The organism is Paenibacillus sp. LjRoot153, assembly GCF_964253085.1.
Lineage (GTDB): Bacteria > Bacillota > Bacilli > Paenibacillales > NBRC-103111 > Paenibacillus_E.
The window spans coordinates 623,529-667,500 of the sequence record NZ_CAXUQH020000001.1 but is presented as its reverse complement, the minus strand read 5'-3'; the positions used below and the strand labels follow the sequence as shown (position 1 = coordinate 667,500).

The following is a 43,972-nucleotide window of genomic DNA, read 5'->3' as shown; positions in this document are numbered from 1 at the left end:
CCCCCATACAAGACCCGCCGCCAGAAAACCGTTGTACAGCCCTTGATTGGCAGCCAAACTTTTCGTGATCTGGGCATTCTCCTTCGTCATACCGAACGACTTCATGGCGCGCGGGGTCGTCCATAGGAACATTTCCAGTACTAGGATATACATGTGCTCAAGTGCAACTAAACCGACCAAGATCGTTGCAATTATTACCATAACCATTCCTCCATGGGTACTCCAATTTATTTGTAGTTCCTATTAATGTAACATATTTATCCATTCATATCGCTCAAAATGAAAGACTCTCTTCCAGCTGGTCTACAGCTCGAAGAGAGTCTTTCTTTCACACTATTGGTGTTGATTACACTTCCAACCTATTCCCACTCGATCGTAGCTGGCGGCTTCGAAGTGATGTCGTACACGATACGATTCACGTTTTCAACCTCATTTACGATACGGACGGAAATCTTCTCAAGCACATCCCACGGGATACGCGCCCAGTCAGCTGTCATACCGTCGATGGATGTAACCGCGCGGATACCTACTGTATAGGAATATGTTCTAGCATCGCCCATAACGCCTACACTCTTCATGCCTGGAAGTGCCGTGAAGTACTGCCAGATCTCGCGATCTAAGCCAGCTTTCGCGATTTCATCGCGCAGGATGGCGTCGGATTCACGAACAATTTTCAGCTTATCCTCAGTAACTTCACCTAAAACACGAATAGCTAGTCCAGGACCTGGGAATGGCTGTCTCCACACGATTGCGGAAGGAAGACCACACTCTTCGCCTACTTTGCGAACTTCGTCTTTGAATAGTGTTTTCAATGGTTCGATCAGCTTGAACTTCATATCTTTCGGCAGACCGCCAACGTTATGATGCGACTTGATCGTTTGTGCGGTAGCTGTACCACTTTCTACGATATCGGTGTACAACGTTCCTTGCGCCAAGAAAGTGAAGTCATCAAACTTGCTTGATTCTTCTTCAAACACGCGAATGAATTCGGTACCGATGATTTTACGTTTTTGCTCCGGATCCGCTACACCAGCCAATTTGCCTAAGAAGCGGTCTTTCGCGTCGATTTTGACAACTTTCATATCAAATTTGCCGACAAACGTCTCCATAACGCTTTCGCCTTCACCTTGACGAAGTAGACCATGGTCGATGAACATGCACGTCAATTGCGCGCCAATTGCTTTATGAAGCAAGATCGCAACAACGGAGGAATCTACGCCGCCGCTAAGTGCGCAAAGCACTTTTTTATCGCCAACTTCTGCACGAAGTTCTTTAATCATATCTTCCACGAAGGATGACATCGTCCAATCGCCGACACAACCACACACTTCATAGATGAAGTTGTGAATCATTTCGTTCCCTTGAACAGAGTGACGAACCTCAGGGTGGAACTGGACCGCATGGATTTTGCGATCACGGTTGCTCATTGCCGCAATTGGAAGTGATTCTGTGCTAGCCTCAATCACAAAGCCATCAGGTAGTACGGAAACATGGTCACCATGGCTCATCCATACCGTTTGTTTCGCCTCTAGGCCTTTAACTAGTGGGCTTTGGTTCGAGAACTCTAGATCTGCTTTCCCATATTCACGCGTATGTGCGCGTTCAACTTTCCCGTTCAATTGGTGAGCAATTAACTGCATCCCATAGCAAATGCCTAAGATCGGAATACCCAAATCGAAAATGCCAGCATCAACCGAAGGAGCTCCTTCGCCATAAACACTTGCAGGTCCGCCGGAGAACACGATCCCCTTAGGGTTAATCTCACGAATTTTATCAACCGTTGTATTGTGCGGCAGCAATTCGCTGTAAACGCCTAAATCACGGATTCGTCTTGCAATCAGTTGGTTATATTGGCCTCCAAAATCTAAAACGACGATCAATTCACTTGGTTTACTCATATCCGACCTCCTAGGTTCATAGCGATTGAAGATTGGGTAGAACCCTTGTCCACTTACCGCTATTTCTAGGTACTAATTTTAAACATTAGGCACCTAGGATGTAAAGGGGATTTAATGTGTCTTTTGAATGGCTTTCCAAATTGCTGTAATTTCCCGCTTCGAATAGGCAAAAGCACGCGCTGGATCGTAGCGGACACTTTCATAGATGTGAGCGAAAGCCATCAGTGCCTGTTGCTGCCCTTCATGGGTCACTTGAAGATTAATGACATATTCGCGAACCGTTTGATTGGCAGGCTTAGCACCGTATTTGCGGAAAAGCTGTCTCCACAGTCGATCCATATACGGCGTCAGAGGATGGTGCTTATTGGGAGATCCATTGTTGTAACTCGGGAACTCCACCGTTCTACGCAACAAGTATCCTTGGCGTCTTAGTACGAAATAGATGCCAACAAGCAAGCAGATACTGCAAATAAGAACGAAAACGGTACTCTTATAAGCCTTTACCATTTGGATGAGATTATTCTTCATCGTGTGCAACCATTCACTCGATTTGGAGATGACGGAACTCGACACAGGTGTATTCGTAAGGGAAGCTGTCATCCCTAGCTGCTCCATCGTTGCCGTCGTCAACATATCTCGCGGTTGATCCACGGATATTCCTGAGAAACCAGGTGTCGGTTCGAATGGCACCCATCCCATCGACGGGAAATAGACCTCAACCCAAGAATGCGCATCTTGATTGCGAACGATAACCTCATGCAGCCCATTGTCATCGGTAGCGTCAACTGTTCCTTGAGCAAACCCCTTCACCCACCGAGCGGGAACACCGACAGAACGAAGCATAACAACCATAGCCGTGGAAAAATGATCACAATACCCTGTTCGATCAACGAACAGGAAATGACTGACGAAATCCTCGCTGCGGCTAGGATTGGTAGGCTTTTCGAGACTGTAGGGAAAAGTTTGGCTCAAATATTGCTCGATCGCTACTGCTTTGGCATAAGGCGTCAACCGATTTTCGGTGACTTGCTCAGCCGTGCTTCGTACCGTCCGCGGCAACGACTCTGGTAATTGCAAATATTCCCGAGTGATCTCTTCTGGATAAGCTGCGATATCTGTGTTCAACAGATCTGGATTTTCTTTAATCGGTTGAACGGTGATTTTGTAATAGGATAGAGGGTCAGCGATCTCCGGTAAGGTCAATAAGCCACTCTTTTCGGAAGTTAGCAGACTACCCGACGAAATCGGCCTCCCTTTCTCACTCAGCAGCATGTCAACACTCCGCAGTTGACCACCTACGAACAATTGTTTATTGGCTGCCTTCTCATTCATCAAAATCTCCTGCTCAATGACTGGAGCTGTCGCCAATGAACTAGAGGCCACGAAAGGTTCCAGCTTCTGAGTAGGCTGGGTCCAGCCTTTGCCATCGTAGAAGCTTTTGGATTCGCCGCGCCAGTAGGTGAGTTCAGAGGTTTTGGCCGTAAACACTGGCGAAGTGTCCACTTGGAGTGGACCGCCTAAGGATGTATCGTTCTGGCCATATCCCGAAGTCGCCACAGATGGACTTACTCCCGTCTCCTCCTCATAAAGCTCAAACAAACGATCATACCAATGCGCCCAACTTACTGGCTTCATCAAAGGCTCGGACTCGGTTTGCTTGGCCGACAACCAACCAACGCCAGACAATATGCCCACGACGATCACACTTACGATCAGCCATTGCAAATAACTACGTGAACGTATAGTCGTCACACGATACGTCTGTTCGATTCTTGACAGATTGAGAAGAGCCATCAGGAGCAGCCCATAACCTAATGTGCGTATGATTCCTTGAACGGTATCTGCCCCTAATACGAGCTGTATGCCTACGAGATAGATCAAGGTAGCCATTACAAACCAAAGACTGTGTTGTCTTTGGAGCATAAGTGCTTGCACGACCGAAAGCAGCAATGCCCAACCCATTAGGAACAGGAGCGTGCGCATTTCACCGCTAATCAGATCAAAATGAGCCTGTACGATATAGACAAAGTCTTGGACGAGCGTTCTCGCCAACGAGAGGATCCATCCCCCAGCAAGCAAGGTCTCGCGGTTAAACATATAACCTATAAAAACCAAGATAATGCTGCACTTCGCCAGCCATCCCCATCCATAAGGGACCCGGAAACAATCGAGTGCAAGACATAATGCAAACACAACAAGAATCGGTCCAATTTGGATCAACTCATCGCCCATCCAAGCCAAAGGTCGCAGCCATTCCGAGAGAAGGAGAAAGAGCAGCAAGGTGATGAGGCCGTCTCGGAAGAGACTATTGTGTGCCTGCGGCAGGTTGTCTGCGCGGAAGATGAGCTGTGATGGATTACGGGATGAACGGGATGATGTGTCTGGGTGGGAAGGATTGGCTTGTGGATTGCTAGCGTGTGAGATGCCTGCGTGCAACGACGAATTCAATGGCGAACTGCCTGAAATCGAGGTGCGAGATCGTGAAGTGCCTGAGCGAGACTTTTTAAAAAGCGTAGTGCGAGAGCGCGCAGGCAGCCCGCGGCGTGGTTCAAGCGGTTGCATCCGCAACACCCCCTTGCCTTGGCCACTGGCTCTGCGGATGCGGCACTTCCGTGAAGCTGCAGCCTGCGGCTTGCAGCTGGGAAGCCCCCTCTCGCTCTGCGACCGAGAGGGAAGGCCGCGCGTGCACGTAGATCACGTGCACGGCTCTGCGCCTGGTGCCGCTATCTGCGATCGCGCGCACCAGAGCCACATCCAGCGTCGATGTGATGCACAGCATCGACGCATGCAGCGGCAAGTCTGCCGCCTCTTTCCTGACGAGGTCAGGAAAGGACAGGGCGGGCTTGCCGCCAACGCTCGCGAGTACTTCGTACGCGAGCGTCAGATCGGGGCGAATCGTCGGTGCGATTCGCCTTGCACTAGAGGAGCTGCAAGCGAAGCCGCAGCTCTCTCGCCCATTGGCGGCGGCTTCGAAGAAGCCCGCCGCGAGGGCGACGCCCTTCTCCAGCAGCGGCTGTGCCGCTTCTGCTGGGCCCGCCGCAGGCGTGACATCGAGCAGCAGCATCCACTTCGTGGAGGCGGCCTGCTCGGGGTCTTTGGTCATCAGACGGCTCAGACGAGCCGTCGATTTCCAGTGGATGCGGTGATACGGATCACCGCTGACGTAGTCGCGAACGGAGCTGATCAGCGGCGTTTCGGCCTTTGAACTAAGCGTTGAAGAACCTTCCTCCGATTGAAAGGTCATCCCGCTTCGTCCCAATGCATCCGGCCGTGGATACACAACATAACGATGTAAATCTTCCCTCTTTACTTTGCGAAGCGCGAAGCCAAAGAGATCTCCTGCCGCCGCTTCAAGGTGAGCAAAGCGGTAGCTGCCTCGCATGAGATGAGTCATTTTGTAAGGCAGCAAAATCGACTTCTGAAACCAAGGGAAAAGCAGCTTGCTGTACGTCAGCTTTCTCCCGTTTCCTTCATGAATCCAAGTTTCTTTCAACAGCAGCCACGGTAGGGGAACCCAGGAACGATGCTGAATCTCCAGCACAATCGTCACATCTTCACCAGCGAGAAACACGTCACCTGACAGGCGCCGATTCAAGTTCAAACCCTTCAGTGCAAATACATAAAAAAATCCTGCCTGTATCCAGATCAATGATAAACAGATGCCTAGATACCACGCAGCAAATCCACCTTGGCGATACGCCAAAAAGATTACCAACACACAACTTACGAGCAATAGCGTCGTCTTCCCCCAGCTTTTCATGTCATGCCCCCTACTTCGCTGTGACATAACGAAGAACTGGTGTTTGCATGCCATCTAGTAAGCCCTGAAGAATGAGATCTGCCGAACGGCCCATCATGCGCGCATCCGAAGTGAGAATAAGCCGGTGCGTCCACACAGGTAAAACCAAATCTTTAATATCATCTGGAACAACAAATGTTCGCCCTTTCACATAAGCCGACGTTTGTGCAGCACGCATCAAAGCATAAGACGCCCTCGGACTTGCACCTATGTAAAAATCAGCATGATCTCGCGTCGCTAATGCTAAGCGAACGATGAAATCTTTTAACGTGTTATCCACATGGATCATGGCCGCTTCTTTCTGTAATTGCACAAACTCATCCTGTACAATAACAGGCTTCAAGCTTTCCAACGGGTGACGATCCTGCAGTCGATCCAACATCAGAATCTCTTGATCATGCGTCGGATACCCCAGTGAAAGCTTCATCATAAAGCGATCCATCTGCGCTTCCGGCAGGGCATATGTGCCTTCATAATCCATCGGATTTTGTGTCGCTATGACGACGAAAGGCTTTGGCAGTTCATAACTTATGCCGTCAATGGTCACTCGTTTTTCTTCCATCGCTTCAAGGAAAGCAGACTGCGTCTTCGGAGAGGTCCGATTACATTCATCCGCAAGTACCACAGACGTCATTAAAGGCCCTGGCCGAAACTCAAACTCATTGCTTTTTACATTAAAAACAGAAACACCGGTCACATCCGAAGGAAGCAAGTCTGGCGTACATTGAATTCTCTTAAACTCGCAACCGATCGTTTTGGCTAGTGCGCGTGCTAGCATGGTTTTGCCAACACCAGGAACGTCCTCTAGCAGTAGATGCCCGCCGCTTAACATCGCTATAAAAGCTTTCTCTATCGTTTCTCTTTTGCCAACTATCACTTTCTCTACATTCATGATCATCCGTTCCACAAGAGGCTGCGGTTGATCGAATATTCGGGTTTTCGATGCCATAGACAAGAAGCCTCCTTTATAAGGGTATGCTTCTAGTTTTTCCAGCTCTCTACTCTTTTAGACATTATCCTCCCATTGCAAATAGAGAGTTTTTGAGAATACTATTATTTTCTTTGAAAAAGTGGAGGGGACGCAGCGCCATAGAAACCTCACGGTAGTCGGGATCGATCACAGCATTCGTAATTCGTCCGCCGAGTGATACGATAGTTTTGCGCAGAGGTACGATAATTTGATTATCCTCCATGTTCATATCCGCTAACGAATAAGAGGCTGTTTGCTTGCCTAAAGTGAACAAACTAATGCTTCTATTCACGAGATCATAGTCCATATCATAAATGCCGTAATGGGCATTTGCTGTTTTCGTATCCGCTTGCCACTCCACTTTCCCACCCATCTTCTCGATCAGATAGCGAAGCGGCAATTCTATTTGATTCGCATGCAGTTTATAAATGGAAGGTTCTATGGTAAATGTATTACCCCCGAGCACATGAACCTGCAACGGCAGGGCAGCTTGCTTGGCGAGAATGCGGGCAGCCTCCGCTTCTTCTTCCTTCTTCGCTTTAGCCTTCTCTTCAGCTTCGGCCTCTAGCTTCTGAGCGAGGCGCTTTTCCTCTGCCTGCTTCACAAGATCGGATGGGCTCGGATGAGCGACTGCATATTGCTGCGTCTGTTCGACCAGCTCTTGAAAATGCTTCAAACTCATATTCCGCGACCACTTCGGTTTCGTGATGGTGAATTGTTTAGGTTTCACTTGTTCCGTCAACGTAGCGAACGCGTATCCTAGCTTTTTGTAATAGCTAATCACTTGAGGTAATACTTGGACGGAAGATTCATGCCCCGTTCCATCGTGAAACAGAATGTTGATCTCGTGATCAAGGGGGGAAGCCTTCACCGTCTGCCAAATTTCATTTACCGGCACGTTCGCTCTCTTGGAGTCTCCACTGTCGACATTCCAGTCATGTACCATGTAACCGGCTTGTTCCAGAAGGTAGAAGTAATTAGCATCAAAATTCGTAGCAGTCCCGCCAGGCGCTCGTACGAGTTGAGGTCGTATCCCCACAATATCTGAAATAACGTCCTCGCTGCGCTGAATTTGATTCCAAAAGGTTTGAAAATCACTATAGAGCTCTTTATAAACATGATTATAGGTATGATTGCCGATGGCATGACCGTCTTTTACGATTCTTTTGAGCTCAGCAGGATGCGCTTTCGCTTGTTCACCAAGTACGAAGAACGTTGCCTTGACGTCTTCTTTATCTAAAATATCCAGCACCTGATTCGTCAACTTGCTAGGACCATCATCAAATGTCAGATACACAGTAGGCTGCTCCGGTGTTACGTAAGTTCTCTCACTCTTCAGTCGCTTCCCTGCTTGAAGCTGCCCAAACGCCTCTTGTACGGCTGGATCCCCTTCATTGTCCGCGGCTTTGGCCGGCATCATACCAACCAAAAGTGAAACTAGTAAAACAACAACCATCATGATTTGAAAACGTAGTCGTCCGTTGTTTGGAGCTTGTACCTGTAAGCGCATCCGATGATCCCTCCGCATGTTCTATCATTTTGACATCTGATAGATTATATGGACGGAAGCGCAAGAGTATGACATGAAATAAACGACTACGCCGTCCTCTTAGGACGAGTGCGTTTATGGAAAAATATAGCCGACTTATTATGTAAAACATATAAATTCTTATATTTCGAAAAAAACGATCCCTCTCCGCAAGGAGAAGCATCGCTTTGGCATTCATAATCCTCCTATATGGAGGAAGCTGTTCCGCGTAACACTACTAGAAAGATATGATGAATGCGAGATTCATAGCGATCTACGCCATTTCCATCACTGCATCCAGTACAGACTGTACGTGATTTTTAATCTTCACTTTACTCCATTCCTTCACGATGTATCCTTTTTCGTTAATTAGAAACGTCGATCGAATAATGCCCATATACTCGCGGCCATACAGCTTTTTCAGCGCCCATACCCCATACTTCTCAGCTACCTTATGATTCGTGTCTGAAAGTAAGAGGAACGGCAGCTCGTACTTAGCAATAAATTTGTCATGTGATTTCAGCTCGTCCGGACCAATATATCTACAAAAAATAAATGTTCATTAATCCTAAAATCATCAAAAGTCCCGTTTGAATGGGGGGAATTCAGCATTTCGAACATGTGCAAAAATAATTAATGTGCTTAATTTCTCGATTTATGCACATTTCGCTTTGAAGTAATTATTGCATGACTAGGACGCGAAAAAATGTCTGCAAATTGCTTACGGTACATCCCGTTCTTCTTCACCATTCGCATTTTCGTTCCTTGCATGCGGACATATCGAGCCTGCTGCAAACCAAACGTAAAATCAGGCAAAAGGTATTATTATTTTGTTAAGGAAACAAAGAGAATTTGTTAGAAAGAAATTTATGACCGATAATTATCGATGTGCGAACTGGAGCAGGGACCCCAGAAAAACATTCAAAATAAAAACTTATTTTCATAACGACATTTCTCCCCCAACTTAAAGCGGAGAAGCCTTTATCTTGAGAAGCCTGATAGCGAAGTGGAGACCCACAAACATATATCGTCGTAACATTAAAGAACTATAACTAGATCCGCTTTTAGAAAAAAATCAGCGACCACTCCCTGGTAGAAAACAGAGTAGTGATCGCCGCTTAATTCAATTCAATCCTCTTTTTTAGTCTGAGCTTTCAAATTTTCAAGTTGACTATCGCTACAATTTCATTGAGTTCAGTCCTTGGGCTAGGGTAATTATTCATTTAATCAACTTAAAGTAAAGAACATGTCATCTACATAGAACGTACCACTGCCTCCGGCTGCTAACGATTGTATCCCTACATGTACACAAACTCTCTTAGCTCCCGCAGGGGTCATTCCGCTTGCCGCCAGCGATGCGTAACTGTTCCCAAACGCTGACGGGTAGTCCTGTGTTTGCTGGCTAATCAATCCTCCGTTGACATCAAAGAACTGCACTAACAAGAACACTTTTGCATTATTCAAACTTTCAATTCGTACCTGTCCACCTGTTGCATACGGCTTGTTTTCATCCACTGCCAAGTCTTGCAGCACATATGCAAGACCCCCTGTGCCATATTACTGGCTGTTAACTTTTGGGCCTGCATACCTGATGTTACTGGGGTATTTACCACTTGGTAGCTCGTCGTCGCATTATATACCCAAGCTAACCCCCCGTCCGCCAACCCGGTCGTACCAGCGCTCTGCTCGAACTTCGAGTTGCCCATTAGATTCTGTTCTAAACCGTACTTAAAGAACATGTCATCTACATAGAATGTACCGCTGCCTCCGGCTGCTAACGATTGTATCCCTACATGTACACGAACTCTCTTAGCTCCCGCAGTGGTCATTCCGCTTGCCGCCAGCGATGCATAACTGTTCCCAAACCAATCACGAACATGTATTCGCGTTATTTATTATATACCGAACGCGTATTCGTTATCCAAGTTAAAATTTCGATTCTCTGTAAATAACAAAAAAGCCATAGGATGCTTTCCCTACGGCCCCTTCAACCAGGTTTCATGGCAGATTATATAGTCGATTTTTTCTTTATTTTACTCATTTGATTATCACATTCCGTAATATAAATTATTAACTTACACCTATGAATTTTTAGCATTCCAAATGCAGCCACTACCGATTTTATTCTTTTAAAGATTTAAAGCGAATGCTTTTTCAGCAAATTTTTCATCAACAGGATAAGTATACTCAACATCCCACCCCTTTGATTTAAACATCTCAACTTCTTCTTCATTCAGACAAGATTGATCCATTCCGAATGCGAATAATCGAGTAGGCCTACTCATTGCAACATACAGAAGATTTCGTTGTACCCAACTTTCTTTAAAATCCTCATTGTCCTCACAATAAAACGATTTCAGCATTCTCGTGTGAATCTTCGGGTTTTTATCTTTTTCAGAATCAATGAGCAAGACTGATCTATGTGTCTCACCTTTTGCTGAGTGAATAGTACTAAATTTAAATTTATTCTCGCCTTTTACCGAAGAGGCATCCCCTTTCATCTGCTTTATAATTGCCGAAATTGTATTAAATACATCATTAGTAGAATATATTTTTTGAGAGCATTTTTCTTCTAAAATGACATTCAAGATACTATTAATACTTTTTATATCTAACGTTCCATTCTTAATACTTTTGACCAAACATTTCTTAATTTCTAATTGTAGGAGATGAACTTTTATCCACTCTTTTATAGAACTATCATTAATCCCAGCTTCTGCAAGTTTCTTATACAAAGTATCATTAATTATTTTAATAATGTGAGCAGTAAATGACTCATTTGCCTTAATTTTGTATCCTCCTGTAGTACTGCTCTCCGAATCTGTTCTTTGAAAATCTAGAATAGTATTATTTTGAATTGCCAAAATGGTGTCTTTTCTCTTATCGCCTGCAAATTTCGCGTCCGAAAGATACTTTGAGAACATTGCTTCGTAATATGGAATTAAATCTGTTTTTGATTTATACAGTAGAAGTAAGGGGTTAAATGAGTAATTCACTTCTAAACACTTTAAATTTACTCCTTTAATTATATTTGGTAAGTGATTCCCAATATTTTCACCAAACCTATTACAAATATTTAATTCAAATATTTTTTTACCTTCAACTCGTGGAATTTCCCCATCGAAATCTAAAGTTTGATTTGGATCTCCTATGTATTGCAATATATTGACTTGATCAGCAAAAAGTCTATTTATTAAATTTATGTTACTAACTTCAGTGTCTTGAAATTCATCAATAAAAATATATTTAAATCTTTTCCTTAGTAAGGAAATATTCCGGGAATTATTCATCGCTGCTTGAGAGAAAAGAAATATATCTTCAAAACCAAAGAATCCCAGACCCTTTAACTTCCATTTTATATCAAACATATGATTGGCATACTTATCAAACTTATCCCAATTAGTTGTGTTTGAAAGTATTATTTTTTTTAATGACTCATCGTATACCAATTTACTATCTTCAATTCTTACTCGAGTTGCGTCCTGAGCACCTTCCGGCCATTTCGAGAAATACGAGCTCTTCTTCATTAAGCCTTTTATTATTGCAGAGTATTCTTTCTCATTATCGAACCGAAAATTTTTAGGATTTAAATACTCCTTAATGTAAGGTGTAGCTAAGAAGGTATTAAAAAACTGATGGACCGTTCCAACAAAATGCGGATGTTTTATTTTAGAAAGTCCCATGTTCTTTAGAATTCTATTGATTTCGTCAACAGCAACATTAGTTTTTGTAATTATACATATTGCTTCATTTGAACTGTTGTTCATAATCTCTAATAACAATAATACTATTTTAGCTGATAAGCAGGTTGTTTTACCCACTCCTGGTCCCGCAATAATATATTTAGACTCTAGTAACTCAATAAACCTTCTTTGATTTTCGTTGAAACGCCCCCCATTTAATGTAGCTGATTCAACCATTTCAAATTCTTCTTCTTTAAAGAACATTTATATACCTCCCGTTACATGAAGGATTGCGTCATAAAGATATTTTAACTTCTCATCTTTTTTTATAATTTCCGCTACTATTCCCTTCTTCTGCAGGATATTATAGGCTAGAAGTTGCGCAATTGCCGCTTTTGATATTTCATGATGAAGAACAAATTTGTATATTTCCACTGCTTTATTTTCATTATTTGTAACATTAGACCACTCAGCTTTTTTTCTAGTCCTATTACTCTCTTCAATGTAATGAACTTCTAGGATTGCATCTTGTAAAAAATCTGACAATCCACTCTCTGCTATTGAAAATTCTAGTGTCCATGGTGAGCTTATAAAGACTTTCGTTTTTTCGGTATCATGTTTATAGTTAATTTTAAGATTTATATCTTTATCTGTGAGTATTTCTTTATATTTTAGTGTATTTATACTAGAAAGAGATTTTATTAAATGTAACTCTTCGTCCGAGTTTATTTTTCTACCAATAATCTTACTAATTTTATTCACTAATTTAGAATATGTATCATATTTCCCAACGAGTGAAGTAATATCTAGTTTGTCCGTTTTAAAAAAGGCTTTTATATTTGTCTCAGTGTTAATATCAATTTCAAAATAACAGATGTATCCGATGTCATAAAATGAAATAGGTTTTAAATCTAAATCAGTGACAATAGCAACAGGAAAGTCGAGTTTAGGTTCATTTTTCCTTAAGAAAATAGATGAGTACCTTTTAAAGGCTAAATTCCCAACATTCACTATGGAAACGCCATAATCATGCAATGACCTTCCTACCACTTCTGCAATTGCAGGTAATAATAAATTTTCAGCATCTCCTTCGACACATATGATTCCTTGAGCGAAAAACATATTGGATTTTGTAGAGTCTAGAAAACGTTCAAGAAATTTATAGTCATTATTTTCAAGAAGTGTCTCTCCAGCCTTCATTGAAAATGCCGCATTGCTGTAAATAAGGATTACATGCTCCAAAGCTATCGAGGAAGCCAAAATAGGACTGTGAGACGTCAGAATATATTGAATTCCCTCCTCTTTGCTTTTCCTTTCAAAGTATTTAATCAATCTCAGTTGTGACTGTGGGTGAATATGTGCTTCGATTTCTTCAATTAATGCTATTTGAGGACCGAATTTATTGTCACTTAAAAGTAATAATTCTGCTGCCATAAATAGTAAGTTCGAGCTGCCTAATCCGCTCCCTATCTCACCTAAATTTAGTTCTAGCTTTTTTAAAAACTCATCAAATTTCATGTTTTTCGGAAGAATCATTGGATTCCTCTTACGTGTCTTATCGAAAAAGGACTCAACTAAGTCCTGCATTTTTCCAATAACGGGAGAGTCAATAATATTTTGAACATCTTCAAATGCTTTTGTCAGAATTTCTTCTATTTCCTTTTTGGATGCACCATCATTTTCTTGAAAAACACTTAAACTCTTTAGTATCTGTGCAAATCGAGATCTGTTCCCTGGACTTAATTCCACTTCTGCATCACGCAATGGTTTTAAATATGTAACTGTTAATAGTTGCTTAACATCATCTGTAAGTGGAATCTCCCTACCTTCCTCTCCACCAGAAACATTTTTTGTAATCCTTGTTTTCTTATTAAGATCTTGCACTTGTTCTGCTTCAAGTAACACTCTCAAATAAGATACATCCTTAACAAAATGAACCCATTCAAAAAAATAGGCTTCTTCCTCTACTGACAGTTCACAATATACATATTCTATCTTTATCGGATTATCAATATCATAAAAATCTATCTCTCTAAGCCAATTTACATCTTGGCTATTGGTATTTAGGCCTATCCTCATAGCATCAATTATTGCTGTTTTACCCGAGTCATTTTCCCCTAATAAAACGTTCAGATGTTTATTGAATGAAATCTCTATTGCAGGCTTACTGGCGTTGCCCCCACCAAATCTTCTCCAGTTCCAAATCCGTACTTTTTCGAGGTACATATTATTTATCCTCAATCCTCTATTAGATATAGTTTTCGATATTGCTCGTATGAATGCATTATATTCTAATCAAATTAAAAAAGATGTCGAATAAACCCGATATTAATCATTTATTGCACCTTCATGTTAGAAACTTTCAATATGTAACTTAGACATTATTTTGATATTTTAGAAATAGATAATAAAAAATGGCCACCAATATTCGGCAGCCACTTTTGGTATCTATTGACGAAATATTTCTCCATTTACTAAGGATGAGGCGTTTTAATGCTAACTACCAGAAGAATACTTTTCGCAATCCTCTCTACTTCATCACTACTTTGCGCTCTACCCAACGTCAGAAGCGTTCCAACGGCCCCTGTGACTACTCTACCTTTGCCCCCGCCAAAGGGGAAGCCAATCTTCTTTTCGCTCTTATATGCCTCTACAACGTGACTAATAGCTTGTTATAATAATTATTCTTGTGCCCCTTTGCGTTGTCTCCAAACGGTATAGGCGATTGATTGCATTACCTTCGTTCTATCCAATCGCCATCGGCATTATAATTCCTGCAAGCAGGATAGCCCGCGGCATTCCAATAGGTGTCAAAGACAGGTCGGAGTAAACGCGCTAGCTCAGCCGGATTTGCCGGCATGGTTTCAATCACGATCTCAGGCAAAAGTAAATCCTCTTTATCGATTCGATTATCGTCTCCAAATATGATCGAATCCCTTTCAAAAATGGCAAAGTCTTTAACACCAAGCAAACTAACCATCAGCACGATCGGCGGTTGTACGCCTAAGCTAGATAACACACCGAAATATTTTGATGTTTGAATGATGATTTCATGTTCAATTCCTGAAGAGTAAATGATTCGCCTGCCGTTCTCTTCAACTCGTAATAGTGACCCTGTTTCAACTGCTTCGATTATGCCATGTCTAGTCAGCTGCGTATAGGTGTGCGGATGGGCATCTGCGGACCATTTGGCAAACGTGATGAACCCGTCATAGTTGTATTTGTAGTCTAAGCCAGTCGTGGAAAGTGCCCATAGTCGGGTTGACTGATCTCTAAAGGTTGAAACATCTAATAAGTCGTTACTAAATGCACTGAAGGGTACCAGATGGACGGCAACCGCACTATGTCTGTACTGTAGAGTCATAAAGCCGTCATTTGCTTTTATTTTTGCTATACGAGTTAAGCGCAGATCTCTTAGTCTTTCGGAGATGCCTGCATTAGATAGAATTGCGGAACGAATTTCTGTGATATCCATCGGATGTTTACCGGCCGAATTTCTGGTGTAAAATCGCGTCGTGCCTCCCATATTCACCATGTGTGGAGAATTGAGACTATTTGGTATTCGGATTATTAAAGCGTAATTGCCCGTAGTTGAGAGTGGGACTGCACGTATCTGAATGCCATATATACGCGGTTGCACATTGGTACGAATAATATCTTCGACCTGTCGAATAAGTTGATCAGTATTACCTATAGAGACACCTACCACTCTATCAGGACGACCTGCTGCCTCCGCTATACCGAAAATAAGCTCTCCACCGCCTCCGTTAGCAAATGCGCTAACGTCATAAACGAACTCGCGCTTTTCGTCACCAACTTGAAGGTTCGGCATTGTCTCTTTGTAATCTAAAACGCGGCTCTCTGGTACCAGATCTGTTACAAGACTTTCAATGTCCTGCTCAGTAATCTGCTCAATTGATTTCAATAACAAAGACATATTTCTTCCCCCTAACTTCTCAATCTGCAGATCCAATATTTTCCTATCGTCATAATATCTTACACCTATCGTATTTTCAATACATTCAGGTATGGTGGTTTGATCGGATAGATGCCGCACCACCACTCCCATTTTAGGCTACAAGGATATCCCGTGCCCTCTAAGCCGCTCTCCCATTACCGTGGTCTTGGGATTTATGAAAAACCGCCAAATTTTGAACTGCACTCCGTGGTGAAGATAACAAACAGCACCTTGAATTACAAGGTACTGTTTGGCAATTGAATAGTTTGGCATTTTGGGGCGAGCGTGGCCCACAGGTCATGTTATGACGTACAATGATGCTCTATTCTGCAGTAATTATCAAAGGATTCAAATCGTTGTGGATCCCTCAGTTCGTTCGCTCGAGCCGATCATGCGAACAAACGGGACTATTTTCCACGTTCGGATAAATATTCTTCTATTTTTTTAAGCATACACCAATATCCTAACTCATTGTCTGCGAACGTCACGCATGCGGGTCAACGGTATCTATAAATGTTTATTTAAAGAAATTTTAAGTGTAGAACTATTATTCATAAAACTTAAGTTTGCTCTATTAAAAACGAAATTTCCAGTATGTATCAAACGATGGTGATTTGGACATAGAATCACTATATTTTGGGGTGAGTTGTCGATTGTTTTGGAAAACAAGTCAATATGATGTGCTTCAACAATATCAATGTGATGTTCAGGGTATGAAGTATATTGGCATACTTGGCATTTTCCTTCGTACTCTTTTTTCAAGTCGTTTATTATTGATTTTTTATACCTCCTTGTTTTAACTAGTGCCTCTTTTATAACTAACTTTGCAGTTTCGTCCTTGTCTTCTAAAAAACGATCGAAATAAGTGTTCTCTTCATCATCGATATTAGAATTAATTTGTTCTTCTAGTAGTGAATCATGGTCCCCCAAGATCCTCATAATTTCAACCGTTGTTGTTTCATCAATCTGTGGGATTGGTAAATAAATTTCAAAGCTAAAATATCTCCGTAAATCTCCATCATTAGTTCTCCATTCATCAATACATCTAAGTTCTAGATACACTTTCAAATCATTCGGCAAAATATCCTTCTTGTTTGTTGAAGAAATTAAGAAATATCGAGCTGGTTCATGGATTGCTGGCGGCTATACAAATGGTATCTTTTATAAAGTAAAGGGGTGTGACGGAAAAGAGTTTAGAGTTTTTTTTAATACTGGAACAAGGGATTTAATACTAAACGGTCCAAACAATTCAGCTACAGTAATAAAAAAAATAAAATAGAGTTTATATTTAATCATTGAGTTGATATTCATTTTTCTATTCAGTCTCAAACTATATTTCCAGTTAAAAATAACCCGAACCGGACGCACATCCGATTCGGGAATTTTAGTTTATTGCAATCTGGAATATAAGTGATAAATAATGTCTAAAGACACTTGCGAATTTTCTGTAGACAAATTCACTTATTTTTTGTTTAATGATTTGTCTATTCCTCGAGTATTTCTAAACTATCAATCCAGTAGGCTCCGCTCCCTGAAAACCCCACAATCATTGGGGCAACACCTGTCGTTCCATACGGCGCCACTGATGTTGCGCTTAGTTTTGTCCACTCATTGTTTCCAGCGAGGTATGTTGAACCTGTAATGTTACTCCATATAAAGTTCCCCGTACTATCTACCCAGTAAATTCGAAGTTGCACCCCATTTGGAACATTAGCAGTCTTGATGTACGCAGAGACCGTAAATTTCCGCCCAGCTATGTCGCTGCCAAGCTGTTTAGTCTCAAACTGCCATGTCTCATTTGTAGATAGGGTTACTTTCAAAGATTGTTTCCCAGTATTAAAGTTTGTTGTATCGGCAGATATTGATCCTGCTCCTACATAATAGCCTACATCTGTTAAGCCATTTTCAAAGCTGGGATTAGGCAATGAAACAGAAGTTGAACTTTCCTCGATTGCTTCTAGACTATCGATCCAGTAGGCTCCGCTCCCTGAAAACCCCACAATCATTGGGGCAACACCTGTCGCTCCATACGGCGCCACTGATGTTGCGCTTAGTTTTGTCCACTCATTGTTTCCAGCGAGGTATGTTGAACCTGTAATGTTACTCCATATAAAGTTCCCCGTACTATCTACCCAGTAAATTCGAAGTTGCACCCCATTTGGAACATTAGCAGTCTTGATGTACGCAGAGACCGTAAATTTCCGCCCAGCTATGTCGCTGCCAAGCTGTTTAGTCTCAAACTGCCATGTCTCATTTGTAGATAGGGTTACTTTCATAGATTGTTTCCCAGTATTAAAGTTTGTTGTATCGGCAGATATTGATCCTGCCCCAACATAATAGCCTACATCTGTTAAGCCATTTTCAAAGCTGGCATTAGGGAATGGAAGAGAATTTGAGCTTTCCTCGATTGCTTCTAGACTATCGATCCAGTAGGATCCGCTTCCCGAAAACCCCACAATCATTGGGGCAACACCTGTCGCTCCATACGGCGCCACTGATGTTGCGCTTAGTTTTGTCCACTCATTGTTTCCAGCGAGGTATGTTGAACCTGTAATGTTACTCCATATAAAGTTCCCCGTACTATCTACCCAGTAAATTCGAAGTTGCACCCCATTTGGAACATTAGCAGTCTTGATGTACGCAGAGACCGTAAATTTCCGCCCAGCTATGTCGCTGCCAAGCTGTTTAGTCTCAAACTGCCATGTCTCATTTGTAGATAGGGTTACTTTCAAAGATTGTTTCCCAGTATTAAAGTTTGTTGTATCGGCAGATATTGATCCTGCTCCTACATAATAGCCTACATCTGTTAAGCCATTTTCAAAGCTGGGATTAGGCAATGAAACAGAAGTTGAACTTTCCTCGATTGCTTCTAGACTATCGATCCAGTAGGCTCCGCTCCCTGAAAACCCCACAATCATTGGGGCAACACCTGTCGCTCCATACGGCGCCACTGATGTTGCGCTTAGTTTTGTCCACTCATTGTTTCCAGCGAGGTATGTTGAACCTGTAATGTTACTCCATATAAAGTTCCCCGTACTATCTACCCAGTAAATTCGAAGTTGCACCCCATTTGGAACATTAGCAGTCTTGATGTACGCAGAGACCGTAAATTTCCGCCCAGCTATGTCGCTGCCAAGCTGTTTAGTCTCAAACTGCCATGTCTCATTTGTAGATAGGGTTACTTTCATAGATTGTTTCCCAGTATTAAAGTTTGTTGTATCGGCAGATATTGATCCTGCTCCAACATAATAGCCTACATCTGTCAAGCCATTTTCAAAGCTGGGATTAGGTAATATTACAGCTCTAGATGGTGCTTCTTTAATCGCTACATCATCTACCCAGTAAACACCTTGTCCATTTACTTTAGGAACAATAATTACCGTTACTTTACTCGCACCATACGGGGCTATTCCAGTTGCCTCTAACCTCTTCCAATCAGTCGTTCCTGTTACTAAAATGGATGAGCTATTATTACTCCATATCCATTGTCCATTTATATCCTGCCAATAAATTAGAGCCCTAACACCATTTCCTACTATACCTGCTGTCTTTAAATACGCAGAAACAGTAAATTGTCTTCCACTTATTTCTGTTCCGAAATCAATTGTCTGATACTGATATTGATCACCAGAAGGAGCTACTGTGACTTTTAACGATTGATTTCCGATGTTTTTTATTGTTGTATCAATTAGCGCGCTTCCACCATTTGCATTATTTATTGACCAATCACTTGTTCCATTTTCAAAGCTCGAATTTAAAAGCAACCTTACAGTTAACCAGCCCTCAGCCCAATTAGACCAAGTTATTCCGTCAGAAACCCTAACACGCACTTTCAAATTTTGATTATTAGGCAATTCACTCTGTAGTATCCAACTCATTGTACTCGTAGGATTAGTTTGCAGAATCTCACCAGAATCAATGATTCTATACGTTCCATCAGCGTTTATCACTTGAACTTGAAATGTCTTTAACTGAGATAGCCCATCTCCATCAGATTGAGTCCAAGTAATAGTTGGTTTTGTAGTCGCAACCACAGTCGGCGCTGTTGCACTTCCTGTAATATTTGTTAATGTAACCTGTGGCACCTGATCCTTTATTTCAAACCATTTGGAACAAGTACCGTGATCACATGCACCATCGTTATACCAGTCTGTTACCACGGCCATAATCTCTAATTTCTTATTTACTGGTAACATGACTCCTTGAGGTAGCCTGAATGAACCTGCCCAATGATCCGCCCACGACCAGTGTTCAACAGATGAATTCACAGCCGTAAATGTAGTCCATTCTTCTGGGACATAAACGGTATTGTACTGTTCATCCTGGATAATGTAGACTCCCGCACTTATTACATCACCTATTGGAGCATCTACTTCCCAGTACATCCAATCAGGTTGGTTAGTTAACTGAGTAGCTTCACTAGCTGTTCTTCCATAGGGATAAATAACGTTGGGTCTTAGCGTAACTTTTGGCGGCGGTGTAATTTTGAACCATTTGGAATTGTCTTCGATGTTCCATTCTGTACCATCATAAATGCGAATCAGCACGCGATATGCTGAATTAAAAGAAAACCTATTACTAGATTCAACAGTCCAGTTCTTACTATTTGCCGGAGAACTCAACATCTGCAGCCCTGAATCATAAGCCAAATTGTTATATTCATCGTAAATTTGCACAATGAATTGCGAAAAATTCTTGTTGCTAGTCCACGCTATTGTTGGCTTTTGACTGTTAACACTCGTTGGTGAGGACTGCGAACCAGAAGGACTTGCCAGTGACACCTGCGGCGCCAGGGATGGAATGGGCCAAGGCGTTGGAGAAGCCGCTGTATCGACTTTTATCCAAATTGGATTCGAAACCTTCGACCACACCCCTTGCTTATCTCGTATACTTACCGAGACTTGATATAGGCTGCCGTTTTGTAGGGTTTGTGTTATTCTTCCAGTGCCTACTCGAGAACTTGTATTTTGAGTCACTGGACTGGAATACCAAACTTCATTACCCACCGAATCGAATACATTTAACTCATACGCAGTGAAATTATTAGAACTTGTACTACTTTGATAAGCATCAGATTGAACCCAATACACTTGTGGTGTTTGGCTGTTTACAATTATTGGACTAGACAGGGAGCCAACAGCTGCGGCACTGACCCGATAAACATTGTCCGCTACCGTAGTCGACGTGTATACATTATCCGTAACGGAGTGTGCTTTATCATTCTCTTCTACTGAATAGACATTTTCTATGACTGAACTACCAGACACTTGTTGTGCTGCAAATTCTGAACGTAAGCGATTGTATCGTTCGTCATCGTACTTGGTTTCATCTGGGAATCCATTAAGTAAATTAGAGACGAGATATAACATTGCCGGATGTTTGCGCATTAAAGAGTGTGAGGAATAACTACAATTAGGGTTGTATAATCCACAATCACCTGAATATAATTTTCCATCGTCAAAAAACATGTATCTGCCGGCTGCTGAAATAAATGGATAGTTACCACGGTAATCAGGGTCTTGATCCGAGCCCATTGCCGAGTCAACATCAACAACGCCATCCGCAATGTCAGATGAATAAAAACTTGAGCGATTAAACCCGTAAAAATACGATACTCCCTTAACTGGAGTAAATTTATTCCCATTACCAGACTCTAAAAACCTAATTGTATAATCATGATAATTATTATAGCCTTCACTAATGAGCTCTGTTTCTGATGGATAGACCCAGTACTCACTTTCGAGCTTAGAAGAATTAAAGTTAATCTTTCTTAAACCTGTTATATCGATGGGATTAAAACCACCAATAAAATAGTACTTTGTTTTTCCAACATGAATTTGTCCCGCTGTACCGTTATTTATATTCACAGTTGCATTATTTCCTAAAAAGAGACATTCATAGTTTGTTGGTTTCCATAAACAGCTCTCTTTTCGATCTAAATCACGTGCGGCCGAGGTTCCGTCTGGGAACCAATCGCCGTTTGCTAATTCAGATCCATAATTGGGCGGAGCTATAGCCACAACTCGATCAATCAGCCCATCGTTATGTATGTTTTCAACAAAATAACGCGCAACGAGTCCTCCTGTACTATGTGTAAGAAGATTAATTTCATCATCTTCTTTAATGTACCTTTGTCCTGTTTTTGGATTTGTATATCCCTTCAAAAATTCAATATATTTATTTAGATTTGTAGCAGCATCTGCTACAAGATGGGGGTACTTACTCCTATAGGTAAAACCAAATAAAGTCTCATTCGGCTTATAGCCAACTCCCATATCAATTAACTGAGGACCCAGTTGGGCATAATCAATTACTTGATGTAAATACTGCACATTAGGATCATTAAAACTAGATTCCTCTCCATTGGAATATGATTCTGAAGTAAATGAATTAACTGATGATATACTTCTTAACGCTGTTGGCAGCCATTTTGTATAAATGTAATTTGCTGTATTCCCGTTTGCTGTCCATGGTGGTATGTTGTCCCAAACCTGTTCAAATCCCCATGCATCAATACTATCATTATAACCATGAATCATGATGGTAGGACTAACACCGGTACCCATCGAAGTTGCTTGAAGCGTTGCAAAGTTCGTAGATCCATCGGAATATAACTCGTCTACTTTATAATAAGCTTTTTTTGTAACTACTTTTTTACTAGTCGGATCATATTCTTGACGTTCAAAGACTAGCTTATTGGTGTCTATCACTGTCTCACCCGTTTGTTTATCTTTACGGGAACGGCTTTTCATTAATTCCTTCGCATCTAGCGTAAGCCCAGGAATATTAGTCACATACAATTTACCTTCAGGTTTTGCAGTTTTTAAGTTCTGCTTCTTTAAGCTTTTTTGAACTTTCGACTTTTCGGTTTTGTCGAATTCACTTTTGGAAGCCACAACAAGCATTGCTTCTCCTACTAGATCGACCTCGATGCTTTTCGCCTTTTTACTAATATTTTTATCGACAGGCAGTAGACTCCCCTGCTCGGAATTAAACTTATATAACTCAGGATCCTTAATTTTGCTCTTGGCATCAATAGAGATTGGGATATTTAAATGAAATGTAAGGGAATCATCCGAGCTTTGAATATATACCTTAGTAACAGCTAACATGTAATCTAATATAATAAATGGGTTTTTAAAAATACCATATTTGCGATTTACGGCTCCTTTTCCAGTTACATATCCTGTGATGCCAAATTCATTCTCTTTAATGGGAAAAGTGCGGTCTTCGTCACCGTCCGGGACACCATTCTTATTTTCATCAGACGCAATTGGATTCGTATGTAATTCATTGATTTCAATTCCATCAAATAAATGATCTTTGTCCGTATCGACATCAGTAGGATTCGTGTTATGAATTTTCACCTCTTCATAATCCGATATGCCATCATGATCCGAGTCGATCTCTTGGTTGGAGGTTCCATATAGCTTCTCTTCACCATTAGTTAGACCATCACCATCGGGATCGGCATTAGGGTCATCCATTTTTAGAGTATCTTGAGGTTGATACACGTTATCGGTTACACCAGGATTTTCGACTGGCACCGTGGCCCCTACACTTTTGGTGTCTTGAATAAGGCCGTATCCGTAGCGATCGTCTCTTCCTGGGGTTCCGAGATCCATGACATTTGCATCTAAGAGTTCCCTGATTTGGTTGTTAGCCAGACTTGGATTAGCCTGTTTCAACAATGCCAATTTCCCTGCAACAAACGGGCTGGCCATCGAAGTTCCACTCATAAGCGTATAGTTATTGTTCAACGTTGTACTATTGATATTGACGCCTGGCGCTACGACTTCAATTTTGCTTCCCATTGCCGAAAATGCGGCATATTGGTTTAAAGCATCTACAGCACCAACAGCGATAACCGAAGCATATTGAGCAGGATATTGTACTGCTCCATGTAGACCGTTTAGTCCTGTGTTTCCTGCAGCTGCTACGAGCAGGACTCCATTCTGATAAGCTCCATCTAAAACATTTCGAAAAATCTCTGAATCCGTTGGCATTGAAATGCTCATATTCACGATATCCATATGGTTTTCAATAGACCATTCGATACCTGAAATAATATCCGATAAATACCCTGATCCGGTGGAATCAAGAGCCTTAACCGCATACAGGTTTGCATCTGGAGCAACACCTACTACGCCGAGATCATTATGTTTAGCCCCGATGATACCGGCTACATGGGTGCCATGGCCAAAATCATCCTCATAAGATGAGGTATAGTCCACAAAAGAGGCTCCCCCTGTAACGACGAGGTCTTCATGATGTAAGGAGATCCCCGAATCGATAACGGCCACTTTGATATCTTGTCCTGTGTATCCGCGGCTCCAACTTAGAGGAGCTTGGATTTGCTGGGTACCCCTATCGATGGTTTGGCTGGCAACTTGTACTTTGGTATCGGGCTCTACCCTTTTTATTTTGGGATTTTTCTTGAGCTCTTCGATTTCATTCGCTGGTAATGTCGCTGACAAAGCGGAAACACGCTTAAATTCCTTTTTCAGTTTACCTTTCGCTTTTGTGACGAGGGTAGGATCCATATCCTCTTTAAAAGAGATAATGACTCGCTGCTCGTCGTTAAACGGTGCAGTAAGTGTTGATACTTGCGAAGTGCTACTTGAAGAATTGGTTAATGAAGTAAATTGCGAGGAAAGAACATCAAGATTTTTTGCACTTACCGTACTTGCGGTTGGGAGAACCGTAGTAGCACCAACCAAAATAGATAAAGCGATTGAGATTCTGCTAGTAAATCTTCTAAGATGAAACAAATAATCACATCCTCTTGTAATATATGGTCGAAATATGTCCATTATATTAAAATAGAGGATATAATTGTTCCACTTTATGTAAATTTAATCTTTTTAAAATCATATTTGTCATCGGATGCTAGAAGATATATTCTTAAAATACTTATTCTATTATTTAACTAATTAAAGAGGTGACTGATGAGGAAGACAACAAAGACTTTTATTATTTTGCTACTAGTTGTTTTATTACCTGTCTCTTATAAAATGTACGGATATTTTACTTATAAACTAGACAAAAATAAGGGAAAAAATGCTGTAGAAGAACATTTCAATAAATATAAATGTACTTATACGATTGAAGAAATTTACGAATATCATGCTGGTTCATGGATTTCCGGGTATACAAATGGCTATTTTTATGAAATAGAAGGTTGTGGTGGAGAACATTACAGAGTTTTTTTTAATACTGGAACAAGAGATTTAATACTAAATAGTCCTGATAATACAGCTACCGTAATAAAAAAAATAAAATAGTCTTTGTTTAATCATTGAGATTCATTATAATCAGTCGAGAACTATATTTCCCAATCGCTTGGTAATTTGTTAACGAATATAAGCGTAAGAGATAAATTTAGTTATTGTCTGCTGCCGGTGTGAGTTAACAAAAATTTGGGCAATCAACACTTCAATGGGATGTATTTATAAGTAATCTTTCGAAGCTTACTTCGAAACCGATATAGTGTGAAAATATACGGTGCACACGTGATCTTGTCCTCTAGTGATGATGAAATGAAAAAAACTACAAGTATGACCAACTTGTAGTTTTTTCTGGGTACATAACTTAAATTACTCTAAATTATTGGCTCAGCAACTCCATTTCCCCAATAGTTATGAAATCTGGGGATCCGTTGTTGGCCAATACGAGAATGCGATACTTGGTGTACGTTACTTCATTATTAAACACGAAACTTTTCGTTACTCCCACCTGCCAACTTGTCACATTACTTTCTTGGCTGAGGGTGACCCAGTTCGTGCCATCGTTAGAAGCTTGAAACATCCAATCTTTAGGCGCTCGTACTATACTGTAGTTATTTTGTGGCTTTAATGTATACTTTCGTATCGACTTCGGCGATGTAAACGCATAGGCTAAAATATAATAAATATTGTTTTGAGAATCTTCATTTTATCTTCTTCCTCTTCTAATTAAAATTATTGGCCAACAGATACTGCAACCAGCGTATTGATTCATCAGCGATTGTTTCAACCATTTATTTATATTTACGTGGTCATAGTGTCAGTACCTAGTGTGGACTTGAAACACCAATTGTAAGAGATACAGTACTTCATATTATGGAGGGTTCGGAAGAAGCTTTTAAACGGAGAAGAGAAAAATATTTATTCTAGACTAGGCTTCATTTTTCTTTAACAGACCCCAGTATTTTCCGTTCTCAGTAAAATCATCACGAGATTCCTTTACCTTGCAAATAAGGTTAATAAGTAATGGATGACACCTATTCTTAATTTATTAGTTCAGTAGATTAATACTGTTATCTAGCTCACATAGATTTTAATCTTTGAATACAGAAAATATCTGCTGTAAAAAAAAAACGATTCCCCTCAACAATGAGAAGAATCGTTTTTTTCTGTTAATGACACTAAGCCATCTCCAGCACAGACTGCACATGATTCTTAATCTTTACTTTGCTCCATTCCCTCACGATATAGCCTTTTTCATTAATTAGGAAAGTTGAACGGATAATGCCCATATACTCACGGCCATACAGCTTTTTCATCGCCCAAACGCCATACTTCTCCGAATATTTTACATTAGTTGCAACACATACGTCATTATAAAATAGAGTAAACTCTGCTAGCTTTACACCACATAGCCTATTGCAACTTCTCTATCACGCCATAACATCTACAGACTTACCATCTAGGACTCCTTGGTTCTGAAAAAAGCCTACTTCGCTATATCCGGACCTAAGATATAGCCATTGGCCTGAATTGTTAAATGGAAAAGTGGAAAGCACAAATTTATAAAAATATTCTCTTTCACGCATCCCCTATTTTAGATAACAAATTCACACCGATATTATCAAAAATCTTATGTTTAATAAGCAATTTTTATTTGATAGATCGTCGAACTTATACATCATCCGTGAAAAGCAAATATATTTTACTGTAATATAAATATGATATAATTAGGGATGTTTCGCCAAAAAGAAAGGTGGCAGTTTTATTGTTAACCACATATATAGAAAGAGTTGAGAGCCATTCAGTTTTCTCCTTAATCGATAAAGGGCTTGAATATGCAGATACAATCCTGCACTTCGATAACCTAGACGAATCATCTAAAGAGCATGTTGAACGGCTTAGATACGTGTACGAGCAGATTAGAAATTCTTTAAGAAATTTTGATCAAGCTTTAATTTCCATTAATATTCTAAATAATGGAAACAACCATTTAACAAATTCAAATAATTGCTTAAATAATTATATAGGTAACCGTCAAGTCTCATATCTAGTTGATGCAAATAGTCACCTTGATAATTTCTTGTTACAAGCACCAGGTCTTTTTAATCCACGAACTGTTGAAGAAATTGATAACTTCCGTGAGTCAATAAGTAGTTTTCGAAGATCGGTAGCACAACACAACAGGAATTCCGATGAAGATGTTCGAAAGATAACAGAAGAAAATAATAAATTGAGGGTTACCATCACCGAACTATCTTCCCAAATTAACGCAGAAAAACAACGAATTGACAATATAATAAGCCAATTCCAACAACAGATAAATACTTTTCAACAACAGTTCTCTCAAGCTGAAGATAAAAGACGTGAAACTTTTACAGAAGATCTCGAAGAATGGAATAACGAGGTTGAAAAAGAAAAGACATCTAGGACAACAGCATATACCGGAATAATTTCGACTTTAGAATCGCAGAATGAGAGTCACAAATTATCTTTAGAGTTGTATAATTCTTCACTTCAGAAAAAATTTGAAGAAGCAGCAAATGAAACTCTGGGTACTATTTATGATTACAAAAAACAAGTTGAAAAATTATTAGGTGCAATTTCAGAGACTGGTCAGGCGATTGGATATAAGAATGTTGCAAATGAAGAACGAAAGGCAAAGAGATTTTGGAGAGGTGTAACTGTCTCGTCCATGTTGCTTTTAATCACTTTTGCAGCTGTTATAGCATACGAATCCTATTCTAAAGAATTTAACATAGCTACTTTCGGAGTAAAAGTATTTGGTGCCTTATCTGTGGGTACCCTAGTCGCTTATGCTGCAAGGCAGGCTAGTTTACACGGACAATCGGAAAATGCTAATAGAAAAATGGAATTAGAACTTGCAGCTATCGGTCCATTTTTGGCCGGGTTTCCAGATAAAGAAATTCAAGAAATCAAACGAGAATTAGTCAAGAGTTTTTTTGGTAAAGAGGACTTGTCCTCTAAGAACAATGAAGAAGTTCCTAAAGGTTCACTAGATGCCGTGAAAATCGCTTTAGAAACAGTTCAACAATTAATAAAGGGAAAGGGTTAACACCCTACATTAATCCTATTGCCAAATAAAGAATGTGTCCCCCGTATCAAAAAAAAGTAGCTACCGAAAAAGGTAGCTACTTTTTCATTTAAAGACTTTATTTACTTACTACACAACTTCTCAAGCTACTCAAGTTGAGGAGCTTTAATACTTCCAACTAGCCGAGTGCTTTTCGAAATTCCTTCTGCCTTCTCAATACCCTGCGCTTTACCCAGCGTCAGAAGCGTTCCAATGGCCACTGAGCCTGTTCTACCTTTACCTCCACATATATATTAAACCAACCTTCTACCCGCTCTTATATGTTCCCATACACGAGCTTTAAAAACCAAAAGCAAGGCACCAGTACAAACAGACACTTTGTACTCCACATCATGAGCGCTTTCGATCCAAAAGACAAACTCTGTAGCGTATCTCAGTTCTCTAATATGCATGCAGTGATATACTTACTACCTAAGCGTTCATTCATCTAATATTTCTATGCCTACACATTATGCTTTTATTAATTTTCTAACTACAATTCTGGCATCAGTCCCAACACCACGAAGTGTTGCAGAGGCAAATGATCTTTGCCCAGAAAGTCCAACGAAATATAAACCATTCGTATCATTACTTACTCCAAACTTATGTCTAGGAAATCCACGATCATCCAACGCATTCAATCCTTCCAAAAAAGATAAGTTCGGCCGAAACCCTGTAGCAAAAATGATGTTATCAACGCTCTCTCTCTCCCCATCGCCCCAAATAACACCATTCTCGTACATCGATGTAAACATTGGTTTTTGATTTGGTTTTCCGCTCTCTAATAGTTCTTTAAATCCTGCTGAATCAATAACAGTTGTTGGCTCTGGAACTGCGCGGCCTAACAAAGGGAATGGGAATTTGTCTAACCCAGTAACACTTAACCAAAAATGCAGATCACGCCCAAATTTAACTTGAGGCAGTAATTTAACCGGCGTTCGAACCGCTAGCGTTGTAGAGGAAACCTCTGCGAGCTCAACACCAATCTGAACCGCTGAGTTCCCACTCCCGACAACAATAACACGTTGACCTTCAAATGACGTGGTATTCCGATACGTAGAAGAATGTATAACCTTGCCTTGAAACTCAGCTAGCCCTGGAATGTCCGGAATAAAGGGTCTATGAAAAGAGCCCGTTGCACATATCACTGCTTTAGCTTCAAAAACCTCCCCATTTGTTGTGGTAACCTGAAAACTTCCATTAATTTTCTCTACTTTATCAACGCGAGTGTTTGTCATCACTGGAAATTTATATTTACTTACGTATTCTCTAAGGTAAGAAATCACTTCATCCCTTGAAGGATAACGATTCCCACCACCTGGGAAAGGATAACCTGGTAAAGAAGAATACTTAGCGGGTGAAAACAACTTCAAACTATCATAGTATTGTGGCCATGATCCTACTGATTCTGAACTCGCCTCTAAAATAATAAAAGGAATACCATATTTCTTAAGGTAGTATCCCATGGCTAGTCCAGCCTGCCCCCCACCAATAACAATGGTTTGATACATAACCCTCACGTCCTCACTGTTTTTTGAATTCCATAGCTTATAGCAACTTCTCCATCGCCATAACATCAATAAACTTACCATCTAGGACTCCCTGGTTCTGAAAAACACCAACTTCACGATATCCTGATTTCCGATAAAGCCCTTGGCCTAATTCGTTAAAGGGAAAGGTAAACAGTACAAATTTATAAAAATCATTCTCTTTACCTACACGTTCAAGCTCAAATAAAAGTCTTTTGCCGATTCCTTTACCGCGGTATATACGTTCAATATAGATGGATAAATCACCAACACCGTTATAAGCGCAACGTGTGCTGTATGGGTTTATAGAAGCCCAGCCGACAACTTGATCATTTTCTTCTGCAATTAATACTGCATATCTTCCTGCGTGAGTTTGAAACCAACTTTGCATATAAAGCAAGTTCTTTGTTTCTTCCTCTAAGGTAGCGATTCTATCCTCAATCCCTTGGTTGTAAATATGAAGAATTGCACTAATGTCGTTTACTTTTGCTTTTCGAATGATCATGCCAACACCTCATTAAATGTAATTTGAAATAGTTGATAATTACAACTAATATTTAAAAATAAACTCCTCATTTACGAGGAGGAACAACAATTTCCATTTTGATTCATTGCCTGACTCAAAAGGCCTAAGCTTTCAACGACCTGATCCCGCTTATTTTCCGGTATGAGTTGTAAAATCCCATGAACATAATTCTCCATAGTTTTGGAAATGGCTAGATGCTGCTCTTCCCCTTTTGAGGTTAAAGAGAGTACCACATAACGCCGATCTTTGGGATCAGGAGTTCTTCGCACCATGTCCAACTCAACCAATTGTTGAATTTGTCTGCTGATTGTACTAGTATCTGTGAAAAGATTCTGAGCCAAATCATTTAGAGCAATATTAGGATGTTTCATTAACTCATAAATGATATGGCTTTGTATTACGGAAATACCACAGCATTGTGCACCATCTTTTTGAAGCAGTCCGAATCTGCGAACAAGTAACTGCAGGACTTCTCTCACATCTGGGAATTGTGGATTATTATTCAATTAGATCACCTAACTATTTTATAACACAAATTAATTGATAAATGCAACTATTGATTAACGATGGTATTCCACCTCATTGCTACATTACCTTTCATAAACCAGGTGATACTTAGCAGCAATAGAAGCATTGCAGAAAGCCAATAAGTCATGCTTAATCCTATGAAATGCTCAGATAAATAACCAAATAACGGTCCCATGGAAGCCCCCACATCGGATACGACTACATACGTGGTCATTATAAATGTTCGAGCAGATCCAAATGCGATATCCGAAACCATTGCATCCATAATGGTGGATAATAAAGTTGTAACTATGAGCAGTGCTAGTAGGTCTAGTAACCAAAGGGCAAAAGGAATCTCGAAATTTGTCACGGCCATAAATATCGCAGCCAAAGCAAGTGAGCCGATAAAGAACGGTCTGCGTCCCCACTTGCGGTCAGATAGCCGTCCAAGCCAAGGAGACATAAATGAGCCCAATGTCCATCGTACGGCCTGGAGAACGCCTGCCAGGGTGGCAGCTCCAATAATTATTTCATAGAACATAAAAGAAGTCTTGTGGTGAACATCAATCAGGTGACTTAACGTTGCAGTGAGCATGCCGTCAAGACTCATGCCAATTAGAAACACAGAAATTAAAGTCCCTTGCAATGCTGGAAGTTTTATAAGCAATCTCTTTTGGAGTGGAGCTTCTTCAGATTTAATTTTTTTCGCCTTGGGAACAAACCTGTAAACAGCAGGAAGAACAAGGAATGCAAGAACACCAAAAGTTGTGGCAACAGCCCGTAATCCAAACAACTCCACACAGATACTACCAGCAAGCATGCCCACTAAACTGCCTATTCGATAAAGTCCGTTGTAAGTCCCCATGAAGTGGCCTCTATTTTGGTCATCTGATAGTTCAAGGATCATGAAATAAGATCCCAAACGAAACAATGACCAAGCCACCCCCCAAATACAACGCAGAATAAGCCAACTATAAAAACCATCTACCCATCCGTAGAGTAATGTAGTAATTCCTGCAATGAATACGGCCAAAAATACACCAGTTCTGATGCTGATTTTTTTGTACAACCATCCTATCAAGGGACCTAGCGGTAATCTCACAAAGCGATTTGCCGAGAGCAAAATTCCAACTTCAATGAGGGATGTAAGTCCCACATCGTTCCAATGAATCGGTAATACAACATAAAGCATCGAATCACCAAATAGTGAGACCGCTGTGATAAGTGCCAAAAAAATAATAGGTTTGAGATCTTTATTTTCTTTTGTCTGCTCTATAATCAACGAACTTCTCCTTTCAAAATAAAAAGCGGCATTGCCCTTAAGACAACGCCGATTATTTCTAGCTGCAGCATGATGATGTCGATACCACTGGTTTGGTACTTGGTGAACAACAAGAACTTACTTCATCAGTTTTCAATACCGTTGCTTCACTCTTTTCAGGTTCACAGCATGAGCTGCTTTGGATACTACATACCCCGGTTTCAGGCAGTTCAAGTTCAACTCTCTCAGCTGCTTCACGATCACCTACTAAAGCTGCAACAACGGATCTCACTTGTTCATAGCCTGTTGCCATCAAGAAAGTCGGTGCTCTACCGTAGCTCTTCGATCCAACAATATAAAAGTCCTTCTCTGGTTGTCTTAGCTCATTCTCCCCGTGTGGTCTAACAGTACCGCAGCTATGAACATTCGGATCGATTAGAGGCGCTAACTCCAATACGCTTTCCAGCCCTGGATCTGCAATCACTCTAACTTCTCTTAAGAAGGAAAAATCAGGACGTGAACCTGTATTCGCAACGATCTCATCAATCGCATCAATTTGCGCCAATTCGCTGTTTAAAGAACCAACAACCTGAATTTTTTCCCCATCTTTTTTTAATTCTTGAATATGAAATGGCGTTATCACTTTAACTTTACCTGACTCAACTAAATTCTGAATACGCGTTCCGAGTTCTCCTCTAGCAGCAAGTTGATCTTTCTCCCGTCCCCCGTAAACATCCTCTAGCCTAGATTTTCTTAGTACCCAGACAATTTCAGTCTCCTGTACTTGCCCTTTAAGTTCTCCGAGTTCCAAAAGTGTATTGATCGCAGAATGGCCACTACCAACAACAAGAACTTTCTTTCCACTATACCGCTCTTTGTGCTCACCTAGAACTTCAGGTATACCATAAAACACTTGTTTGCTCACTGACTGCTCCTCAAATGTCCAGACCCCCTCAGAAAGGATTGGATTAGGACTGGTCCAGGTACCCGAAGCATCGATGACAGCCTTGGCTTCAACCAAGAATCGTTCCCCATTTTTTTCAACATGCAATACAAATGGAAGGTCATCGCGGCCTTGTGTTTTCACCTTATTTAGGCCTTTTCTACTCACAGCGGTCACTTTAGCATTCAAGTGTATGAAAGGATTGATTTCAGGCAACTCAGCGAAAGGCTTAAAATAGCGCTCAATCATTTCTAATCCAGTAGGGAGACTCGAATTATCTGGGGCTATCCAACCATGTGAAGTAAGTAACTGCCGCGCTGCTTTATCTATATTGTATTCCCATTGGGAAAAGAGACGTACATGAGCCCATTGAAGGACACTAGCCCCCACCGATTTCCCTGCATCGAACAATACAAAGGATTCTCCTCGTGTAACTAAATGTGCAGCTGCGGCAAGGCCAACAGGCCCAGCACCTATGATCGCAACAGGTAATTTCGCTTTAGATAGTACTGTATTTTCACTCATTAAAGATACCTCCATATATTTGTTTTCTTCATCATCGATTTAAGACGTTCGCTATTTACGAAAGACGCAAACTTACTCATTCTTAAGAGCAAGCACATGCACAGCAAACGCTTTGTTTTTTGTTAATCCTAAATAAACTTACTAACTTTATGAATCTAATACTAAATTGTTTTTCTCTCTGACCTTGAGCCTCTTTCGCTATGATCACTTGTTTACCTTGCTGTTCTACATACATCAGTTGTGGATTAATATCGTGAAATAACATGTAAAACCACTCCTTAATCAAATTATATTGATATATACATCAAAAAAAATTGATATAAATTCTAAAAAAATTTAAGATCCACTCGGTCTAAAAATGCAGCATAGCTCTTCTGAAAGCAATCCATTCACTGCAGAATTATTGATCTCGTAGTAGCTCCATGTGCCGATGATTTCTTTCGTAATTAGATCGGCATCTAACAGGATCTTCAAGTGATAAGACAACTTGGATTGAGCCATATCAATAATTTCGCATAGGTCGCAAACGCACGTTTTTCCCCGCTGTGTTAACTCATACATGATTTGCAGTCTCTTGCGATCCGCCAAGGCTTTAAACCTTGCTTCATACGTTTCAAAAAATGAGTCGCTCGGTGCAGGATTTATCTTTACTTCATGGATTGGGATTATTGTTTTCATTATTTTCACCCGATTCGTTAATCAATTATTTTTGATTTAATAACAATATATACCAAAGCAAATCAGATTGCAATAATTTAATCAATTTTTTTTGATTAAATAAATATAGGCTGAAACCAGAGCATTAGAAATCTGCCTAGCGAGTGTCAATTCAATTAGTTGGCGGAGATGGGTTTAAGTTTGAAAGCCAGTATTCTCAGGAATTACAAAGAGCTAGAAGTTTTTACACGTCATCTGAAGCAAATTCAGAAGTCTATTCCAATAAAACCACTACAGATGACGTTTTCAAACTCACTATAAATTACAATGGGAAGATAGAAATTCTACTCTACTAGCGCCACTAAGGATTGATCATTTCATCCTCAGTCCACTCTCTACTCAGCTCTACCTTCAACACATCCTTATAACTGATCCATTCCCAGTCTTCGACTCCGCTAAACGGATCAACAGTGTCCAGTCGAAATTCACTGCGCTGGCTACGTGTCACAATACCGGTTAATATGCGTGGCTTATACTCATCGTACACGTTTACCGAAATGGTTTTTTTGTACATTTGTGACCGGCTGAGTGTAGCTGAGATGACGTGCACCTCTTGCTCGTCAAGTGCTGAACGCTGAATTCTGTGCATTTCCTTTTGGTTTCTTATTGCTGATTCTTTATGTTGAGGAAGCATCATCCGACTAGACTCCCATAAACCGTTCTGTTCTAGTTTCTTACTCATCGATAATGTCCTCCTATTTTACCAGCCCTATCAACCGCTAAACCTGCACTCATGAGACTTGATGCTCGAATTATAGCTGTATTCCCGAAGCGATCTTTTATGCCATCCAAGACACTATCAAGCTTTCGTAATTTTGTTACGTCCTCGAATAGGTCAAGCTGTGTAATCTCTTCGTCCGCGAGTGATCCAAGTGTAACGCCGACTTTTCGTACAGGAAGACCATTCCAATTGCGGTGAAATATCTCGCGTACTGAACCGAAAACTTTAAGTGTATTGTTCGTACTGTAAGGAATCTTTCGTTGCTGACTAAACCCTGTGGGCGCATCGTACGGCGAACACATGCAGAATACATGGACGGTTCCACTAGTGAATCCTTTAGTTCTCGCATCGCGGCAAACTTCTTCTGTTAATTCTAAGAGAACAATATCAACTTCTTCGCCTGTCGTGTAGTCTCGCGGCAACGTCATTGCATGACCGATGGACTTTGGTGCTACGTTAAATGTCCCTGGTGTGACCGGACTATCGTCGAGGCCATTGGCAGTACGCCACATTACCTCTGCTTGGATATCCGATTGCTTACCAAAGCGAGCCCGAAACTTCTGCTTGAGGGATGCGAGAGGAGTCCGAGCAACATGACCAATGGTCGTCATACCGAGTGAGACGAAATGTCGCGTCATCCTCGAGCCCACCCCGTACATTTTATCAATGGTTAGCGGCCATAGATCACGTTCTACATTTTCTTTACCTAGTGTAAAAATACCATTTTCATTTTTCTTTGCGAAATTATCTGTCGCTTGCTTTGCAAGTATTTTGGTCGGACCGATACCTACGCGAATACGTATGTTCATAGATGCTGCAACTTTTTTCTGAATCATGACTGCTAACTTTTCGGGTGTAGTGTGGAAATGATTGAGTGATCCCGTCACGTCCAAGAACTGCTCATCAATTGAAAATACCTCTACGAGATCCGTGTATTCTTTGTAAATGTCTGTTATAGCAAGTGAAACATCAATGTATCGCTGCATGTGCGGACGCATTACAATAGCATTTGGACACAGTTGCAAGGCTTCACCAAGCCGCTGAGCTGTGGTAATTCCAAAGCTTTTAGCAATTGGACATGCCGCCAAAATAATTCCTGATCTCCTAGCCGGATCTCCTGCCACAACCACAGGGAGATTATCAAGACCGGGATGAGTCGCCTTTTCAACGCTTGCGTAAAATGACTGGCAGTCGGATAGAAATATTGTCCGTTCGCATTTTTTGCTCATCTAAACTCGCCTCCGCATGTTCATCAGTGTGGTCATTAGTTCTGCTTTAACCAAACTTCGTAGCATTGTAAAATAATAGATGTATCCTCGGACTTTGTATTCTACATTAATACCGACTGAATTCATGGTTGTATTAAGCACTTTGATATCACGCTTTTTCATATTGTTCTTAATACTTTGTATCTGGGGGTAAATAGCGGTCTCGACCTCTTTCAGATAAAAGAGTACATGGTTATAAACAATTTTATCCTTATATATCTTCAGCTCCTCCATGTCCCTGGTTAACATATCGAGCAAAATTGGTAACAACGTGTACTCTTTGATAATTTGAACATCCTCTTCGTTCTCAATTTTTGATAAAACACTCAATTTTCTCACCACCATATACGAACACTCATTCGTGTTATTCATTATATACCGAACACGTATTCGATATGCAAGCGATTTTTTGAACACAGGTACAATAAAAAAAAGCCTAAGGAAACTTTCCCTCGGGCCAATAAAGAGTATTAATGAGGATGAAATGCGGTAAACATGATTCGTGGATAAGCTTCGGATATCTATATCAAAAATAGCAGTTTTCAATAAAACATAGAAATATTGGGATAGGTAATGTTTGGATCATATTTCTGATATTGATCCTCAAGTAATGCGAAGTTACAGGAATTATCTTTAAAAACTTTAATATCCTTACCTTTGCCGCTGATTACTTTTTGGTGAAGTTTATTTGCTTTATCGAGAACTTCATTTAGATTTTTTTTGATATAATCATATTCCTTATATAAAAGACGCTTGTAATCTTCTGTTTGTGTTTCGAAATCTATGTAGGTAATTTCAGATTCTAGAGCTGGATGCATATTGTTAATTTTCAAACAAGAAATAATCTCTTCTGTAAAGCTTCCATTTTCTTGTTCCACTTGTTCTTTGATTTTGAATGTCATTTGGTTCTTCCATTTAGAACTGTATTGAGAGGTTAGCGGAATAATATAATTATGGCCATTAAGAACTACCCCAACAGCTACGCTTGGCCGACCTTTCCCGTCTTTAACACTTACTCGGACCCTATCATCTATTCCTCGTAAGTAGTTATTGTAGTTAGTGTTCATCCAAAAAAATTTAACTTTTCCTTCTTCGAAAATTGTTACAGGCTGTGGTGTAGTATCAGCTACGACCGTTGTTTCATTCGCTTTTGTCATATGGAAAAATTTCCCCCTCTAACATAAAAGAAAAGACAGCTTACGCTGTCTTTTCCAAATCTTATCGAGCACATTTCGTATCTTACGATACAGGATGTACAACTCCCATCTTATCGAGCACATTTCGTATCTTGCGATACAGGATGTACAACTCCCATCTTATCGAGCACATTTCGTATCTTACGATACAGGATGTACAACTCCCATCTTATCGAGCACATTTCGTATCTTGCGATACAGGATGTACAACCCCCATCTTATCGAGCACATTTCGTATCTTACGATACAGGATGTACAACTCCCATCTTATCGAGCACATTTCGTATCTTACGATACAGGATGTACAACTCCCATCTTATCGAGCACATTTCGTATCTTAGCGATACAGGATGTACAACTCCCAGACGAGGGTAATTACTTACCCCTTATTGTATTATAAGTATATGCAGTAAGCGATATTCTGTCAAGCGAACAGCAATTTTTGGGTTTACCTAACCTCTTATAAATTTTCCTATATCAAACGAATATCTAAAAATAATTTTCATTAAATAAGCAAATTATAATCTAAACATGTGCTTTATGAACAGTCAGCCTCTAGCCTTACGGCGCGTGTCGCGCAATTTACCGGTAATATCGAGGATCGATCGACTAATTACGATTATGAATGTCTGCTCCGTGGGTTCAAGGCTAACTGTAGTTGAACGTAAACGGTAGTTACCGACTAGGGACGATCCAAATAAATTCACAGCAGCGCCGTTAAAATGACTAATGAAGTCATAGGTTACGATATTAGACACTGATTCGGTTACGCTATCGGAGAACGTTTGTTGAACGGTTGACTATTTATTATCCCTCGTGATAAGTCCAAAAATAAACAGGATAATTCCGATAAAAGGAACTAATCACTTCAAACAGATGCAATCTAATATGCATATTGTTTTGAACATAGTACATCAATGAGGCATTTAATGAAAACAGAAGTACTGAGAGTATTTTGCATGAATTCGTTGGAGCAAGATCCTTGAAGAATCTCTTTATATTCTGTATCGATCAAAATGAAAATCCAATAGGTATATTTTCAGCAAATGTAAATGACTCACATGCTCGTATTCCGACGATAGCTGTGAGTCGTAATTGGCAAAAGCAAGGAGTTGGAAAGATTCTTTTATCCGAAGCTTTAAGGCAATTAAAAGATGTTGGAGTTAGTAAAGTCCGACTAACTGTAGATAGTACTAATGAAGTTGCTAAGTCGTTATATAAAAAAACAGGTTTTGTCCATGAATATAAAAGAACAAACCTTGTTATTACATTTTAAATCTAGCCGTTGAACTAACGGAGAACAATAGCTTAATCAATCAACGGCAGTCTGAGTTCAAACTTTGAAGTAATCGAATTAGCTCAAATTAAAAAATAATCGACAATATTGGAAATGTATGGTAATATTAACTTGTACCGGAAGCATCGGACAATACGAAAGCCCTGTGGGAAAGCATCCCATAGGGCTTTTAATTTTTAGTAGTTCTGGAAAGGTGCGTAGAAAACATTATGGCTTGGGCTTTCTTAATTACACTTGCTTTCATTTATACTAATTGGCTATATATCTTAATTTTTGTTGCTGTTTTATTGTTTTATATATTTACTATCAAGAGCATAACAATCCTCGTCGTCGGCAATAAGTTCATATGCCACCATTGAAGTATCAAAAACAATAATCTGCCCGGCATCGCCATACACCATATCATTTACTTCAAGATGACTCAGCGTCTTCTCTTCATTAGTTCCCTTATGTTTTACGCGATATTCCATAAAGTCATCCCCTAAACAATAAATTCCTCGAACACAGGTAGTCGCATGATTCCTGACTTATACCAGTCTCGATACTTCACTTTGCAACGTACCAACGGCTTGACATAAACGTGATCCTTGCTTTCTCCACTCTTGTAAGCTTCGAACACTGGGGACATAGATTTACGAGCTGATGGTGTTATTCCTAGCTCTAAAGAACCGATAGGTCTTATGTGGCCATCCTCATGATAACCAAGCAACCATGAATGTTCCTTCTTGCTGTAGCCGGTTATGTAGACTTCAGCTTGTTGGTAGTTAATAACTTTTTGCCAGGACCAAGAGCGTGTATTCTTCTCGTATTTCGAGTTTTTCTTTTTAATAACTATACCTTCTAACCCGTGTTGGCAAATGATGTTGAAGAAATCTGTCGCGTTGCCTTTGATTGGCCTGACAATTTGATAGTGTTCATTTTCTTGTAAAGCCTCTTCAAGTAGACCCTTACGAACTTCCAAAGGTAATCCGGTTACATCCATGCCGCGGTGATACAAGATATCGAACGCGAAAAAGACAACTTTATGTTTTATCCTGCTTGACTTGAAACGAGCATTACATGCTTCGAAGTCAGCTTTTCCATGTTCATCTAACACGACAATCTCACCATCGAGTATTGTTCCCTTCGGGATAGGTGGATTGTGCAGCTCTGGATATTTGGCTGTTGCATTTGTGTTCTTCGTATATAAGTTCAACTTATCCATATTAGAAACAATCAATCTTATGCCATCCCACTTAAGCTCGGAAATCGTTGAAGAATCGTCAAATGGTTCATTGTTTTTGGCATATTGGAGAAGCATTGGAGGAATAAACATTATCTTCATCACCCATAATAATGGTACACTTTTGAAATACATATGCCTATTGGGAGTTGAAGGAAGAGTTCTTACTAATTTCATCGTGTTTTGATATGAACTCCTGTAACCACAACTATTAGATTCGTAATTATTCATTACATGTAATTAAGAGAATCAAACTATTTACAAAATCTTAACTTTTAAATATAAGTAAATAATTATATAATCATTGACAAATGGTTTAGGAGTTGAGAAAATGTTGAAGAAACCAGTTCGTATATACTTCCTATGTATTCAAAATCGTTGCAGAAGCCAAATAGCAGAAGCATTTGCGAAACACTACGGAGGGGAACATGTTGTTGTCGAAAGTGCAGGATTAGAACCACATGATATTCATCCCTTTACAGTTGAAGTCATGAAAGAAGTTGGAATAGAGCTATCAGGGATTACTTCTAAGAAAATTGATATGAAGTATTTCATCTCCTCGAATGTCATTGTTAAGCTCTGTCAGCAGGTTGCTGAGCGATGTCCAATAGTTCCTTTTGGTATCACTAGTATTGATTGGAATATCGAGGACCCACTAATTACAGGTGATATTCAAACAGTAAGATATGCACGAGATGAGATACAAAAGAAAGTGATTGAACTGCTAAAGGGTTTGAATGTGCCTTTGTAAAGGAGTGTGTAGTCAAGGTGGAAATTGAAAAGTTATCTGATGTGTTCAAACTACTTGGGGATAAAATGAGACTCACAATTCTTTCCCTATTAAAAGAACGCGATCTTTGTGTGTATGAAATTGTTGAGATCTTACAAACTAGCCAACCTAATGTGAGTCAACATATGCGAAAACTCAAAGATGGCGGCTTGGTTAAAGAAGATAAAAAAGGTCAGTGGGTGTATTATTCATTAAATATTAACGATAAACCATTCTTACAAGAGTTATTTCAACACTTACCTTCCCAAAAAGAAAAAGTTGATGCAATTTCTTGTGAGCAACTTGATTGTTGCGACTAGGAGGAACACATGGTATTTTTAGCGGTCTTTATTTTCTTACTTACATTAACATTTGTGATTTGGCAGCCTAAAGGTTTAAATATCGGTTGGTCAGCCTCAGCGGGTGCCGTACTAGCACTCATTTGCCAAGTCGTATCTCTGCATGATGTCGTTATCGTTACGGGTATTGTTTGGAATGCAACATTAGCTTTTGTTGCTGTAATCCTCATCTCATTAATCCTAGATCAAATTGGTTTCTTCGAGTGGTCTGCCTTGCATATGGCCCGAATTGCAAAAGGAAACGGGAAAACCATGTTTATCTATGTCATACTGCTCGGAGCAGCTGTAGCAGCTCTTTTTGCGAATGACGGAGCTGCATTGATCTTAACACCAATTGTATTGGCCATGGTTCGAGCTTTGAAATTCCCTGACAAAATGATCCTCCCATTCATTATGGCAAGTGGTTTTATTGCGGATACAACCTCACTTCCTTTTGTTGTAAGCAATTTGGTTAACATCGTTTCTGCAGATTTCTTCGGCATTGATTTTGTCACCTATGCAAGTAGGATGTTCGTTACAAGCTTATTCTCATTAGGGGCAAGTTTACTTGTTCTGTTTCTATTTTTCAGAAAAGATATACCTCAAAATTATGATATTACACAGCTTAAACGCCCAGCAGAAGCAATTAAGGATCTTAAGCTATTCCGCTTATCTTGGGTGGTACTTGGTGTTCTGTTAGTCGCTTACCTAATCAGTGGGTTCATTCAGATTCCTGTTTCCATCATTGCCGGTATCGCGGCGCTTGTGTTTATCCTTTTTGCACGCTCCAGCAAGGCTATTGAAATCAAACGAGTAATTAAAGAAGCACCGTGGGCAGTTGTTATTTTCTCGATTGGTATGTATGTCGTGGTTTACGGCTTAAAAAACGTTGGTCTGACGGATACGTTAGGAACTCTTATCGAGAAAATGGCCGATCAAGGTTTGTTTGTTGCCACGATTGGAATGGGTTTTCTAGCAGCCGTTCTATCCTCGATCATGAACAATATGCCTACGGTGATGATAGATGCATTGGCAATTAAGGGCACTGAAACAGATGGGATTATCCGTGAAGCATTAGTATATGCCAATGTAATCGGCTCTGATTTAGGGCCTAAGATTACCCCTATTGGCTCACTTGCCACGCTTTTATGGCTTCATGTGCTTTCTAACAAAGGAGTTAAAATAGGCTGGGGTTACTATTTTAAAATAGGCATTATACTTACAGTTCCAACTTTGCTAATCACACTGATCGGCTTGTATCTATGGTTAAGCGTAATCGCATAAATCAATCTTAAGGAGATGTTCAACATGGACAAAAAATTAGTCTATTTTCTTTGCACAGGAAACTCATGCCGCAGCCAAATCGCTGATGGATTTTTAAAGACTTTAGGCAGTGATATCTACGAAGTGAAAAGCGCAGGTCTAGAAGCGCATGGATTGAACCCAAGAGCGGTTGCCACGATGAAAGAGGCAGGTATCGATATATCGAACAACACATCTGACGTGATTGATCCTGAGCTGCTAGGGCGCGCTGATTACATTATTACGTTGTGCGGTCATGCCGACGAACACTGTCCAGTTGTACGTAACGATAAGGCTGAAAGATGGCACTGGGGATTTGAAGATCCTGCAAAAGCAACAGGAACAGAAGAAGAAGTTACAGATAAATTCCGTGAGGTACGTGATTCTATTAAGAGTCGAATCGAGCAATTCTTGAAAGAAGGCAAGTAATATGATCAAAAGAATGCATGTTGCGGTTAACTGTTCAGATCTTCAGAAATCACTTGATTTTTACCGTGCTTTCTTTGGTACGGAACCATCTAAAGTAAAAGACAATTACGCTAAATTTGAGCTAGACGATCCCTCGCTCCACTTTTCGTTGAATGTGCGTCCTTTTGAGAAAAAAGGCGTTCTCAATCACTTGGGATTTCAAGTTGATAACACGGAAGATGTTCTCGCAATGGGTGAGCGATTAAGACAAAGTGGTCTACTACTTATCGATGAAATGAATACGACATGCTGCTATGCGGTTCAAGATAAAGTATGGGTATATGATCCTGACGGAAACGCTTGGGAAATCTTCTACACCAAAGAAGATTCCGAATTTGAATCTGCAGGGGATTTGCAGGATATGTCACTTTGTTGTGCCCCTCCCTCTGCACCAGCCTCGCCTGTAAAAATTGAATTCACACCATTTAAGAAAAACTAAGGAGTTCATTATGGAGAAAAATTATCAAGCACTGGTTGAAGACAAAATATTCTTTGGCGGAGCTGCAGACGTCGAAGACATGATTAAAAATGAGAATGTTGAGGTCATAGTCGATTTGCGTGGTGAGGCCACGGAGTGTGCCTATCCTGCAGCTGGCGTAGAATGGCTCCAGGTGCCGCTTGGTGACAATGCAGAAGGTCCACAAGACCAACTATTCCAACAAGCTATAGATCACGTTGTAGAGGCTTTTAAGAGCGGTAAAAAGGTTGGATTCCATTGCGGTGGTGGAAAAGGGCGCACTGGCGCTGTGGCCATTGGCACGTTATTAGCTCTAGGTAAGAGCCAAACCATAGAAGAAGCTGAGAAACTAGCGCAAAGTATTCGTCCTGTTGTTAGTATTAAACAGCCTCAACGTGAGGCGCTTGAGAAATTATTTAACAAGTGATGTGATCTAATTAGGCCCCTTGGCATGTTTCTTGCTAAAGGGGCTTATATTATTTTTCAAGGACTTATAACTGTATTTTGAGAACGTGCGTCCAAATTTAATTTCGTGCGTCTCTATATTTAAACAATACTGGAGGGAACGTATGAACACCGAGGAAGTTTGGAAATCTTTTTACAACCCTTTGCGGAATTTTATTGTTAAAAGAGTAAAACTTGTGCATGATGCTGATGACATTCTACAGAATGTTTTTATGAAAATACACGCTAATCTAGATACTTTAAAGGACGATCAGAAACTGCAATCTTGGATCTATCAAATTACTCGAAATTGCATCATGGATTATTA

General features: G+C 40.4%; 40 protein-coding genes and 1 pseudogene (2 of these 41 only partly in view). 11 read left to right on the top strand and 30 right to left on the bottom strand.

Annotation, left to right across the window (positions count from 1 at the left end):
• The 13 genes and pseudogenes from ACSQ8P_RS03095 to ACSQ8P_RS03035 form a co-directional block, all read right to left on the bottom strand.
• On the bottom strand, window positions 1-201 hold the 5' portion of the coding sequence (locus ACSQ8P_RS03095; protein ID WP_436233861.1) for a DUF1304 domain-containing protein. 162 nt of this gene lie to the left of the window's left edge; 201 of the gene's 363 nt are visible here — the first part of the coding sequence; its start codon is at window positions 199-201; the stop codon falls past the left edge of the window.
• Window positions 202-359: 158 nt separating this feature from the next.
• A complete protein-coding gene (gene guaA / locus ACSQ8P_RS03090) occupies window positions 360-1,898 on the bottom strand; it encodes a glutamine-hydrolyzing GMP synthase (protein ID WP_436233860.1) in 1,539 nt (512 codons plus the stop codon).
• A 111-nt stretch (window positions 1,899-2,009) separates the two neighbouring features.
• On the bottom strand, window positions 2,010-4,460 hold the full coding sequence (locus ACSQ8P_RS03085) for a DUF4129 domain-containing transglutaminase family protein (RefSeq protein WP_436233859.1): 2,451 nt from the start codon (window positions 4,458-4,460) through the stop codon (window positions 2,010-2,012).
• Window positions 4,447-5,658, bottom strand: a complete 1,212-nt coding sequence (locus ACSQ8P_RS03080) for a DUF58 domain-containing protein (protein WP_436233858.1) — start codon at window positions 5,656-5,658, stop codon at window positions 4,447-4,449. Before ACSQ8P_RS03080 ends, ACSQ8P_RS03085 begins: the two co-directional genes overlap by 14 nt.
• 10 nt (window positions 5,659-5,668) lie before the next feature.
• The gene (locus ACSQ8P_RS03075) at window positions 5,669-6,646 is read right to left on the bottom strand and encodes an AAA family ATPase (RefSeq protein ID WP_436233857.1); all 978 of its coding nucleotides are present in this window, start codon (window positions 6,644-6,646) and stop codon (window positions 5,669-5,671) included.
• A 64-nt stretch (window positions 6,647-6,710) separates the two neighbouring features.
• The gene (locus tag ACSQ8P_RS03070; protein ID WP_436233856.1) at window positions 6,711-8,177 is read right to left on the bottom strand and encodes a polysaccharide deacetylase family protein; all 1,467 of its coding nucleotides are present in this window, start codon (window positions 8,175-8,177) and stop codon (window positions 6,711-6,713) included.
• 292 nt (window positions 8,178-8,469) lie between these two features.
• Window positions 8,470-8,733: pseudogene (locus tag ACSQ8P_RS03065) on the bottom strand (peroxiredoxin); the annotation flags it as partial.
• 689 nt (window positions 8,734-9,422) lie between these two features.
• A complete protein-coding gene (locus ACSQ8P_RS03060; RefSeq protein ID WP_436233855.1) occupies window positions 9,423-9,659 on the bottom strand; it encodes a hypothetical protein in 237 nt (78 codons plus the stop codon).
• Window positions 9,656-10,024, bottom strand: a complete 369-nt coding sequence (locus tag ACSQ8P_RS03055; RefSeq protein ID WP_436233854.1) for a hypothetical protein — start codon at window positions 10,022-10,024, stop codon at window positions 9,656-9,658. The genes ACSQ8P_RS03060 and ACSQ8P_RS03055 overlap by 4 nt, the downstream gene beginning before the upstream one ends.
• Window positions 10,025-10,324: 300 nt before the next feature.
• Window positions 10,325-12,142 carry a UvrD-helicase domain-containing protein gene (locus ACSQ8P_RS03050; RefSeq protein WP_436233853.1) on the bottom strand — a complete coding sequence of 606 codons (1,818 nt, stop codon included), beginning with the start codon at window positions 12,140-12,142 and terminating at the stop codon, window positions 10,325-10,327.
• Window positions 12,143-14,104 (bottom strand): ATP-dependent nuclease, encoded by a 1,962-nt coding sequence (locus tag ACSQ8P_RS03045; protein ID WP_436233852.1) that lies wholly within the window; start codon window positions 14,102-14,104, stop codon window positions 12,143-12,145.
• Window positions 14,105-14,612: 508 nt separating this feature from the next.
• On the bottom strand, window positions 14,613-15,815 hold the full coding sequence (locus ACSQ8P_RS03040; RefSeq protein ID WP_436233851.1) for an AlbA family DNA-binding domain-containing protein: 1,203 nt from the start codon (window positions 15,813-15,815) through the stop codon (window positions 14,613-14,615).
• A 528-nt stretch (window positions 15,816-16,343) separates the two neighbouring features.
• Window positions 16,344-16,916 carry an HNH endonuclease gene (locus ACSQ8P_RS03035; protein WP_436233850.1) on the bottom strand — a complete coding sequence of 191 codons (573 nt, stop codon included), beginning with the start codon at window positions 16,914-16,916 and terminating at the stop codon, window positions 16,344-16,346.
• Between the two features lie 10 nt (window positions 16,917-16,926).
• Between ACSQ8P_RS03035 and ACSQ8P_RS03030 the strand changes: the two genes are divergently transcribed.
• Window positions 16,927-17,115 (top strand): hypothetical protein, encoded by a 189-nt coding sequence (locus ACSQ8P_RS03030; RefSeq protein WP_436233849.1) that lies wholly within the window; start codon window positions 16,927-16,929, stop codon window positions 17,113-17,115.
• A gap of 205 nt (window positions 17,116-17,320) precedes the next feature.
• On the opposite strand, the gene ACSQ8P_RS03025 is transcribed toward ACSQ8P_RS03030, so the two are convergent.
• Window positions 17,321-24,607, bottom strand: a complete 7,287-nt coding sequence (locus tag ACSQ8P_RS03025) for a S8 family serine peptidase (protein ID WP_436233848.1) — start codon at window positions 24,605-24,607, stop codon at window positions 17,321-17,323.
• Window positions 24,608-24,784: 177 nt separating this feature from the next.
• On the opposite strand from ACSQ8P_RS03025, the gene ACSQ8P_RS03020 reads away from it, so the two are divergent.
• Window positions 24,785-25,120 carry a hypothetical protein gene (locus ACSQ8P_RS03020; RefSeq protein WP_436233847.1) on the top strand — a complete coding sequence of 112 codons (336 nt, stop codon included), beginning with the start codon at window positions 24,785-24,787 and terminating at the stop codon, window positions 25,118-25,120.
• Window positions 25,121-25,442: 322 nt separating this feature from the next.
• Here the strand turns inward: ACSQ8P_RS03020 and ACSQ8P_RS03015 are convergent, their stop codons facing one another.
• Together ACSQ8P_RS03015 and ACSQ8P_RS03010 are read right to left on the bottom strand one after the other, a co-directional pair.
• Window positions 25,443-25,643: a hypothetical protein gene (locus ACSQ8P_RS03015; protein ID WP_436233846.1), complete on the bottom strand. Its 201-nt coding sequence runs from the start codon at window positions 25,641-25,643 to the stop codon at window positions 25,443-25,445.
• 598 nt (window positions 25,644-26,241) lie between these two features.
• Entirely contained in the window at window positions 26,242-26,379 is a 138-nt protein-coding gene (locus ACSQ8P_RS03010) for a hypothetical protein (protein ID WP_436233845.1), read from the bottom strand.
• A gap of 437 nt (window positions 26,380-26,816) precedes the next feature.
• On the opposite strand from ACSQ8P_RS03010, the gene ACSQ8P_RS03005 reads away from it, so the two are divergent.
• Window positions 26,817-28,136, top strand: coding sequence for a hypothetical protein (locus ACSQ8P_RS03005; protein ID WP_436233844.1), 1,320 nt, complete (start codon window positions 26,817-26,819; stop codon window positions 28,134-28,136).
• 488 nt (window positions 28,137-28,624) lie between these two features.
• Here the strand turns inward: ACSQ8P_RS03005 and ACSQ8P_RS03000 are convergent, their stop codons facing one another.
• The 12 genes from ACSQ8P_RS03000 to ACSQ8P_RS02945 all read right to left on the bottom strand — a co-directional run bounded on the left by ACSQ8P_RS03000 (window position 28,625) and on the right by ACSQ8P_RS02945 (window position 38,105).
• A complete protein-coding gene (locus ACSQ8P_RS03000) occupies window positions 28,625-29,665 on the bottom strand; it encodes a flavin-containing monooxygenase (RefSeq protein ID WP_436233843.1) in 1,041 nt (346 codons plus the stop codon).
• A gap of 37 nt (window positions 29,666-29,702) precedes the next feature.
• Entirely contained in the window at window positions 29,703-30,188 is a 486-nt protein-coding gene (locus ACSQ8P_RS02995) for an arsinothricin resistance N-acetyltransferase ArsN1 family A (protein WP_436233842.1), read from the bottom strand.
• 71 nt (window positions 30,189-30,259) lie between these two features.
• On the bottom strand, window positions 30,260-30,715 hold the full coding sequence (locus ACSQ8P_RS02990) for a MarR family winged helix-turn-helix transcriptional regulator (protein WP_436233841.1): 456 nt from the start codon (window positions 30,713-30,715) through the stop codon (window positions 30,260-30,262).
• Window positions 30,716-30,762: 47 nt separating this feature from the next.
• A complete protein-coding gene (locus tag ACSQ8P_RS02985) occupies window positions 30,763-31,998 on the bottom strand; it encodes an MFS transporter (protein WP_436233840.1) in 1,236 nt (411 codons plus the stop codon).
• 58 nt (window positions 31,999-32,056) lie between these two features.
• Window positions 32,057-33,445 carry an NAD(P)-binding domain-containing protein gene (locus ACSQ8P_RS02980; protein WP_436233839.1) on the bottom strand — a complete coding sequence of 463 codons (1,389 nt, stop codon included), beginning with the start codon at window positions 33,443-33,445 and terminating at the stop codon, window positions 32,057-32,059.
• A gap of 82 nt (window positions 33,446-33,527) precedes the next feature.
• A complete protein-coding gene (locus ACSQ8P_RS02975; protein ID WP_436233838.1) occupies window positions 33,528-33,710 on the bottom strand; it encodes a hypothetical protein in 183 nt (60 codons plus the stop codon).
• A 71-nt stretch (window positions 33,711-33,781) separates the two neighbouring features.
• A complete protein-coding gene (locus ACSQ8P_RS02970) occupies window positions 33,782-34,123 on the bottom strand; it encodes an ArsR/SmtB family transcription factor (RefSeq protein ID WP_436233837.1) in 342 nt (113 codons plus the stop codon).
• A gap of 340 nt (window positions 34,124-34,463) precedes the next feature.
• On the bottom strand, window positions 34,464-34,844 hold the full coding sequence (locus ACSQ8P_RS02965) for a YolD-like family protein (RefSeq protein WP_436233836.1): 381 nt from the start codon (window positions 34,842-34,844) through the stop codon (window positions 34,464-34,466).
• Window positions 34,841-36,112, bottom strand: a complete 1,272-nt coding sequence (locus ACSQ8P_RS02960) for a DNA polymerase IV (RefSeq protein ID WP_436233835.1) — start codon at window positions 36,110-36,112, stop codon at window positions 34,841-34,843. The genes ACSQ8P_RS02965 and ACSQ8P_RS02960 overlap by 4 nt, the downstream gene beginning before the upstream one ends.
• Entirely contained in the window at window positions 36,113-36,481 is a 369-nt protein-coding gene (locus ACSQ8P_RS02955) for a hypothetical protein (protein ID WP_436233834.1), read from the bottom strand.
• Between the two features lie 212 nt (window positions 36,482-36,693).
• Entirely contained in the window at window positions 36,694-37,308 is a 615-nt protein-coding gene (locus tag ACSQ8P_RS02950; RefSeq protein ID WP_436233833.1) for a type III toxin-antitoxin system ToxN/AbiQ family toxin, read from the bottom strand.
• Between the two features lie 587 nt (window positions 37,309-37,895).
• Window positions 37,896-38,105 (bottom strand): hypothetical protein, encoded by a 210-nt coding sequence (locus ACSQ8P_RS02945; RefSeq protein WP_436233832.1) that lies wholly within the window; start codon window positions 38,103-38,105, stop codon window positions 37,896-37,898.
• A gap of 224 nt (window positions 38,106-38,329) precedes the next feature.
• Between ACSQ8P_RS02945 and ACSQ8P_RS02940 the strand changes: the two genes are divergently transcribed.
• Window positions 38,330-38,623, top strand: a complete 294-nt coding sequence (locus ACSQ8P_RS02940; RefSeq protein WP_436233831.1) for a GNAT family N-acetyltransferase — start codon at window positions 38,330-38,332, stop codon at window positions 38,621-38,623.
• Window positions 38,624-38,928: 305 nt separating this feature from the next.
• On the opposite strand, the gene ACSQ8P_RS02935 is transcribed toward ACSQ8P_RS02940, so the two are convergent.
• Window positions 38,929-39,114 (bottom strand): hypothetical protein, encoded by a 186-nt coding sequence (locus ACSQ8P_RS02935; RefSeq protein ID WP_436233830.1) that lies wholly within the window; start codon window positions 39,112-39,114, stop codon window positions 38,929-38,931.
• Window positions 39,115-39,125: 11 nt separating this feature from the next.
• Window positions 39,126-39,944: an ATP-dependent DNA ligase gene (locus ACSQ8P_RS02930; protein WP_436233829.1), complete on the bottom strand. Its 819-nt coding sequence runs from the start codon at window positions 39,942-39,944 to the stop codon at window positions 39,126-39,128.
• Window positions 39,945-40,197: 253 nt separating this feature from the next.
• Here ACSQ8P_RS02930 and ACSQ8P_RS02925 point away from each other — a divergent pair, with 253 nt between their 5' ends.
• From ACSQ8P_RS02925 to sigZ, 7 genes are all read left to right on the top strand, one after another.
• Window positions 40,198-40,617, top strand: coding sequence for an arsenate reductase ArsC (locus ACSQ8P_RS02925; RefSeq protein WP_436233828.1), 420 nt, complete (start codon window positions 40,198-40,200; stop codon window positions 40,615-40,617).
• 17 nt (window positions 40,618-40,634) lie between these two features.
• A complete protein-coding gene (locus tag ACSQ8P_RS02920; protein WP_436233827.1) occupies window positions 40,635-40,955 on the top strand; it encodes an ArsR/SmtB family transcription factor in 321 nt (106 codons plus the stop codon).
• 9 nt (window positions 40,956-40,964) lie between these two features.
• The gene (locus tag ACSQ8P_RS02915; protein ID WP_436233826.1) at window positions 40,965-42,257 is read left to right on the top strand and encodes an arsenic transporter; all 1,293 of its coding nucleotides are present in this window, start codon (window positions 40,965-40,967) and stop codon (window positions 42,255-42,257) included.
• Window positions 42,258-42,281: 24 nt separating this feature from the next.
• Window positions 42,282-42,704 carry an arsenate reductase (thioredoxin) gene (arsC, locus tag ACSQ8P_RS02910; protein WP_436233825.1) on the top strand — a complete coding sequence of 141 codons (423 nt, stop codon included), beginning with the start codon at window positions 42,282-42,284 and terminating at the stop codon, window positions 42,702-42,704.
• A 1-nt stretch (window position 42,705) separates the two neighbouring features.
• Window positions 42,706-43,182, top strand: a complete 477-nt coding sequence (locus ACSQ8P_RS02905) for an ArsI/CadI family heavy metal resistance metalloenzyme (RefSeq protein ID WP_436233824.1) — start codon at window positions 42,706-42,708, stop codon at window positions 43,180-43,182.
• Window positions 43,183-43,192: 10 nt separating this feature from the next.
• Window positions 43,193-43,627 carry a protein-tyrosine phosphatase family protein gene (locus tag ACSQ8P_RS02900; RefSeq protein ID WP_436233823.1) on the top strand — a complete coding sequence of 145 codons (435 nt, stop codon included), beginning with the start codon at window positions 43,193-43,195 and terminating at the stop codon, window positions 43,625-43,627.
• A gap of 142 nt (window positions 43,628-43,769) precedes the next feature.
• Window positions 43,770-43,972: the start of an RNA polymerase sigma factor SigZ gene (sigZ, locus tag ACSQ8P_RS02895; RefSeq protein WP_436233822.1), read on the top strand. 370 nt of this gene lie beyond the right edge of the window; 203 of the gene's 573 nt are visible here — the first part of the coding sequence; the start codon lies at window positions 43,770-43,772; its stop codon lies beyond the right edge, outside the window.

Coding starts and splice junctions, on each gene's coding strand:
- guaA (WP_436233860.1), bottom strand. CDS start 1,898: ATGAGTAAACCAAGTGAATTGATCGTCGTTTTAGATTTTGGAGGCCAA.
- ACSQ8P_RS03085 (WP_436233859.1), bottom strand. CDS start 4,460: ATGCAACCGCTTGAACCACGCCGCGGGCTGCCTGCGCGCTCTCGCACT.
- ACSQ8P_RS03080 (WP_436233858.1), bottom strand. CDS start 5,658: ATGAAAAGCTGGGGGAAGACGACGCTATTGCTCGTAAGTTGTGTGTTG.
- ACSQ8P_RS03075 (WP_436233857.1), bottom strand. CDS start 6,646: ATGGCATCGAAAACCCGAATATTCGATCAACCGCAGCCTCTTGTGGAA.
- ACSQ8P_RS03070 (WP_436233856.1), bottom strand. CDS start 8,177: ATGCGCTTACAGGTACAAGCTCCAAACAACGGACGACTACGTTTTCAA.
- ACSQ8P_RS03055 (WP_436233854.1), bottom strand. CDS start 10,024: ATGACCACTGCGGGAGCTAAGAGAGTTCGTGTACATGTAGGGATACAA.
- ACSQ8P_RS03050 (WP_436233853.1), bottom strand. CDS start 12,142: ATGTTCTTTAAAGAAGAAGAATTTGAAATGGTTGAATCAGCTACATTA.
- ACSQ8P_RS03045 (WP_436233852.1), bottom strand. CDS start 14,104: ATGTACCTCGAAAAAGTACGGATTTGGAACTGGAGAAGATTTGGTGGG.
- ACSQ8P_RS03040 (WP_436233851.1), bottom strand. CDS start 15,815: ATGTCTTTGTTATTGAAATCAATTGAGCAGATTACTGAGCAGGACATT.
- ACSQ8P_RS03020 (WP_436233847.1), top strand. CDS start 24,785: ATGAGGAAGACAACAAAGACTTTTATTATTTTGCTACTAGTTGTTTTA.
- ACSQ8P_RS03015 (WP_436233846.1), bottom strand. CDS start 25,643: ATGTTTCAAGCTTCTAACGATGGCACGAACTGGGTCACCCTCAGCCAA.
- ACSQ8P_RS03010 (WP_436233845.1), bottom strand. CDS start 26,379: ATGAAAAAGCTGTATGGCCGTGAGTATATGGGCATTATCCGTTCAACT.
- ACSQ8P_RS03000 (WP_436233843.1), bottom strand. CDS start 29,665: ATGTATCAAACCATTGTTATTGGTGGGGGGCAGGCTGGACTAGCCATG.
- ACSQ8P_RS02995 (WP_436233842.1), bottom strand. CDS start 30,188: ATGATCATTCGAAAAGCAAAAGTAAACGACATTAGTGCAATTCTTCAT.
- ACSQ8P_RS02980 (WP_436233839.1), bottom strand. CDS start 33,445: ATGAGTGAAAATACAGTACTATCTAAAGCGAAATTACCTGTTGCGATC.
- ACSQ8P_RS02975 (WP_436233838.1), bottom strand. CDS start 33,710: ATGTTATTTCACGATATTAATCCACAACTGATGTATGTAGAACAGCAA.
- ACSQ8P_RS02970 (WP_436233837.1), bottom strand. CDS start 34,123: ATGAAAACAATAATCCCAATCCATGAAGTAAAGATAAATCCTGCACCG.
- ACSQ8P_RS02965 (WP_436233836.1), bottom strand. CDS start 34,844: ATGAGTAAGAAACTAGAACAGAACGGTTTATGGGAGTCTAGTCGGATG.
- ACSQ8P_RS02960 (WP_436233835.1), bottom strand. CDS start 36,112: ATGAGCAAAAAATGCGAACGGACAATATTTCTATCCGACTGCCAGTCA.
- ACSQ8P_RS02950 (WP_436233833.1), bottom strand. CDS start 37,308: ATGACAAAAGCGAATGAAACAACGGTCGTAGCTGATACTACACCACAG.
- ACSQ8P_RS02935 (WP_436233830.1), bottom strand. CDS start 39,114: ATGGAATATCGCGTAAAACATAAGGGAACTAATGAAGAGAAGACGCTG.
- ACSQ8P_RS02930 (WP_436233829.1), bottom strand. CDS start 39,944: ATGCTTCTCCAATATGCCAAAAACAATGAACCATTTGACGATTCTTCA.
- ACSQ8P_RS02925 (WP_436233828.1), top strand. CDS start 40,198: ATGTTGAAGAAACCAGTTCGTATATACTTCCTATGTATTCAAAATCGT.
- ACSQ8P_RS02915 (WP_436233826.1), top strand. CDS start 40,965: ATGGTATTTTTAGCGGTCTTTATTTTCTTACTTACATTAACATTTGTG.
- arsC (WP_436233825.1), top strand. CDS start 42,282: ATGGACAAAAAATTAGTCTATTTTCTTTGCACAGGAAACTCATGCCGC.
- ACSQ8P_RS02905 (WP_436233824.1), top strand. CDS start 42,706: ATGATCAAAAGAATGCATGTTGCGGTTAACTGTTCAGATCTTCAGAAA.
- ACSQ8P_RS02900 (WP_436233823.1), top strand. CDS start 43,193: ATGGAGAAAAATTATCAAGCACTGGTTGAAGACAAAATATTCTTTGGC.